Origin of the sequence: Enterococcus sp. AZ196 (assembly GCF_050498845.1) — a bacterium.
Lineage (GTDB): Bacteria > Bacillota > Bacilli > Lactobacillales > Enterococcaceae > Enterococcus_A > Enterococcus_A murrayae.
Map to the genome: position 1 here is coordinate 1583186 of NZ_JBIPAM010000001.1, position 57671 is coordinate 1640856.

A 57671-nucleotide genomic window follows, 5' to 3' on the forward strand; every position below is an offset into this window, starting at 1 on the left:
CGTTGTTCTAGGAATACAGAGGATTTCTAACTGTTCATCAACAATGATTAAATCCACCCCTAAAGGATATTCCTGATTCAACTGTTCTCTAATCATGAATATATCTACTAATTGTTTAGGAAAATCAACGCTTTTTCTCTCTTTGATCCCAGGTCCCTCAAGCTGATAATGTACACTTGCCTCAGACAATGATTCCAGTTCAACAATGATCGTCGCGGATTTTTGCGGGTCGATCAAATCACCGATCTTGGCTTGCTGTAATGCAGTCAGCTGCTCAGCCGTGACCTTTTTCCCAACAAAAATGAAATCTGCTTCTGCGATCTTCACTGGAAAGCTTCGAAATTCTTGCTGAAGATAGTTTTCCTGTTCTGCTTCCATACCTAAAACGGAGAAGCTCACCTCCTGATCCAACAGAGTCGCTGCTATCAGAAAAGCACCTTGACTGATTGGCCCATTAAAAGAATGGCCCTCCAGCCTGCCACGTTCACCAACGTAGGAGTTTAGCTGGACTAGGGTGCGAAATACTTGCTGTGTCTCATGAATCATGACTGCTCCTCCACTTCCATCACTTCAAAGGAAACTTTTGTTTGATTGATCAAATATTGCTGGTAGCCCAGCTCGGCTAAAAGCTGTTTCCTGTGCTCTAAAATCTGATTGTCCCACGCATTTTTTTCAGCTGCCGGAAGCTGCTCGTAAGCGGCATCGATAATCGCTAGATTCAAGGCCTTTTGATAATGCTCGCCACATATGAGTCCCAGACCGCTCTTGTCCTGAATCACTACTCGGGCTCTAGTTACTAAGGTCTCGCCACCATAAAACAGTGAATTTTGCGCAGACTCTCTGATTTTATTCATGATCAGCATCAGGCGAGGTTCTTCGCGAACTTCGACATTGAATAATTCTCTTGCCTGGGCGGCGAGTTCTGCAGCCAAGGCTGTCTGATCCTCGACAAGTACCCATGTTCGTTCTTTTCGATTCATTGGTTATCCTTTCTCTGCTCCGCTCATTTTTATCGTTAATTTTTTACAATATAATTGGACCGCAGCTTCATGGAAATCAGCTCTAATACGGCGGCAACCAATAGGATCATGTAGACCATGACACCAATCTCATGTAAATCGAAGTAAAAACCGCTGGCCATAGCTAGTTGAAAGCCTAGTCCGCCAGCTCCGGCTGCGGCTCCTACAGCGATCGCATTCGTAAAATTGATCTCAAAACGAATGAATGTCCATGAAAGAATTGCTGTGATACATGAGGGCAAAACAACTTGAAAAACGATCTGCCACCAGGTCGCTCCACTTGCTTTTAAGGCTTCAATCGTTCCATAGTCCATCTCCTCGATGCTTTCAGAATAAACCTTCGTTAAATAAGCGACGCTGTGGAAAAGCATCCCTATTACTGCCGCATTCGAACCAAGTCCAATAATAATCGAGAAGATCATTACCCAAAGGATCGTCGGAACAGCTCGGACAAAGGACATCACAACACGAATCCCTGTCGAAAGTCTTTTCGAGGATAAATTGCACGCCGCTAGCAGACTGAAGAAAAATGCGACGAGGGCTCCTAACAACGTAGTGACTACAGAAAGTCCAATCGTAACACCCAACGCTTCAATCAAGGTCTTCAACGAAAAGCGGCCAGATAGATGCGGCTGCAGGAAAATCCGTTGAATATCCGAAAAAAATTGGCTGATTGCTTCAAGCAAAACCACATCGCCATAATCCATTGTAGAAAAGGTCAGTAAGGAGACTGCTAGGAGTGAAAACAGCAGGCCCCAAAGAATCAAACGATTTTTCTTCCATAATCGGATTCTTATTTTCCTCCTTCTGCCATGGATCATGTGAATACTGTCAGCTAAAGCAGGTGATAGCGGATATACTGCTTCTTCTTGAGGTGTTTCCATCAGATAATGCTCCTCCTAATCTTGTTTGAGAATAATTCAAGTCCGATGACTACAATAACGATTGTCAATATGATCATTCCGGTGATATCGTATTGAAATTTTTTGTAATAGAGGTCAAAAAGGAAGCCAATGCCCGTTCCAGTCAAGATCCCTACCAAAGTAGCATCTCGAATATTATTTTCAATCAGAAAAAGAACCCAGCTAATCAGCTGACTGCCGACCATCGGCAATACGCCTTGAAAGATCACTTGAAAATAAGAAGCACCGGTTGCTGTCAACGCTTCAATCGTACTGCCGGCTATTTCATCGATCGTTTCCATAAAGGCTCGTGTCAAATAGCCGAACGTTGCAAAAAAGATCGCTAAGTAACCGGTAAATTCACTTTGCTTAAAGCTGAGTAATAAAATCATCGCCCAAACAACGATCGGCATATTTCGAAAGAAGCTTGCCAGCACATGTGCGAATCCCTTTACTAACAGGTGGATTCCCGTTTCTCTAGAGCCGAAAATCGCCATGAACAGGGCAAAGATAGCAGCCGTGGTCGTTGCTGTGACCGACATGAGCATCGTCTGCCATAATTTAGTAAGAATCATTGGCAGATACTCTAATGAGGCTTCCGTCGGTACAAAATTAATGAACAGCCACCCAAATCCTGCGGGAATCGAAGGCAGCGAGGCCAACAGATCAAAATTAGTCCCCACTGCTGAAAATGTGTAAAGGCCAAGGAGGAAAACCAATAGACAGACCATCATTTTTCTTCTTTGAGTAAAAATATCTTTTTGTCCTTTTTCCATCATTGTCCTCACACCAATAATTCTTTCGATAAATAGATTTCATTGATCATCTCTGAATCTAAGTTCCGCGGCAGATCGTCAAAGACAATCCGTCCATCGGTAACCCCGATGATTCGATCCGAATAGCTGATGGCAACCTCGACCTGATGAAGATTGACTAAGCAGGTGATCCCCATCTCTGCGGTTACCTTTTTGAGATAATCCATGACTACCTTTGATGATTTCGGATCAAGGGAAGCGATTGGTTCATCACACAAGATCAGCTCTGGCTCTTGCATCAACGCTCTGGCGATCCCGACCCGCTGCTTTTGACCCCCGCTCAGCTCATCACAACGAGTGTAGGCAAATTCATCCAGACCAACTCGCTTGAGCAGACTAAAGGCCTTTTTCTTTTCCGCTTCCGTATAATGCCCCAGTGAGCCACTAAGACTTGACTTATAGCCAAGCCTTCCGTGGAGTACATTCTCAACTGCCGTTAATCGGCTGACTAGATTGTAATGCTGAAAAATCATCCCAATTTTGCAGCGATTTTGGCGCAGCTTTTTTTTATTGCTTTTCATCAAATCGGTACCATTAAAAAGCACTTCTCCCTTATCAGGGGAGACTAGCTGATTGATACTTCGCAGCAGTGTGGATTTCCCGGCACCGGAAGGACCAATCACAGAAACAAACTCGCCTTTGCTGATCGAAAAGCTTACATCCTTCAACGCTTGTTTTCCATTGCTGTAAGTTTTAGATATATCCTTAATTGCTAAAAGCATCTCTTTGCCTTCCTCCTGTTTACTTAGACAGCTCTCTGATCGGATCATAAAACTTATCATCTACTTCCAAGAAGCGTTCATCCCCTTCTTTGACAAACAATGCCGCTTGCTCTGCATCCTCAGGAGCAAAGATCTCTTCATTGTCTGAAACCTCTTTTGATGTCAACACTTCGATGACCTTATCGATCTCTTTTTGACTCATTACTTTTGTATTTGCCACGATTGGTGCATTTAGGACCGGAGTCGATTGAATGATCCGAGCTTTTTCACCTCGCACCGTATCAAAGGGAGCCTCTGCGTCGTCCTTCACCTGATACAGCATTCCTGCTTTGTTTTCTTCGCCGTCCGCTACTTTGAAATATTGCGGAAGATTCATGAAGGCTGCTGCGTCCGCATCTCCCTTCAGCAGGTTGACTGCTGAGCCCTGATGAGATCCGCCAAATAATACTTTGTCGAAGAACTTTCCTTCATTGATAAGTTCATCTGAATTTTCCAAATCAAACTCTTTTACGATCGCATTGCTTGGGACCTTAAAGCCTGATGTCGAACTGTTTGAAACAAAGGAGAAGGTTCTGCCCTTGATTGGATCGATCGTATAGCCGTCTCCTGTTTCATATTCCTTCTCGTTCTCTTCTTTTACAGCGATGAAGCTGTAATAAAGCGCATCTTCCAAAGTACCGCTTGCTCCTGAGTTCGTTAGAATCGCTTTGACATCTGGATTTTTTTTGTTAGCCTGAATGTACCCTTCTGCACCCATCAATGCCAAATCCGCTTGCCCATTCGAAATCGACTCAATCACGATGTTGTAGTCCGTCGTAGTAACAATTTTTACCTTACGCCCTGTTGCCTCAGAAAGAATATCTTTTAAAGCGTCACGCGATTTTTCAAACTCTGCAGCCGATTCACTAGGATAAAAAATAACCTTCATTGGTGTGTCCTTTTTTTGTTCCGCTGTTGCACCATCATCTTTGCCGCACCCAGCTAATCCTGTTACAGCTAAAGCAGCTACCATTGCTAAAATCATCTTTGAAAAAATTTTCTTCATCATCACAGCTCCTTAATTTTCTTTGGTACAAATAAAGTATAAGCAAGCATTGTGAAGGTCCAATATGATTCAAATTTTATTTTTGTAAACAATGTAAAGCCTGTGTAAACACAAATAAAACAGGCATTCAACAAGAATTGCCCGCTTTTATCAATGAAACCATCTATTTAAATAACCTACATTATAATAACTTCGAATGATTTCGATGAAAATCAGTTGTAAAATTTACATGCCGTTTATGAATAGGCTTTCATTTTTGCTCAATTTTTAGTATTGGAAGATTCATATTTACTCATACAGCCTGTTTACTACCTCTTGTATGAGCATCCGTATAAGAGTAGACTTGTTTAAAAAGGAGATTCCTCATGAGCTATTTAATTGGCGCGGTCTTTTTATTGCTTAGTATTTGGCAGCTGGTGATGACCAAGCGCTCATTTACACATTTAAAGAAAGGTGGCAACGAAAATACGTCTCCCTTCATTTTGTTAGGATTGTGGTTTAGCTTCATCATTGGTATAAGCTTTCTTTTTGCTGCGGGCTACTGCTTTTTTTATTAAATTGAGACATGTTTATCAGAGGCTTAGGCCTCTTTTTCTATTTGCTTACAATTCTTTTCCTTTCATTTACGCTCTCATGCTATAATTAATTTAATAAGAGGAATAGGCAGAAAACGATCAATCGGACAATTTTGCCACAGGCCCGACATTAGAAATGTAGAATCCGGCTGAATCACAGTCGATAAAAATTTGTATTGATCAAGTATTCGACGATCATTCACTATGAACAAGGAGTAGAACAGATGCAGCAGCTATTAACTTTATTCGATTCGCTATCCAAAACAGGAATTATTCTTTTCATTCTGTTTAGCTTCCTGATAACGCTGGGAATAGTCATATTAATTTTTTCATTTTCGAAAGCAATGAAAAAATAGGTCCATTCTTCATTTACATGACAGCAAAAAACGCCATGACCGTATGTAGTCATGGCGTTTTCTATTATTTATTCGCGCGTTTTTGGTACGTGCCTTCTTGTGTACTTACTTCCAATAATTCGCCCTCTTCAATGAAATCAGGAACGTTTACAACTAAGCCTGTTTCCATTGTTGCAGGTTTACCTGAACCAGTAACTGTCGCACCTTTGATTGATGGTTGTGTTTCAACTACTCTCAAGACTACTGAAGATGGCAGCATCACGCCGATCACTTCATCGCCAAAGAATTGGATTTTTACTTCCATGTTTTCAAGGATGAATTTCATTTCATCTGCGACTGTAGCTACAGGGATTTCATATTGTTCATATGTTTCCAAATCCATGAAGATTGCAATATCGTCTTGGCTGTACAAATATTGAACAGGCTTTGTATCGATCATTGCTTTTTCAAATTTTTCATCTGGACGTAAAGTCGTGTCATAGGTTGAGCCTGAACGCACATCGCGCAGCTTCATACGCATAACAGTATTTCCCTTACCTGGTTTGTGGTGGCTGGCATCTAAAACTTTGATCAATTTTCCGTCTTGAACAAAAGTCATACCCGCACGTAAATCGCTTGCTGAAATCATTATTAAGCACTCCTCTTCTACTATAAAATGAACCTTATTTATTGTAGCAAATAACCCTTGGACTTACTAGGGAAAATTATTTATCTGTCTATTTCGCTTCCTGTACCCGAAAGAATTTAAGCTTCGGTAATTGATTCAGTGTCATTTCTAAAGAAGGTCCCATCAACAATAAGACGATCACTGTACCAAATCCGATATGTCCACCTAATAAAAAACCCGTTAAAAAGATGACCGCATCTAATAGGATTCGAGCAACTTTTACCGAGCTCTTCAATGCTTTTTTTAATACAATCATCAAAGACTCGTAGGCTGCCGAGCCAGCATCTGCTAATAGATAAATGCCTGTTCCGACGCCGAAAACAATCGATCCGGCAATGATAGCGTAATAACCCGTTCCGTTTGGAATCGTCTGCAGGACTCCAAGCCAGTCTAAACTATTCAGACAAAAGCCTAATCCAAAGCTATTAATAAGACTGCCAATGCCGATCATCTTTCGATCATAGAAAAAGATAACAATTAAAACAATACCATTAAACAGCATGCTCACAGTCCCAAACTTCAGCGGTACATGCTGTAATATTCCCAATACTAGCGTGCTGATCGCATCAGCCCCTAGTCCACTGACAACGATTAAGCGAACGCCGACAGCCGCGATAAAGGTTCCAATAATGGCAAAAAGTAACTGCTTTGCTATAGTTGGTTTGATCACTTTATTCCTCACTTTCATAAAATCGAAGTTCTCGTATTTCAATTCTAGTAAACTGTTTTACTTAAAAAATTTCATCAAACAAAAGGCAAGGCACCAAACAAATAATTTGTCTGGTGCCTGGATAGTTTTTGTTAATTCCATTCTTTCTTTAAGCGTGCTTTGTAGGAGTTGAATCTGTCTACTAAAGGCACGGCCGCTTCTTTAATGGCGCAGTACTTGTCGACCATCGTTACGATGTAGCCTTCCTTATATTTAGGAGGAGTAATGGTTGCGCCCCACATATGCTTAATAATAATGTCACGCTCAAGGTCAGACAATTCGGTGATTTTTTCTGCATTCTTCACAGCAATTCGTGGATGCATATAGGCATGGGAGCCCTCATCGAATTTCGTTGTCCGCCAGTCATAATAAAACAAATCATGTAACAAGCCTGCACGAGCAGTAGCTCTAGCATCGCCGTTAAATTGTTTTGCTAATTTGTAGCTATTATAAGAAACACTGATAGAGTGTTCCAAACGTGTTGAATTCATATGTTGAGTGTAATTTGCTAATCTTTGAACTTCCTCGGTAGCTAATAAATCTTCAATATAAGAAACGTATTCTTCATCGTCACGCCAGTTTTCGGTCATGGATATAAAGCCCCTTTTCATTTGTCTCTGTGGCTCATTATAGCACGGTGAGGAAACCTTGAATAGGCTTCCACGAGTTTGTGAATAAAGTTTAACAGTTCCTTAATAACAGTTACAAATTTGTGAATTTTTACTTAAGTAAGTGGAACATTAGCACTCCAGCAGCGATCGCGACATTCAGAGACTCGGCTTGACCTTTGATCGTAATGTATAGATTCTGATCCGTCATCGCTAATAATTCTGATGACATACCTTGTCCCTCATTTCCCATCACTAAAGCAAAATCCGTCATTTTCTCGACCGCAAGATACTCCTTCGCTTCCTTATCCAACGCAGTTCCCAGCACTGGACTGCCGGCTTGTTGAAATTGCGGAATGAGCGCTGAAAGCTCCCCATTTTGGACAGACAAGTGATAAAGACTGCCCTGCGTGCTGCGTAAAGTCTTGGGATTGTATAAATCCGCACTGCCTTGGCCTAAGATAACACCAGAAAAGCCGGCCGCATCCGCAGTACGAATCATTGTACCGACATTGCCGGGGTCCTGCACGTTATCCAGCAGTAACCAAGCACCGGAAAAATCGCTGCTCACTTCCTGCGGCATCTCCGCCACCGCGATCATACCCTGTGGTGTCGGCTGACTTGCCAACACTTTTAAAACCTCATCAGAAACTAAATAGTAATCCGACAGATTTTCTTCGATCCATTCCGACCATTCGTTCAACCCCCGTTGATTGATAAAGACTTCCTTCAACGCCACATTAGCGGCCTTCGCTTCTTGGATTAGATGAAACCCTTCTAAGAGATAGGTTTGCGTCTGCTGCCGATATTTTTTCTGCTGTAATTTTTTTGTTTCTTTGATCAATGTATTTTTACTCGATTGAATCTCTTTCAAAATGTCTGCCTCACTTATTTTAGGTATTATTTTCTATACGAGATAGCTTCGTCTGTCATTATAGCACGCGAATTCTTGTATCAACCAGAAAAAGTCGTTATCATAGATAATAAGAGAAAAATAATTAGGAGGTTTTCTTATGAAGATGTACTTAAATGTTACTGGACGTGTTCAAGGCGTCGGTTTTCGCTATACTACCTATCAAATAGCCGTCGAGATCGGATTGACCGGCACCGTGAAAAATGAGGACGATGGCAGTGTGACCATTGAAGCGATTGGGACAAAAGAACAGCTCGCGGAATTTCTTGAAAAAATTAAAAAGCCGCAAAATCCATTTGCCAAAGTGAATCACATTGAACATTATGAAGACCCTACCATCAAAGATTACGATCAATTCAATGTCGTCTATTAAAAATAAGACAAGGTTGGCTGATTTCCCGGAATTAGATTGAAAAGCCTTGAGTTATCTAGTATAGTATTTCCTGTATAAATTTTTATTAGCAGAGGAAGAAATAAATGACAAAATTTAAAAATTGGCTACTAGGCTCCGGCCTTTTGGGTGTTCTTTTACTCCTTTCGGGCTGTGTTCGCTCAAACAGTGATGGTACCCCAGATACATCCGGTCTTGTTTACCGCATGCTGGTTGTTCCATTAGAGAACTTCCTAAATTGGATGGTGAATAATTTCAACTGGTCATATGGCCTAGCGATCATCGTCTTGACGATCATCGTTCGTTTGATCATCTTGCCGCTAGGAATCCACCAATCGAAGAAATCGTTGATCCAATCAGAAAAAATGCAATCGATCAAACCGCAAATCGATGCGGCACAAGCAAAAGTAAAACAAGCAACGACGCAAGAGGAACAAATGGAAGCTCAGCGTGAAATGCAAGCTGTCTACAAGGAAAACAATGTCAGCATGATGGGCGGTATGGGTTGTCTGCCTTTACTGATCCAAATGCCGATCTTCTCAGCATTGTATTACACTGCTCGTTTTTCAGAAGGTATCCAGCATTCGACATTCTTAGGAATGGATATGGCGAAACCTAGTTATATCCTAGTAGTTGTCGTTGGTGTAGCTTACTTGCTGCAAGGGTACATTTCATTAATCGGTGTCCCTGAAGAACAGAAGAAAACGATGCGCAGTATGATGATCGCTTCTCCATTGATGATCGTCTTCATGTCATTCACTTCACCTGCTGGAGTGGCACTTTACTGGGTAGTCGGTGGTATCTTTAGTTGCCTTCAAACCTTTATCACTAACGTCTTGATGCGTCCTCGTATCAAAGCTCAGATCAAAGAGGAATTAAAGAAAAACCCGCCAAAACAGGTGGTTTCGAAGCCAATCAAAAAGGCTGAGCCGATTCAGCCAAAGCAAGTCGCTCAACCAAAAAATAAAAACAACAAGAATACTAACGGTCGAAATGCCGGCAAACAAAAACGGAACTAGCAAAAATAAGAACCATCGCTTGCGAGCGATGGTTCTTATTTTTATTCTTATCTCAAAATATCAATCAAATCTTTCTTAGCAGCTTCAGAAGCCGGCATCACTGAAAATATCAGCCCGATTCCGCTAGACACTCCAACTGCCAAACAAACAGTAAACAAATCAACAGATACGGAGATTTTCATCGCACTGCCGATTGCATAGGCGACAAGCATTCCCAATAGGTAACCGATGATTCCTCCAACAAGAGTCAAGGTCATCCCTTCTAATAAGAACTGCATACGAATCGCACCTCGTGTAGCTCCCAGCGCTCGACGAATCCCGATCTCCTTTGTCCGTTCTGAAACAGAAATATACATCATGTTCATCACTCCGACACCCGCGATAAATAATGAGATTCCCGCTACCGCACTAATGAATAGTGTGATACTGCTAAGTACTTCACTGATTCCATCGGTCATCATCGCCATATTCGAGACTTGATATTCCCCTTGCTGACGCATAGCGCCTGCGGATTCCAGCTTCTTGATTGCTTTGTCCGCAACCTTATTCAACTTGCTTCCATCTGCCAAGGTCAAGACCACCGCACTAGTATCCTGCTCATTCCCGAAGAAATGGATATACGTTTGCCGCGGCAGCAGGATTTTAGTCGAGCCTTCTGAAAACATCGTTTCCTCTGGTCCTGCTGGAAAAACTCCAATGATTGTAAAGACCTGCTTATCGAGTTCAAAGCCGCGCCCCACTGCTCCCTTAGCCGAACCATAAAGATCCTTTGCTAATGAGGCATCAATCGTCACTACTTTGTTTTGGGTTTGGTTGTCGTATGCACTGATGGCACGACCATGACTTACAGTGTCCCCATCCTTAGAAACGACGCCCACTCGATAGTTCTTCGTTTTATCTTTTATTTTGATTTCTTTATAGATATAAGACAAATCATTTTTTGGATACGAAACAGACTCGACCCCTTCAACATTTTTCAGCAAACTAAAGTCAGAGTCTTGAATCATATCAACATTCGAATAATATAGCGCATTGTTTCCAGGAATGAAATTGATATCGACTTCCAGCTTATCCGATTCTTCAGCAGTCAGGCTTTCGATCGTGTCGCGCTCAAAGCCGCGGCCAATCGATAAAATCGCGATTACTGCCGCGATACCGATAATAATCCCAAACATTGTTAGAGCACTGCGTTTCTTATTCTTAAAAATCGAGCCCAATGATGAACGCCAATTTACATAGAACTTCATTCTTCGATCACCGCCCTATCCTCAGTGATCGCACCATCTCTGATTTTAACCAGACGTGTGCAATAGGGAACAACTTCTGGATCATGAGTGACTAGAAAGATTGTTGCGTGATCACGCCGATTCAACTCTTTGAACAGCTCCATGATCTCATTTGAAGTATGGGTATCCAAAGCGCCGGTCGGTTCGTCAGCGATAATAAATTTCGGCTGGTTGATCAAGGCTCGAGCAATAGCGACCCGCTGCTGCTGCCCGCCAGAAAGCTGACGTGGGTGTTTCTCTGCCTTATCCGCGATTCCGACCCGTTCCAAGGCTGACATGACTCTTTCTTTGGTTTGGTGAAAGCCGTAGCCATTATAGAGCAGCGGCAGCTCCACATTTTCATAAACGGTATAATTTTCGATCAGACTGAAATTCTGGAAGACGAAGCCTACCATCTCATTGCGCGTTTTTGATAAGCGATCATCCGTTGTAGTGACCAGATTCTCCTCCTCAAATAGATATTCTCCGTCAAATTTTGTATCGATGAAGCCCAACAGATTAATCAGTGTTGATTTCCCTGAACCTGATGGTCCCATGACCGCAATCATTTCGCCGGCATCGGCTTTTAGATTGATATCCTTTAGCACATGCAGCGCTTCTTCATCGTTCCGATAATACTTGTTGATATTTTTTAGTTCGATCATTTAATCCACCGCCAATTCCTGACCGTCTCGTAATGATTTGTCAGGATTTGAAATAATGCGGTCACCGTCTTTAAGACCATCCTTCAAAACAAAGTAATCGCCCTTATCTTCGGCCTGGATCGTCACTTCTCGAACTTTCCCCTTGCGGTAAGCAAAAACATAATGAGTATTGCCTGTTTTCATAACTGCTTTTTTGGGTATGCGGATCTCATTCAACGGCAGAACAACTTGTACGTTATAACCATATTGCAGTTCTTCCGTCGGTTTTACAATGAAGCTGTAATTTGAGACTGAGCTAGTCGCTGCGGCCCCTGCTGCTCCAGCTTGGCTGGCAGCATCGCCTGCTTGATCCGGTAATTTGTTCACATGGGTGATCGTGCCTGCAATCTCTTGGTTCGTCGTGATCGGTTTGATCGTCACTGCCGCATCTTGATGCACCTGCGGATAATCGTATTCGGAGGCTTTTGCTTCGACAGTGATTTCATTACTGACAACTTTTACAACTGGTACTGAAGGGTCATTCTTGCCTTTTTCATTGATATAGGCGGTTCCCTTTGTCGCACTGGCAATTGTTGAAGTAACCTTCCCACGCATCTTATTAACACTTTGTGAAGCCGAGCTCAACTCAACATTCGCCGTTTCCAATGCTTGTCTTGCTTGTACAACCGCGTCACTGGCTGCATCTAGGCTGCTTTCATACTGAGTCTGCTCTTGTTTGTATTGTTCCTTTTTAGCAGCGCCCTCTTCAGTATTTTCATTTGTATTATTGTAATTCGTAATAGCTTCATTCAATTTTTGCTGCTCTTTGGCCTGCTTATCCTGGGCGATCGCCAATGATTCCTGTGCATTAGAAACACCAAGATAGAGCTTATCTAAGTTCGTGCTTTGCTCCTCTGCCTGCTCTTGATATTCTGTATTGGTGTAGCTCAGCAGCATGGTTCCTGAATCCACATCCTGTCCATCCTGAACATTGATTTCAGAAATTTTCCCCAATGTTTGATCCAAATAATAATCCTGTGTATGAGTCGCTTCCACGATTCCATTAAAGGTCAGTGGATCAGACTTTTTCAATGTAATTGTCTGAAATTGATTTTCCTTAACCGTATTGCTCTTCATTTGAGAGTAAGCGAAAGCGCCAATAAACAGCACTAACGCGAGCACCCCCGCAATGATACTCCAACGGATCTTTTGCTTTTTCGTCATTTTTTTCTTTGTCATTTATTACTCCTCTGGCTCTGCTTTAAATAAGTGAACGATAACAAGAATCGCTGGAATCAAGAAAATCAACTGGACAATTAAAGCGATGATTGTCGTTGCTAATGATAGATTAATTCCTTCAATTTCCATTTTCGGCTGCATAATTAAGCCTATCGCTAAACTAAAAAGATTCCAACCAACGTTCACGTAGTAAGGCATCTTAATAGGTACAATGTCGTCTGCCAACTTCTTATTTGCCCTAAAATAGAAGACCAGCAAAGCAATCGATATTACCAAAGATAAAACTGAGATTATTTTTGTCAGTGGATTATTCATATAATCAAACATTTGTTGAGCAAGTGGTCCCATCATCTCGTAACTACTCATTTTAGGATTCAATGACTTTGGTAACCCTATCAAATTAGAAACAAGAGAAAGTAGCCCTAAAACGATTAATACCATATTCCACGTTTTTGCCTTTTTTATGTGTTTTTCCATTTCATCACTCCATTCAACAATTTTCAATCATTTATGAAAATGCTGCAGCAACCCTAAGCAAACATTTCACAAATTATTCCTCATTATACTACTAAGTTCCTCCTCTTTTGAAGAGTGATCCTAAAAATACGTATTTTTGTCTTAAACGCACACAATCACAAACCTTCGCTCGTTTGATGATCTTCTAGAATAATAGAGAAATAAGGAATGGAAATAAAATAAATGATAATATAATAAAAATGGGTATTAGCATATTTCTCATTTTTATCAGTCCAAAATGGTGACGACGAAGCGCATAACTGATCCCGATAATGGAACAATCAAATAGAAAGCTTTCCATATGCAGCGGGGTATTAGTAACAAGAGAGCGATTAACTGAACCTGGCGAGACAAACCCTCTCCACTCAGCAGGTAAATAAATCGACAAAATCATCTGTGCTAAATTCACTACAAGAATAATCAACATGCTTATTGCCAATGCCTCAATAACCGCTCTTCTTTCTAATTCATCGTATTGGTTGATTGTGACTAATACTTTTATCAACGAGAACATTCCGACAAAGGAATATATCCCCAAAAACATAAAAATCGTAGTTATTATCAGTTCAACGATCATTTTACACCTCTTTTTAATAAGAATTTTTCTCTGATGAGTCTCTAAAGATAAAAATTGACTATGTTCATTTTAACCCCTCAATATATTCATCCTTATTTATAATATTTTTTTCAAAAAAATGGTAAAAGTAAAAATAAAAAAATGATTAGTATGGGCAAAAGATTTCTTACAAGAAAAGAACTTTTTGAAATTAAGCCATATTGAACCCTTCTAATGTTGTATACGACGGCGATCACCATGCAATACAGCAAAAAGCTGTCAACATGATCAAACGCACCAAGAGTAAAGCGCACCATCGATTTTCCGCCAGAATAGATGACGGGCTGATAACCTGCTGGCTGGACGATGGAAAGAATCAATTGAATAAGATGCAAGCTCAGTATGACCCCCATGCTGATCGACAATGTTTCAAAAAAGATTTTCTTCTGCAGCTCATCTGATCGATGAAACAGTACCACTCTCTTAATTAGTGAAAAAAACACCAATAAGGAATACCCTAACAAAGCAATCATCAAACAAAATGTAACTTTATCAAACATCATTTCCCCTCCAACTCATTTTTACTACAAAGACAGTTGTCAAACTCCAAAAAAATACGGAATAAAGGTGCATAACAAGGAAATACCGAGCATTGGCAGAAGGCTTCTTCTAACAAAATAATCCTTGGAAAGCATGCGATACTGAACTTGCTTGATTTTATGAACAAAGCCAAATAATATGCAATAAAATAAAAGGCTGTATATTTCAAAAGTTGATTTACCGATTATTGCAACTACATATTGGTTCTTCGGACAAATGTTCTGAAGTAACTCTGTTGGTAAAATGTTCGGGAGCAGCCACCGAACAATGATCAATAGCAAAATGATACAGACGCTGATCAGGATTGTTTCCATAACCATTTTTTTCTCTTGCTCACTAATTACACGTCTCGTTATCATTCTTTTCAATGAATAACAAAGGGGAACAACGGAAATCAAGCCTAAAATGACTATCGGAAAAAAGACAAAGTTTATTACTAATTTCACAATTATCTCCATAAATGATTCTCCTTCAATCAAATTTTTTTCTAACTCACTATTACGTAAAGATATCTTTACAAAAATTCTACTACTCTCATGCTCATAAGTAAAGTTATCTTTACGACATCAGATAAAAAAAGCTAAGCACCAACTATTAAAGTCACTGCTTAGCTTTTGAGTATAGAGCCGCCTAAGATGGATCACGGACTATTATTTTCTGATTGGATAAACTGTTCCTTTTCAATTTACTGCTCGTAAAATCTGGCCAAGCTTTCCACTAATATAGTCGAACACGGAACTACTTATCCAACAAATCTCCTAAGATTTCTTTTTCCGCAAATAAAGCGGTGGCACCCCCTGTGTGCAAGAAAATAACTGAACTATTTTGTGGAATAATTCCTTTATCGACATAATCCAGCAAGCCGGCAAAAGCCTTGCCGGAATAGACCGGATCTAAAAATAAGCCTTCCTCTCGTGCCAACACACGAATCGCATCATTCCCCTTATCGCTTGGCATTTCATATCCAGGTTGATAATAGCTGTTATCATGTTCAAAGTCATCCGCTGTCAGGCGCTCTTCTAGACCCAACAGCGCTAAACTCTTATTCGCTAACATGGCCGAATTTTCTAAATAGCTCCTATCATGCCCAATCACATCAAAGGATAAAATCCGCATGGGGTGATTCAGCAGCTTCTTGCCAGCCACTAGGCCTGCCATCGTTCCGCCAGAACCGGTCGCATGTACCAAATAATCAAACTGCTGTTCAGCCGCTTCAGCCTGTTCCACCATTTCTATGAAACCCTCAATAAAACCAGTCGTCCCGATCGGACTCGCACCTCCCATTGGAATCTCATAGCAATTATGCCCTGCTTCTATTAGGCGCTTCATGTGCTCGCGAGCCAGTTGGACTGAACGTGCATCTACCTCAGCATCAGATTCGCCGGGATTTTTCAGAATAACATGGACCTCTGCACCTAAAATTCTATCCAGCAGTAGATTGCTTCGAAGATCCTTTTCATCTGGTTCAACGTATGCCACTAAGTATAGGATAGGTGTTAAGCCTTCTTTTCGACAGGCCTCCACTGTTTGCATCGCATGATTGGATTGTGTCGCGCCAAACGTAAAAATGTATTCTGCACCTTGTTCTTTCGCATCACCGATCAGATACTCGAGTTTTCTGATTTTGTTTCCGCCAAATAAGCTTTGTCCTGAAAAATCCTCTCGCTTAATAAACAAATTGATTCCCAGCCTTTTTGACAAATTCTCAAGCCGATAAAACGGCGTGGGATAAAAGCCCAGGCTTGCCTTTGGTTTTTGCTTCAACAATTGCTTTACACCTGTAGTTTCCATTGCGATCCTCCTAGCTTAGCTCTCTTCTATTTTCTAGTATATAGCACCTATCATCATAAGTGCATACCAATCCCATTTTTTGAGACACAAAAAAACGTCCCATCAGCAAAACTGCCAATGAAACGTCTTCTTTTACTATATAACCCGTACGGGATTTGAACCCGTGTCTCCGCGCTGAGAACGCAGCGTCTTGACCCCTTGACTAACGGGTTAGGATTTCCCCAACAGAAAATAGTATACTGCTAAATCTTTTTTTTAGAAAGGATTTGCACTTTGTTTTTGCGAATAATTAAATATGTGTTTATTTGACCATTCATGTTGTTTATATGCTTATTACGTGTATAATAGGTTGTGTATTCAAGTCACTGCTTTTCAGGTGAAATTGAATGGACCTTGAAAGGAAAAATAAATTCATTTTTTCTCAAAGAAAAACGAATGTATCACTAGGAGGACCTATGAATCTATCACAAAGGCAAGAGAAAATCATCGAGATCGTCAAACGCGATCAACCGCTAAGCGGCGAAAAAATCGCCGATCATCTGGGGATCTCACATGCTACTTTACGAACCGACCTCTCCTTCCTAACAATGGCAGGGATTTTAGAAGCCAGTCCTAAAGTCGGCTATACCTATACAGGTGTCGGCATCGAGCAATTCCTGTTCGATAAAATCTTTTCTGTAAAAGTCGAAGAAATCATGCTGTCGCCTTTATTGACACCGCAGGATACCTCGATCCATGATGCGATTACCAATATGTTCATGTATGATGTCGGCTCGATTTATGTAACGGACAAAGAGCAGCATCTAGTTGGACTATTGTCTCGTAAGGATTTACTGCGGGCATCGTTAAACAGCAACCTGCAAAACACACCTGTCGCAGTCGTAATGACGCGTGCGCCACATCTGCGAACCTGCACAAAGGATTACACGATCTTGGAGGCCGGTGCTGTTTTATTGGACTATCAGGTAGATTCGCTACCAGTAGTTAGTGAAGAAGATCCAAAGAAAGTGATTGGAAAAATCACGAAATCACGGATTTTTAATTACATCATGCAGCAAGCCAAACAAACTGAAACCAATCGATAGGAGCGAAAAAAATGAAAAAAAGTGTACCATTATACATGATCTCTGATTCAGTCGGCGAGACTTCGCTAAAATTAGTAAATGCCGCAGCAGCTCAATTCCCTACAGTGAATTTTGATTTGTCTTACCGTTTCCCTTTTACTAAAGACGAGGAGGAACTGAAAAGTATTCTTAGTGACGCATTGAAAGACAGCGCCGTTGTGGTGACCACTCTAGTCAGCGACAACCTGACTCAAATCGTCGAGGACTTCGCTGAACGAACTGGTCTGCAATACATTAATTTAATGAGTCAATTCATGGATATCGTTCACCAAAAAACCGGTGTCGCTCCATTGCAACAAGCTGGTGTTGTGCACAAATTGAATCAAGAGTACTTTGACCGTGTTGCCGCGATCGAGTTCGCTGTGAAATATGATGATGGAAAAGACGCAAAGGGCTTTTTAGAGGCAGATCTTGTATTATTGGGGATCTCACGTACTTCTAAGACCCCTCTAAGCATGTATTTAGCGAATAATCGTATCAAGGTGGCGAACCTGCCATTGATTCCGGAGGTCCCATTGCCTGAACAAATCAAAGCGGTACCAAAGGACAAGATCGTTGGTTTAGTGATCGAACCGGAAGTGCAGAAAAAAATCCGAATGAGCCGATTGAATTCATTGGGACTAGCTGAAAACTCTCGCTACTCAGATATCAATCGTATCAAAGAGGAGCTGGATTATGCCCTAGGCGTTTACGATGAGTTGGGTGCCTTCACACTGGATGTTACCAATAAATCGATCGAAGAATCAGCAACCTTGATTTGCGAGCATTTAGACAACTTCTTATAAAAATGGATACAATTTTGAGAGAACTGCCACTGAAGAATTATTTAGCAGAAATGAGCCGCAGTATGAAAATCAAATCATTACTATAAATAAGGAGCAGATTTATGCTATCGACCCGTGAGAAGTACTATCAAATGTTGGAGAAAGAATTTAGTACCAAGGAGGCGGTCATGACCGAGTTGATCAACTTAGAAGCCATCATGCATCTGCCCAAAGGAACCGAACTTTACATCAGTGATATTCATGGGGAGTTTACTGCCTTTGATCACATTTTGCGTACTGGCGCTGGTAATATCAAAGAAAAAATCAGTTTGCTCTTCGGTGACCGTTTGACAGAACATGAAAAAGACAAATTGACGATCCTTGTAGCTTATCCGCGAGAATCGTTGGATGATAAAGACTTTTATGCTTATCGTGACTGTTCCTGGTATCGAAAAAAGATCCGTCAGCTATTAGAGCTGCTGGCCTTTTGCTCCACTAAGTATACTCGTTCAAAGGTCCGGAAGGCCTTGCCTAAACAATATATGTATATCATTGAAGAATTGATGTACACGGATACGAATTATTCCGATAAGGCTGCCTACTTCGACCAGATTTTAGCGCATCTGCTTGATTTAGAGCAGGGCAGACCTTTTATCATTGCTTTATGCCAAAGTATTCAACGATTAGTCGTCGATCATCTGCATGTTGTCGGTGATATCTATGACCGTGGTCCTGAGGCGGATAAAATCATGGATAAATTGTGTCGACACCCTTCTGTCGATATTCAATGGGGCAACCATGACATTTTATGGATGGGAGCTTACGCTGGTTCTCGTGCCTGTCTGATGACACTGTTGCGGATCGCTGCACGCTATAATTATCTGTATGAGATTGAGCAAGCTTATGCATTGAACCTTCGTCTGCTGTTCATGTATGCGGAAGAGCATTATCAAAAAAATCCAATTTTTACACCGAAGGAAAAAAACAGCAGTGCCAGCTATTCTATCGAAAGTTTGGATAGCTTAGAAAAAGTCCATCAGGCCTTGTCGATTATTCAGTTTAAATTAGAAGGTCAATTAATCAAACGGCATCCTGATTTTCAAATGGAGGATCGTCTGCTATTTGAAAAGATCGATTATGATAAAGAAACGATTCAACTAGCTGGAAAAGAATATCCTTTACAAGGAGCCTGCTTCCAGACCCTGCAAAAAGATGTTCATCAGCTGACCGAACAGGAAGAATATGTAGTAGATACCTTACTGACCTCTTTCCAGCAATCAGCAAAAATGCAGGAGCATATGCAGCTGCTTTTGGATAAAGGTTCGATGTATCTGGTCTATAACCAGCATCTGCTCTTTCACGGCTGTCTGCCATTAAAAGCAGACGGCAGCTTTCTTCCGCTTAACATCGCCGGTAAGGATTATGGTGGAAAGGACCTTTTGAACTTCTTTGAAGAGCAGATTCGTTCAGGCTGTCAAAGTCAAGAAAAGGACAGTTCTGCTGCGGATTGGATCTGGTATTGCTGGACTGGTAAGATTTCACCGCAGTTTGGTAAAAGCGCTATGACCACTTTCGAACGGTATTTCATTGCTGACAAAACGACTCATAAAGAAATCAAAAATCCTTACTATCAATTTCGGGATACTCATGAGACGTGTCAAATGATCCTTGAGGAGTTCGCTTTGTATTCGCCAAATTCCCGCATTATCAACGGCCACACCCCAGTGAAGGTCAAGAGCGGCGAATCGCCTATCAAAGGAGAAGGCATGCTGTTCGTGATCGACGGCGGATTATCAAAGGCTTATCAAAAAACGACGGGAATCGCAGGTTATTCACTGCTGAATAATTCTTATGGCTTCCAGCTCGTCACGCACGATCCTTTTGAATCGGTGGAGAATCTATTAGATAAGCAGGCCGATGAGACTTCCTTGAAGCGAGTGATTGACAAAGACCTGAAGCGTATTCTCATCAAGGATACAACAGTTGGTGACAGCCTCGAGGAACAGATTGAAAATCTGACCGGCTTACTAAATTATCAAGATAAAAATGACAACACGGGCCCCATCAGCAATTGATGACGCCCGTGTTTTTCTGTATAGTGGTATCGAGGTGAAAAAATGATTTCCGCATATATCAATATTTTGTTTATTTTTGTTTTGATGTTTATCGGCTACTTTTTGACGTATAAGCAATGGTTCTCGAATCAAATCGGGGATGCGTTCTCAAAGCTGGTCCTGCAGATCGCTTTGCCCTGCAACATGTTTTTGACGATCACCAAAAATTTCTCTCGTTCAGAATTTCTCCAGTTGGTTGGGGGAACCGTCATCCCGCTCCTTTCGATGCTGCTGACTTTTGCCATCAGCTTTGCCTACCGGCGGATTTTTCAAATCACGCCAGCTCGTAAAGGAATCTTCACTACGATGTTTACCTGCTCCAACACGATTTTTATCGGCTTGCCGATCAATCTGGCGATTTTCGGTGAACAGGCTGTTCCTTATGTCCTGCTCTATTACATCGTGAACACGACGCTCTTTTGGACATTGGGGATCTACTTTATCGCTAGCGACAATCCCCAAATTGAGCAAGCGAAGGTCAGCTTTCATTTAGTCCCAATCCTGAAGAAAATTTTTTCTCCGGCGTTGATGGGATTTTTGATTGGGTTATGCGCTGTCCTGTTAAATATCAACGTATCAGATTCCATCGCAACTTTCTTTAGTTACCTCGCGAATTTGACCACCCCTTTATCGATGTTCGTAATCGGGATCATCGTCTACAATGTGGGGATCAAAAATTTGACTCTGAACAAGGATATTATCGGTGTGATCATGGGCCGCTATATCCTTTCGCCTTTGATTGTTTGGCTCTTAGGACAATGGATCAGTGTACCGCCTTTAATGCTCTCCGTTTTCATTATTCAAGCGGCCATGCCCGTTCAAAATTCTGTGCCGATCCTGGCGCGCTCCTATGACGCCGATCAGCAATTTGCCGCTTCTTCACTAGGCTATTCTGTACTGCTTTATCTTGCGTATATTCCATTATTATTGAAATTAATTCTTTAACAAACAGCCTTCGAGTTTGCGCTCGAGGGCTGTTTGTTTGTGAAAACTATCAGAGTTCCTTTTGCAAATAAGTGTCTGCTTCTTCTCTGGATTTAAAAATAATAATCTCTTTCGTTTCTTTATACTCGTCTAGTAATCTATAAATTTGCGGCAATTGATCCTCCGCAAAATCAATGATCCATTGCTTAAATTCCTCATCAAATTCTGTCTCTATCCACGGCATATCCTCACGAGCTTTACCAATCCGCGATTTTGCCCCCGCAAGACAAACCTCTAGTGGATAATCTAAAAGGAAAACAGTGTCGCATTCCTTCAAACGCATTTCAAGCGTGTGCAGGTAATTTCCATCAATGATCCACTCTTCCCGTTTAATTACCTCGGCTAATTGTTGAACAAATAGTTCTCGAGACACGGTTGTTCGATCTGGTTTATGCCAGAAACGATCTAAATAGTACAAGTGTAATCCAGTTGCAGCTCTTAGTTTTCGAGAAAATGTACTTTTCCCTGCCCCGGGACTTCCAATAACGACTGCCTTAAGCATGGCTTTCCCTCTTCTCTTCGAATTAACGAATGGTATTACGGAACCAAAAACGGTGCCGAGTATTAGTAAATTAGACACTCGACACCGTTTTTATAAAATTGCTTTTACTCTATTTGGTGATAATCTTATCGATACTTGCTAAAGCATTGGCCATTCTCGCAATGATTGCCAATTGATTTAAGCGATTGTCACGGATTTTTTCATCGTCGACCATGATCATCGTCTCGTTAAAGTAACGTTCGATTACTGGACGCAGGTTCGTCAATGTTTGGTAATTTTCAGCCATACTTTGGTTTGCAAATTCATCTTCAGCTTCTTTTACCGCAGCATATAATTCTTTTTCGCTGTCGTTTTCAAATAGCTTAGGATCAACCTTCAAGCTGATTTTTTCAGGATCCATTTTCTTCGTCAGGTTAATAACCCGAGTCAAAGCCTCCATCGCTTCTTTAAAGTGCGCATCTGTTAAATGCTGATCGAAAATTTGCGCTGTCTTGAAGATCTGCACCAAATCATCTTGGCGAGAATCGACAACTGCATCAATGATATCATGACGGACATTGTGCATTTGCAGACGTTGACGCATACGGCCCTTGAAGAATTCGATAAACTCTTTTTGATCACGGTTGAAGTGGATGCCATAATCCAAAACATCCTCATTGATCGCATCTACGATCGCACCCTGCATATCCGTGAATGGGAATGTCCAGCCTTGTGCTTCGACAATCCGAACGATTCCGTAAGTTTGTCGGCGCAATGCATATGGGTCATTTGAGCCGCTCGGGATCATGCCTACAGCGAAGAAGCCCAATACACTGTCAATCTTATCCGCAATCGCTAAAACAGCTCCAATCGCTGTTTTTGGCAGTTCTCCTTCAGAGGAGATCGGCAGGTAATGCTCTCGAACCGCTGCGGCAACAGCTGGTTTTTCACCCTTCAGCAAAGCATATTTTTCTCCCATGATCCCTTGCAGTTCAGGAAATTCACCGACCATATTTGTGACCAAATCAAATTTATAGATTTCAGAGGCACGCTTCAGGTCTGTTAATTCTTCCTCATTCAAATCCACTTGTGTCCCAATCACTTGACTGATCAAACCAACACGCTGCATTTTTTCATACATGCTGCCGATTTTTTCATGGAAAGTCACATTTTTTAGTTTTTCAACACACTCTTCGATTGATAATTTCTTGTCCTCTTCAAAGAAGAACTCGCCGTCTTCTAAGCGAGCGGCTAAAACTTTTTGATTTCCCTTGATGACGTTATCTAATTTCACGCTGTTTCCATTTCGCACAGAAATGAAATGAGGCAGCAGCATCCCTGCTTGGTTACGTACTTCAAAATAGCGTTGATGTTCCTTCATAGAGGTAACCAAAACTTCTTCCGGCACTGATAGGAATCGCTCATCAAAATCACCGACGAAAGCGGTTGGGTATTCAACTAAATTCGTTACTTCCTCTAATAAATCAGAATCAAGATCGATTACCCATTTATTTTTTTCAGCGATTTCCCCAATTTGCTCAACGATCATTTGTTGGCGTTTATGTGCATCTGCTATTACGAATTGCTCTTCTAGTTTCTCTTCGTATTCGCTTGGATCAGCCAATTCGATTTGGTCTCCTAAGAAGCGATGCCCTGCTGTTGTGCGTCCCGTTGTAACATCCAATATTTCAAATGGAATCACTTCTTCATCCAATAATGCGGTGATCCAATGAATTGGCCGGATGTATTCAAACATCGTGTCGCCCCAATGCATCATCGTTGGAAAATTCATACTCTTCACAACATCTAAAAGTCCAGTCAAGACGTCCTTGCTTTCTTTTCCGTGGATGTATTTTGTAACATAGACGTATTCCACGCCGTTTAATTCACGGAAGGTAATTGCGTCTGTCGTCAAACCTTGGCCGCGAACAAAACCTTCCGCTGCTTTGCTCCAGTTGCCTTCAGCATCTAGTGCGATTTTCTTCGCTGGTCCTTTAACTTCTTCCTGTACATCCTCTTGACGGTCAGGGATGTTTGTTACTCGAACCGCTAATCGACGAGGTGTTGAAAAAGGTTCGATGGATTCAAAGGTTAGGCTATTTTCTGTCAAAAATTTTGAGACCTTTTCTTCTAATTGCTTAATACTTGGCCAAACCACGTGGGCTGGCATTTCTTCTAAACCGATTTCTAATAATAGATTTTTCGCCATCTTATTTGCCCTCCTGATTCAATAATGGGAAGCCTAGTTTTTCCCGTTCAGCTACGAAGATTTTCGCGACTGATCGTGCCATGTTACGGATACGAGCTAGATAACCGGCACGTTCGGTTACTGAAACTGCTCCACGAGCATCTAACAGATTAAAGGTATGGCTGCATTTCAAAATATAGTCATAAGCTGGATGCACCAAGTTTTCATCGATACAGCGTTTCGCTTCTTTTTCAAATTTCGTGAAATTATCCAGCAGCATTTCTTGATCACTTTCTTCAAAGGAATATTTCGAATGCTCATATTCTGGCTGTTTGAAGATTTCACCATACTTGACGCCAGTAGTCCATTCCAAATCATAAACACTGTCAACTTCTTGGATATATGAGGCCAATCGTTCCAGACCATAAGTCAATTCAGAAGTTACAGGATTTACTTGCAGACCGCCGACTTGCTGGAAATACGTGAATTGAGTGATTTCCATGCCGTCTAGCCAAACTTCCCAACCAACACCGGCGCAGCCCATTGATGGATTTTCCCAGTTGTCCTCTACGAAACGAATATCGTGTTCTAACGGATCGATCCCTAATAAACGTAAGCTATCTAAATACAGCTCTTGGATATTTTTTGGTGAAGGCTTCATAACTACTTGGAATTGATGGTGTTGATACAAACGGTTCGGGTTTTCACCATAACGACCATCAGCAGGACGACGTGAAGGCTCTACATAAGCCGCGCGCCAAGGCTCAGGTCCGATTGCCCGTAAAAAAGTATAGGGACTCATCGTTCCCGCTCCTTTTTCCGTATCGTAGGCCTGCATCAGCATACAGCCGTTATCTGACCAAAAATTCTGTAACGACAAAATCATTTCTTGCACTGTTAATTTGCTCATTCTGTTTCCTCCTGTGTTTTGTATGTAGGTTTCTGTATTGGGTAGTATATATCACGATGTTTAACTGTTAACTTGCAGGGCAGCTAACTCATTTAAAGGTGTTCATTTTTCGAAACCCGCGAAAAATGAGTTTTATCTTCGTACGCATATCATCCAACTAAACAAGTCGTTAAGATTATTTACATAAAACTTTTAATTAGACTTCTCATCTGACAACGACCTGCGAAAAGTTGGACTGACAAAAAGTCCCTATGCCGAAATAATCGACATAGGGACGTATCAACGCGGTTCCACCCTACTTCCAAGCGAATGCTTGGCAGCTTTAACAAAACGTGCTCACAAACGCCAACAAAATTTGCTTCCCTGCTTGGCTCCCACCGGCCCAAACTCGCTGTGATTTCCACAAATTTTTAATTTGATCTTCGCACCTATTCAACTTGGTTCTATAATAGCGACACCAGACCCCTTTTGTCAAATCTTTCTATTGATCAAAAGGTATCGGCTGAAAAATCCCGTTCTTCAATTGCATCGTTTCCGTAAAACCAATCGATTTTAATAATTCAACCGTTTCCGGAAAATGACAGGTTAACGTGGTCGTTTCGTGACTATCGCTTGTAATAATAACTGGACATTCTCGTTCCTTCAACTGCCTTAATAAGAATGGGCTCGGATACGGTGTCGTCCGCCAGTTACGAGAAATCGCGCCGGTATTGATTTCTACCATACCATCATACGTTTTTATAATATCAATAACATCGTTCAGCGCCTTCGAAGCGATTGCCTGATATTCTGCGTTGTCCTCATCCAGCCAAGGATTTTTTTCGTTAAACTTCGTAATCAAATCAAAATGACCTACGATCTTCGAGTGATTCTGATGGATATGCTTCACCACAGTATCATAGAAATCCCGAACCATTAGCATTTGATCTCCTTGATACCACTCATCTAAGGTCTTCATCAAACTTTCCGGACTTTCATCAACACTGCGGAAAATTCCTTGCCGCGGTGGAAAATAATGCACCGAACCAACCGTATAATCATACCCATCGATCGGATCGGCACTATAATAATCCCATTCCAATCCTAAACTGATGTTTAATTGACCTGCTAATTTTTCCTTTAAATCCCGCAATGCCTGTTGATAAGCCACTTCATTGCTTACCCCGGGACAGCTAGGATCAAATAAAGCAGGCGAATGACAGGTAAAGCCCAAATCTGTAAAACCCAAATCGATCGCTGCTTGAGCCATTTCTTCGAGCGTATTTTTTCCGTCACACCAAGTGCTATGAGTATGTGCATTTGAGTAGAACATGATTGACCTCCTAAGCTTACTGCATCCGTTCCTGCTTCACCTTTTTATCGACAACGTGACGGTTTGCTAGCTCCTGACGCACTTCCGTCAGATCGATGCCCATCTCAACCATCAATACAAGAACATGATACACCAAATCAGAAATTTCAAAAACAGTTTCGTTGTGATCCTCTTTCATCGCGCCGATCACCACTTCAGTCGATTCTTCACCGACTTTTTTCAAGATTTTTTCGACACCTTTTTCAAATAAATAGCTGGTATAACTGCCCTCTTGAGGATTTTCCTTACGACCTTGGACTAGCTCATACAAAGCATCAATTGTCGCTTGCTTATCCTCACCATATAAGATTTCATTGAAGCAGCTTTCCGCACCTGTGTGGCAAGCCGGTCCATCCTTTTTCACCTTCGCTACTAGCGCGTCCTGATCACAATCCAATTTCAAAGAGACCAGATGCTGATAATTTCCGCTGGTCTCGCCTTTGCGCCATAACTCCTTGCGACTGCGAGAATAGAAGGTCATTAGCTGATCCTTCAATGTCATTTCATAGCTTTCTTGATTCATATAGGCCAACGTCAATACTTCATTGGTTTCGGCATCCTGCACGATCACCGGAATCAATCCTTGATCGTCAAATTTCAATTTCGTCATATTACTTGCTCCCTTTATACGATACGGACAGGAATATCTGCCGCCATCAGTTGTTTTTTTAGATCAGGAATCTTTACTTCACCATAATGGAAAATTGATGCCGCTAAACCAGCTTCAATCTTCGGCAGCTGGAACAAGTCAATAAAATCTTCACTCTTTCCAGCACCGCCAGAAGCAACGATTGGTAAAGTAGTGATCTCACTGATCGCTTTTAACAGCTCCAAATCAAATCCCTGCTTCACACCATCAGTGTCCATACTGTTGATCACTAGTTCACCTGCACCTAACTGTTCACCTTGACGAATCCATTCCAATGCCTCTAGCCCGGTATCTTCTCGACCGCCTTTGGCAAAAACATTCCAGCGATCACCGACGCGTCGGATATCTACTGACAACACAACACATTGACTGCCGTAACGCTTTGCCCCTTCTTCGATCAGCTGAGGATGACGAATCGCTCCTGAGTTGACGCTGACCTTATCCGCGCCGCAATTTAAAACCCGTTCGAAATCAGAAACTTCATTGATGCCGCCGCCAACAGTCAGAGGAATAAACACCTCCGAAGCAACACCCTTCAAAATATCAGTAAACAAGCCGCGTTCTTCCGCCGAAGCCGTGATATCGTAAAAAACCAATTCATCCGCGCCCTGCTCATTGTAAAAACGAGCCAAGGTAACGGGATCATTCACATCCTGCAAACCAGCAAAATTAACGCCCTTAACCACTCGACCATCACGAACATCTAGACATGGCACAATTCTTTTCGCGATCATTGGTCATCACCTCCGACAGCTAGCACATCCTCCAGCTTCAAACTTCCGCTATACAAGGATTTTCCAACAATCGCGCTGGAAACACCTAATTCTTTTAACCCTTTAATATCTTCCAGAGTTGCTACTCCGCCAGATGCCACGATCTCAACATTCAACTGATTCAATTTTTGATAGAGCGGCAAATTGATCCCTTCACCCGTTCCATCACGGGAGATCTCTGTAAAGATAATCGTTTCAGCGCCCCATTCAACTAATTGCTGGCAAAATTCAAAAGCATCTGTCTCAGTTTTCTCCAACCAGCCTTCTACGGCAACCTTTTCGTCTTTCGCATCTACACCGATAGCGATCTTATTGCCATATTTTTTCAGCATTGCTTGTGTAAACTCTGGATCTTTTTGAGCGATCGTCCCTAGAATCACGCGATCTACGCCTGCAGACAAGCAGTGCTGGATGGTTTCTTCATCACGAATACCGCCACCGACTTCAACAAATAAATTCGTATTTTCAACGATTTTTTGAGCAATCCCAAAATAGTGCAGCTTACCAGCTTTCGCGCCATCTAAGTCGACAAGATGCAGATAGTTCGCTCCGGCTTTTTCGAAGGATTGCGCAAAAGCCACAGGATCATCGCCAAAAACTTCCTTTTGATCATAATCGCCTTGATACAGCCGAACAACTTTCTCGTCTAAAAGATCAATTGCGGGAAATATTTTCATACCGGCACCTCCGTAAATGCTTTTAGGATATTTAAACCAACATCGCCGCTTTTTTCAGGATGGAATTGGGTCCCAAAGACATTTTTATTTTGTACAATCCCTGGAATCGAAACCCCGTATTCACTATCGGCAACTAAGTGCTCTTGGCAATCAGCTGCATAATAGCTATGAACATAATAAACAAAATCATTTTCCCTCAAGGACTTAACCAATGGGCTGTCAGATTTTCGTACATCAAGTCTATTCCAACCAATTTGCGGTACTTTCAGATCGATATTCGCTGCATCGAAGGCTTCCCGCATCGAAACGATTCGTCCAGGAATCAACCCAAGTCCTTGATGCTCGCCAAATTCTTCACTCTTATCAAAAAGCAGCTGCATCCCTAAACAAATTCCCAAGAAGGGTTTGCCAGAAGCTGCCAATTCTTGGATTGGTTCCACCAGCGATAATTCCTCCAGCTTTTTTCGTGCGTCACCAAATGCGCCAACACCTGGCAAAATGATTCGATCAACTGCCTTCAATTCATTCAATGAACGTGTAACTTGGCATTCCACTCCGAGATATTCCAGTGAACGCGACAAGCTGAACAAATTTCCAACGCCGTAATCAATAATTGCTAGCATAGGTTCCCTCCATCTACTTCGTTTTATAGTAATTATTTTTATCACGAAAAACAGAACGAGCTTAGTTGATTGTACCTTTAGTTGATGGAATCTCATTCGGTGCCGACTGATTGATTGCCACCGCTTCACCTAATGCACGCCCAAAGCCTTTGAAACAAGCCTCCACGATATGATGACTGTTTTTACCGGCGATTTGGTGCAGATGGATCGTTGCACCTAACTCCCGAGCAAAAGCAATAAAAAATTCTTCGACTAATTCCGTATCGAACTGTGACCCGATTTTTTCAGTAGGAATGTCCAACTCAACGACTGCCATCCCTCGTCCGCTGATGTCGATTGCAGTCATAACCAACGCTTCGTCCATCGGCAACAAAAAACTGCCATAACGCTTGATTCCCCGACGGTCCCCTAAGCACTCAGAAAAAGCGCGGCCAATCGCAATAGCGATATCTTCTGTTGTATGATGCGCATCTACCTCGATATCGCCATCACAAACTAAATCGATATCAAAGCGCCCATGACGAACAAAAAGCTCCAGCATATGATCCAAAAATCCCACACCTGTATTGATCTTTTGCTGCCCAGTACCATCAACTGCCAATGTCAGTTGAATCTTTGTTTCTGATGTATTGCGCGTTACTTCCGCTTTTCTCATGCTTCCACCTCTTCTAATATCATTTTTAGAGCCTCCACCAATCGTTCCATTTGCTCCTGCGTACCTACAGTGATTCGTAAATGCTCCTTGGTTCGCGGTTGATTAAACCAGCGGGCTAAAATTTTCTTTTCTCTTAATGCAGTGAATAGTTCTTCACCGGATAGCTTCGGATGCTTTGCAAACAAGAAATTTCCTTGGCTGTCTGTTTGCTCAAAGCCTAGTTTAGCTAGTTCTCTCTTACTCCATTCACGTACTTGGATCGTTTCTCGAACTTTCTGATCCACATAATCTTGCTCCTGCAAAACAGCACTGCCCGCTGCTTGGGTCATACTGTTAATATTGTAAGGATTCAAGCTGAAGCGCAGTCGATTCATATCCGCGATCAAGTCAGCATTCCCCACTCCAAAGCCTAAACGTGCGCCAGCTAACTGACGAGATTTAGAGAATGTTCCTACTACGAATAGATTTTTATATTGGTCGATTACGGAAACCATTGATTCCCCACTGAAATCAATATATGCCTCATCCACAACCACTAACCGATCTGGATGACGCTCTAAAAAGTCACAAATTTTTTCCTGTGTTAAATAAATCCCGGTCGGTGCATTGGGATTAGCAAATATCACTGTGCCATCCAAATCATCGTATTTACTTAATTCAAGTGAAAAATCATCCTCCAATGGAACAACAGTCGCATCCACTTGATATAACCCGCAATAAACTTGATAAAACCCATAGGTCACATCAGGAAAAGCAATCCCTTTTTCCGTGAAACCTTGAAAAATGTACGAGAGGACTTCATCACTGCCATTTCCAAGAAAAAGCTGGTTCTGTTGGACACCTAAATATTCGGCTAATGGTTTAGCAACAGCCTCCACAGCGATATCTGAATAGCGATTCAGCTTTTGCGAGGCTTCTGCGACTGCCTCTTGAACGCCCTGAGCCGGTGGATAAGGACTTTCATTGGTATTCAGTTTGATAAACGCTTCCTCATTCACCTGTTCACCGGGTGTGTAAGGAGTCAGCTCTTGAAACTTTTCATTTAAAAAGGTCATTCTTTTTCCTCCCTTCGCACTTTTATTGAGCGGGCATGGCCCATCAAGTCTTCTGTTTCTGCAAACAGTTCTACCGCTTCTCCCACCGCATTCATCGCTTCTTCGGTGTAATAAAGGTAGCTGCTCTTTTTAACGAAATCATCCACGGATAATGGCGAATAGAACCGAGCCGTGCCCTCTGTCGGCAACGTGTGATTCGGTCCGGCAAAATAATCGCCTAAAACCTCTGGCGTGTGGTGCCCCAAAAAGACACTACCAGCATTTTCAACTTTTCCTAATAATGCGAAAGGCTCAGAGACAGATAATTCTAGATGCTCAGGTGCGATTTCATTAGCAATCGAAATCGCTTCTCCTAAATTCTGAACCAAAATGATTTTACCGTTATTTTCAATTGCTGCTGCTGCGATTTCTTTTCTCGGCAACGCAGCTAACTGTTGCTCTACTTCTTTTTGAACCTTTTCAATCAAAGCAGCTTCCGTTGTTACAAGGATCGCCTGTGCCAGCTTATCATGTTCTGCCTGTGCTAACAGATCGGCTGTGATCCAACGCGGATTTGCACTGTGATCTGCTACAATCAGAACATCGCTTGGCCCTGCGATCATATCAATATCCACTACGCCGTAGACCATCTTTTTAGCGGTTGCCACATAAATATTTCCCGGACCGACGATTTTATCGACTTTCGGAATCGTTTCTGTACCGTAAGCAAGTGCAGCTACTCCGTGAGCACCGCCAACCTTATAAATTTCATCCACTCCAGCGATTGAAGCTGTTGCTAAAATCGCCGCTGGAACTTTTCCTTCACTATCAGTTGGTGTGACCATAACGATTTTTTTTACCCCAGCGATTTTTGCCGGCAATACATCCATCAGCACGGTACTAGGATACGCTGCTGTACCGCCGGGAACATAAACGCCTACACGCGCTAAGGGTAGAATTCGCTGACCCATGACCACGCCGTTTTCCTCAGTCGAAACAAATCCCTGACGTACTTGTTTTTGATGAAAGGCTAAAATATTGGCCTTCGACTGTTCAATCACCTTTATCAAGTCTGGTGAAGTAGCCTTTAAAGCGTCAGCGATCTCTTCTTTGGTGACTGTCAACGAATCGAGCGTGACATCATCAATCTCTTTGACTAATTGATAAAGTGCCTGATCCCCGTCTGCTTTCACACGATCAATGATAGTTGTAACGACCGCGGAAACATCCGCAGTTTCAGAATACTTTCGAGTTAAAATATCCGCTAAGTCGTCTTTTTGTGTTGAATAGACTCTCATAGTTGCTCCCTCACCTTCTCAATCACCTTTTGGATTCGTTCTTGTTTAAAGCGCCATGTTGCATTGTTGATAATCAAACGAGCAGAAGATGGCGCGATTTCTTGAATGACCTTCAAATCATTTTCTTTCAATGTCGTTCCTGTTTCGACGATATCGACGATCACATCCGATAAGCCCAACAAAGGTGCCAACTCGATCGAACCATGTAAATGGATTAATTCTACTGAACGTCCTAACCCCTCATAAAACTCACGAGTAATCTGAGGATATTTTGTCGATACTCGCAATGGACGAGAGAAATCCTCTTCAAAATCATTGTGTGCTGCGACTGCCAAACGACATTCTCCCATATGCAGATCAAGAAATTCGATGACTTCGGCTTTGCTTTCCAATAGAATATCTTTTCCAACTACGCCGATATCCGCAGCACCGTGCTCAACATAAATCGCAACATCGCTCGGTTTTACTAGGAAAAAGCGCAGCTTATTGTCTTCATCACAAAAGATCAATTTACGATTCTCCTCGAATACTCCTTCAGCCGCCACACCCGCTTTGGTGAATAATTCGTAAACCGCGTCACCCATCCGACCTTTCGGCAGCGCAATGTTCAGATATTCAGAAGCTTGGGCATCATCAGGCCGCTTTTGTCCTACATGATTCAGCTTCATCCCAAAACCGATCGCCCCTTGCTCCTTTCCTTGACGGTGCATCAAGCGATCATAGCGTCCGCCAAACAGGATTGTTTCCCGCGCTTCTTTAATAAAGCCTTGAAACAATAGTCCACTATAGTAATCCGCATCGTTAATGATAGAAAAGTCTAAGCGCAGTCGAATCTTGTCCGACAATCCTTCCTTTTGCAGTTCCTTATACAGCTGCTTCAACTCTTCCAAACCAGCTTGCGCTTTAGGATAGTCAGCCAACAAGACCTTTGCTCTTTGATATTTTGTCTCAAAATCACCGGACATCCGAACCAATTTCGCTAAGTTTTCCGACTCTTCCTGTGATAATCCCGCTTTTGCAGTAAGCTCATCCATTCCGTGAGAGCTTTTGTCCCGCAAGCAGTCCAGCACCAGTTGTCGATCCTCTTCCGGGAATCGATCACAAATACCATTCAAAATTCCCATGTGAGAAAGATCCAGCGTGCCTTCGCCAACCTGAGCCAGGCTTTCCCAAGCCAGCTTCAAGACTTCCAGCTGATCTTCCCACTTAATTTCATCAATAATCTCTAGTCCAATTTGATAAATCTTTTGATATTCTCCTGCCTGACGATCGTGACGATAGACATCCTCCACATAATAGACCTTGCGAGCCTCACCAGCCGGTGTGTTTTTCGCAATCGATAGGGTCACATCCGGTTTCAACGCCATCGTACGACCATCGTTTCCAGTAAAGGTTATGATTGAAGAATTACGCAAAAAATTATAGTTTTGCTGATAGGTGCCATATTCTTCAAAATTATTTAAATGATAAGGATGGAAATGATGCTGAGTGTATAACCTTCTTAGCTTCAATTCGATTTGTTCTTCCGGTCTCAATACTTCCCATAATTCTTCCAAACTTATCACTCCTCAATTTTTTAATAGCGAAATATTAGTGTTTTCTAACCATATTAATCACTTTATCATAAATTAGCAATGAAAATCTGTGAAACCACCATTTTTTTGCAAAAATTGATTCATGGGTATTTCTTTGGACTTGATTTTTTGTATCTTTGACGCGTTTTCTTCATTTTTACGTTGATAGATCAAAAAAACAGCCGTATAAGTCCATACGCCCGTTTTAACTCCGTCGTTTGAATGGATATAAGGATGAGCAGTCCACACTATACTTTTAATAATGACAAAAAAATCTGCAGCACCCATTAGGTTTTGCAGATTACTTTTCATCTTTCGGTTTTAGAACATCCTGCCACTCACTCATCTGATCAATGAATTTTTTACTTTTTAAATGCAATCCAATGTACTCATCGTACAACTGATCAAGTGTTCGTCGGATCGTTTTCTTGGTTTCAGACTTTAAGTTGATCGTATTGATATTTTCATAAGTAATGCTGTTGAACATCCGAATAAAGTAGATTGCCCGAGGATCAGCGTGATAGCGATGCTGATCCAAATGCCAATGTTCTTCGCAAAGAATCCCATTGTACTTTGAAGAAAAATCAAAGGCGCCCGTTTTCTTGCCACATACTCCACAAGCCTGCCAATTCAGCGAGACACCAAACCGCTGCATAATCTGTACTTCAAAAATATTCATGATTGTCTCACCATCGGCTCCATCATTCATCCGCTGCAATGCCTCACGTGTAAATCCATATAATGACGGATCGTATATATGGTCTTCAATCGCCGCATCGGTCAATCCTAGAATATAAGAACCGTAAGCATTCAAAAAGATATCTTCCTGCAGCTTGCGCATAGGATGAATCTCCTTCGCACTGTTCAGAAATGATAAGCCATCTGCTTTCAAATTTCCGATAAACACTGCTTCTGTGAACGGTTGTACAGCTGTTTGCAATGGATTATTGGCACGATGGATGCCTTTGGCGAAAAACATCACCTTCCCAGCTGATTCAGTAAATATCTTGATTAGCTTGTCCTTTTCTTTATAATCGCGACTGAATAGAATAATGCCCTTTGTTTCGCCTATCTGTGCCATAGATTCACCTCCTTTTGCGACTAATACATCGCTGATCCTTTGATAACCAGCGGGCAAATCATTTCATTTGAATCTCGTTCATTCTTTCAAACAATGAGGAAAAGCTCCACGAAAGAATCGTGAAGCCCCGCCTCATTAATAATCGTCTTTCCGATAGCCGTAATCTTGTAAATACGTTTGTTTATCACGCCAGTCCTTTTGTACCTTTACCCAAAGCTCTAAATAGACTTTGTCGGCCAAAAGAGTTTCAATATCTTTACGGGCCTGAATTCCGATATTTTTCAACATCTTGCCGCCTTTTCCGATAATGATTCCTTTTTGACTGGTGCGCTCGACAATGATAGTTGCCTGGATATGAACCTTGTCGTTCTCATCACGCTTCATTGATTCGGTCACAACAGCTACAGAATGCGGCACCTCGTCACGTGTTAAACTCAGAACTTTTTCACGAATCAATTCAGATACGATAAAGTATTCTGGATGGTCTGTGATTTGATCCTCGGGGAAATATTGTGGGCCCTCATCCATTTGCTCAACTAAAACTTCTAATAAATGCTCAACATTATTCCCTTCAGTTGCTGAGATTGGAATAATTTCCTTGAAATCCATAATCGTACGGTAGTCATCGATAATTGCCAACAACTCGTCTGGATGAATCGTGTCAATCTTATTGATCACTAAGTAGACTGGAACCTCTTGCTTGCTCAAACGTTCTAAAATAAAGTCATCGCCGCGTCCACGTTTTTGATCCGCGCTGACCATAAAAAGAATCGCATCAACTTCTCTTAATGCACTATAGGCCATCTCCACCATGTAATCACCTAAACGATGCTTTGGTTTGTGGATCCCCGGTGTATCAATAAAAACGATTTGGGCTTCTGGAGTCGTATAAACTCCTTGAATTTTATTTCTGGTCGTTTGGGCTTTATCACTCATGATGGCGATTTTTTGTCCTACGATACGATTTAGCAGCGTTGATTTTCCGACATTTGGCCGGCCAACAATCGCTACAAAACCTGATTTATGTTCTGACATGAAAAAGTTCCTTTCTGAACCTTACGTACTCATTTCTAAAGAAAAAGTTCAATAATTTTTGGTAAGAAGATGATTACACCTACGATAATGGCAAATACTGAAGTGACTAAAACTGCTCCAGCAGCCATATCCTTGATTTTTTTTCCGATCGGATGAAAATGACAGTCGGTGACCATATCCACTACATTTTCAAATACGGTATTGATGATTTCCACGATCCAGACTAGAAAAACTGCTAGAAAAATCCATAGCCATTCTAGTACAGATACACCCAATAAAAATGCCACTAAAATAGCCATCAGTCCAAAGACTACGTGCGCACGCATATTGCGCTCCTCTTGAAAGACCGTCCGGATCCCTTGAATAGCAAACTCTAAAGACGTAATAAAATGCTTATTTTTTTCTGTTTTATCTTTTAAGTCCATAGGCATCTAATATCTCTTTCTGTAGACCAAACATCTCTTTCTCATCATCAGGAGTCATGTGGTCGTACCCATTGATATGTAAAAAACCATGTACGGCTAAAAACCCTAATTCACGATCAAAGCTATGCCCATATTCTTCTGCTTGCTCGCGAGCACGTTCAGTAGAAATCATGATGTCCCCAAGATTCCGCGGCATCGGATCCTCTTCATCCATGATGATCGGAACTTCATTTTCACCTTCTTCTTCCAATGCAAAACTGATTACATCGGTCGGCGCATCTTTGCCGCGATAATCACGGTTAATGACCTGAATCGCTGCATTATCCATAAAAGTAACGGACATCTCCGTATCTTTTGGCAGTTCTAAATAATCTGCTGCAAATTGCAGGACGCCATCGATTTCTTGAATCTTCTTTTCAGAGACTTGCTCTGTTTCGTCAATAAAAGTAATATCCATTACTCTTCCCCTTTTTTCTCTTGCTCTTCTTTCATCTTTTCCGCTTCTGATTGCATTCGAGGATATTTGATCCGTGAATGGAAGGTCGAGCTTAATCCGCTGATCAGTGATTTTTCGACGATTCGAATTTCTTTTAGCGTCAAACCAGAATCGTCTAATTGTCCATCATTGATTCGTTCTTCGATCAACGTGTGAACAAATTCAGTAATCTTATCAATTGAAGGATGATCCATTGCCCTAACCGCTGCTTCACAGCTGTCTGCAATATTGACAACGCCAGCTTCGCGTGTCTGCGGCTTAGGTCCAGGATAACGAAAATCAGCCTCTGTTGTTTCAGGATTTCGATCCTTTGCCTTATGGTAGAAAAATTGCATCAACGTCGTCCCATGGTGCTGATAACAAATATCGATCACCATCTGAGGCATCTTATATTCCTTAAGAATCTTCGCCCCTTCGATAACATGTCCAAAGATGATTTGCTTACTATCCTCCGGTAATAAAAAGTTATGCGGGTTCTCAGCTCCTGTCGGCAGATTTTCTACGAAGAAGTTCGCATGACGAATTTTACCAATATCATGATAATAGCAAGCCACTCGAGTTAGAAGTGAACGACCGCCGATTTCGGCTACCGCATTGGCACTCAAATTGGCCACCATCATTGAATGATGATATGTCCCTGGCGCTTTTTCTAATAACTCCTTTAGTAGCGGATGATTGGGATTACTTAATTCATTTAAAGTAATCACACCGCTGTCTGTTACTAAAATCTCAATATACGGTTGAAGTCCCATTCCCATAATAAAGGAAAGCATGCTCGCTGCAAAAGCGCTCAGCAATAGCCCCCATGTTTGTGAGTCTGTAAAAGACATTCCTTGGTAGATGCTTAAAATGAATGACCAAGCAATCGGAAATGCTACGATCCACAGCATTGCTTGTTTCACCTGATCTGACAAACGCTTCTGCTTAACCATAACAGCCAAGGTTCCAGAAAAAAGATACGTCATCAAAATAACTGGCAGCATATTTGTTCCAATTGCTTTGTAATAAATGAACAAAGCAAAAACAGTTTGGAAAACAGCTGACAACGCTCCTGCCCGTCGATTAACGAAAACAGTCAAAATCAACGGCATGAAAGCAGCTGGAAAGAACAGTGCCAGGTTGTTAGAGGTCGCTCCTTGAAAAGATTGCAGTATTTTCATGATGAAAACACCGATCGTCATCGTCGCACTATAAAATAAAATGAATCGTACACGCTGAAACTCAACTTCAAACTGACGACTATAGAACCACAGCAAGACGCCCTGCAAAATCGCAGCCAAAATCATCGCGATCAAAGGAAAGATCGAGGTACTTGAGCTGGTTAATCCTAATAGTTTTAACTTATTGATCGCATTCGCGTCAATTTGACTGCCTTCACGAACAATCACTTCACCTTGAAAGATCATTACCGGCTGAACAGAGTCACTGGCTTGTTCTTTCAGTTCATCCGTCCGCTTTTGGTTTAACGAATCATTGATGACGATTCCCTTCTCCAGCAGATAGCGCATTGCCTGGGTCGATTCATCCGACAAACCTAAGTTCTGAATTTTATCAACGGCTTGCTGCTTATACTCCGCTAAATCACTTTGACGAATACGCTTCGCCATTTGTTCATCCAGCAGCTTCAAACTTTCTGTTCCGACCTTCGTCAATTCTGTCGCGTTTAATTGAACAACGGCTTGATAAAAATCCTCTGGCAGCTGTTGGTAAAATGTCACTGCGTCTTGATCCAAGCCTTCAAAATTCTTTTTAACTGCCGCGACACGTTCATCAACTGTCGGCTGAGGAATCTTCTCTCCATCTTTGGCTTGTGATACCTTCGTTTGATAACTCTTATCTAAATCACTATTCGACTTTTGGATCAATGTGATTAATTGACTAATTCGATCATGCTGCGTCTGCGCCAAATCAGCTTGAAAAGTATATTCCGGCGTAACTGCTTCTGCAGCGAGCTGCCGCTTCTGATTTGTTTCAGCCTTATTTTCAATCGTTTTATTAGCACGAATACTTTCTGTTGCAACTTGACCTTCTTTATAATCCACACTTTTTTGAATGACACTGGAAAGCATCGTCAAAACCAAAACAATCGAAAAGACACCTAGAATGATCGGTATAAATTTTGAACCTAACTTTTTCAGCAAGTTATTGATGGGTCGATTTAACATCCAATTCCCTCCTGACTACTTTTCTTGATGTCGTAGGTTCTCATGCTCATATGCCTCTATGATCTCTGCCACAACAGGATGCCTTACTACATCTCCAGCTTCAAAATTCACGAAACGAATCTTCTTGATTCCTTGCAGCGTTCTTTCCGCGTGGATCAGTCCGCTGACTTGTCCTCTTGGAAGGTCCACCTGAGAAGTATCCCCGTTAACGATCATCTTGGAGTTGAAGCCAAGTCGTGTCAAAAACATCTTCATTTGTGAAATCGTGGTATTCTGAGCTTCATCTAATATGACAAAGGCATCATCCAGCGTTCGTCCGCGCATATATGCAAGGGGAGCAATTTCAATTACTCCTCGTTCTAATAAACGATTGGTATGCTCCACACCAAAAATCTGATGCAGGGCATCATACATTGGACGCAGATAAGGATCAACCTTTTCTTTTAAGTCTCCTGGCAAGAAACCTAAGCTCTCACCGGCTTCTACAGCTGGACGCGTCAAAATAATACGTTGTACCTCACCCTTTTTCAACGCAGCTATTGCCATCACGATCGCTAAATAGGTCTTCCCTGTCCCAGCCGGTCCAACGCCAAACACTACATCTGACTTCCGAATTGCTGCAATGTAACGACTTTGACCAATATTTTTGGGACGAATCGGTTTTCCATTGCGATCCTTTAATAATTCCTCTTCATACATCATAACAAACTCATCTAAGTGATTTTCACGTCCTAATCGCAATGCAGTCATCACGTCAGGCGTAGCCACTTTGATTCCACGATCAATTAAAATCTGCAGTGTTCGAATAATGTCTCCTACTAACTTTGCTTCTTCTTTCGGACCAATAATCTGGATCGTTTCACCACGAGTATTGATCGTTGTCTCTGTATTGTCTTCTAAAAATTTTACATGTTTATCATGGGTACCTAAAAGCATACTGATGTCATCTTTTCCATCAAGCTTTATTTCTAACGACTCAAAATCGTTGCTATTCAACAAGCGCTCATCCCTTCATAAATCATTCCTTCTTATAATACCACACTCTAAATAAAAGAAAAATTGTCTAAACTTTCCTTAAAAAGAATGCGAATCGTTGCTTACTTATGCTCCATATCTGATCATTCAATTAATAATTATATGTATATTTTTTGCTTCTGAAAAAAATGTTCATATCTTTAGAAACAAAAATTTGTTTTATTCTAGGTGCGAATATAAACCTACTAATATAGAAGAAAGTGAAAAGTGAAAATCAAAAACCAATTCGGATATCATCCAACTAAACAAGCTTGTTCAGTCTTTAGAACGTTTCAACCTATATTTATCTCGTACTTGCTATTCTACGAAAAGATGGAATGATTAGAAAGGCTTCGCGAACTCACTCAGCTTTTGGCACCAAATAGGTATTGTTCCACCTCAGCTCCAAAGTACGATCGCTGTGTCTCGCAGCAATAAGACTAAAATTTTGATAAGTTGACAAGAAACGCAGTGACCTTTAGGAACTGATATTGATTGTTACCTACTTGGCGTTTCTCAGATTTAACAACATTTTCGCTTATGGTCGATAAAGCTCGTTCGTGAAGCCGGACATCGTTAAAGCTGTGGATTCAATGTTTTTACTTATGGATTTTTTATAGTTTCTTTAAGGTTCAAAAAAAGCCGAGAGAAAACTCTCTCGGCTTTCGTTATTGCTTAATTGTTTAGAAGCTCTTTAACGATCGCATTGACTTGATTGCCATCGGCTTTGCCTTTGACCTTCGGCATCACTGCGCCCATTACTTTACCAAATTCTTTTGGTGAAGTCGCTCCTGTTGTTGTCATTGCTTCTTGAACAATTGCACGAATCTCCTCTTCAGAAAGCTGAGCCGGCAAATATTTTTCAACAACCACGATTTCCTTTTTGACTTTATCAGCCAAATCGGTGCGATCAGCTTTTTCAAACTCGGCTAGAGAATCACGACGCTGTTTCATCTCACGAGATAACACAGTCAATTCTTCCTCGTCATTTAAATCCTGACCTTTTTTAATTTGCTCATTTTGAATCGAAGCTTTAAGCATCCGAATCACTTGCAAAGTCTCTTTATCTTTTGCTCGCATCGCTTGCTTCATGTCTTCATTCAAGGTAGTAAGTAGTGACATCAAATCACTCCGTTGACAGACTAGAATTTCTTACGTTTTCTAGCTGCTTCTGATTTTTTCTTACGTTTCACACTTGGCTTTTCATAAAATTCACGTTTGCGAGATTCTTGTAGAGTCCCTGCTTTTGAAACGGAACGTTTGAAGCGACGAAGAGCATCGTCAAGAGATTCATTTTTACGAACCACTGTTTTTGACATATAAATTCCCTCCCTCCGGGCTTGAAATGTAACCGTTTTTGTTATTGAAATGTACTTCCAAACAACAAGACCGTCCATAAGTTATTATATCCAATGGTCTATTTTGAGTCAAGGTACTGAAGAATTTTAATTCTTAATTTATTCATGAAGTTTTTGACATTTCTCGCATCGACCGTACAATTCAAAGCGATGTCCTTCGATTTCACAACCATCTAATTGTTCTTTAAAAAAGGTCATCGGGCACATATGAATTTCCTTCGTCATTCCACATACAGTACAAATAAAATGATGATGGTGTTCAAAATTTTCACTGCAGCTAAAGCGGAATTTCATTTCTCCTTGCAGTTCAGTATCTTCAATCAATCCAATTTCACAGAATTCTCTTAAATTACGATACACTGTATCATAGCTCAGTCCGGGAAATTGGTCATTTAAATACTCATAAACTTCACGAGCAGCAACATAGCGATTGCACTTGATCAAATAATCTAGTAACGTTTCACGTTTTTTTGTATACTTAAAGCCATTTTCTTTTACTTTCGCCAAGGCTTTTTCTAATAAGGTCGTCTGTGTCATGTTCTCCCTCGTTTCAAAGTGTAATGATTCCGAATAAACAGTATGGTATAATAAATTATTACTGATTGCAAGGGAGTTTTTCTTATGGATAGCGAAAAACAGAATGAGTTAGTCACTATTTTCATCATCTCCGATTCTGCTGGAGAAACCGCCTCTAAGTTGGCACAAGCCTCGATGGCACAATACCCTACTGTGGAATTTTGTCTCTTCCGTCGTACATTTGTACATACAGAAGAATTATTGATGAAGGCTTTGAATGATGCCAAGGCCGAAAACGGAATGATCATCTATACACTGATCGATCCAACATTATCTAAAATCGCTAAAGATTTTTGTGATAACGAAGACTTGTTTACAATGGATTTGTTAAACCCCGTCGTTAGTGAAATTGGTCGACGCGCGCACCTTGAACCGACAGGCGAAAGAGGCGCATTACATCATCTGAACGAAAATTATTTCAAACGAATCAAAGCAATGGAATTCGCAGTGAAATACGACGACGGAAAGGATCCTCGCGGCTTTTTAGAAGCCGATGTCGTGTTACTTGGGGTATCTCGTACGTCAAAAACACCTCTAAGTTTATATTTGGCCAATAAAAACTTAAAAGTTGCCAACTTGCCCTTGATTCCGCAAGCGCACATTCCGAAGCAATTATTCGAGATTGATCCGAAAAAAATTGTTGGCTTGACCAACGATCCAGAAGTATTGATCGGCATCCGCAAAGAACGTATGCGGGCTTATGGTTTGAATCCTGAAACGGCTTATTCAGACCGTGAGAAAATTCAAGCAGAACTGAAATTTGCCAACGAACTTTATCATAAATTGGGTTGTGAGATCATCAATGTTGCAACATTATCCATTGAAGAGACTGCAGCTATGATTATGAGTGCTCTGGATCTGGAAGACCACAGTTATTACTTTATGGAAGAAGAAAGCTGAGATCAATATGATCTCAGCTTTCTTTCCTTTTGTAATTCACGAATTTTTTCTAACCGATAGGGAGTAATTTGGTAAACATCGTTCAACCAATTATGATAAAACAAATGAGCTTGTGCACGCCAATAATTATGGATTTTTCCATCCTCGTAATAATTCTCTGGTTTAGCTGTGGTGATCCCACGATCATGATCACGCAGATATTCTTTTTCTAATGTATTGGTCGCATACTCGAAATGCCCCAACAAAAAGACATCGTGTTCATCTTCAGAAATTAAAATAGCCGACCTCTCTTCCTCATCTTTTGCGATCACTTTAATTTTTTTCTGGCGGACCTGCTCTTCGTTAATTCCAGTATATCGTGATTGAGGCATCCAAAAGCGATCATCAAATCCTCTGAACAAACGAAAATGATGCTCGATTTCTTGCTTATATATCCCAAATAATTTTTCTTTGAATGGAACTTTATCAATACCAAAATGATGGTACAAGCCCGCCTGTGCCCCCCAGCAGATATGCACAACTGAAGTTACTGATAGTTGACTCCAATCCATAATCTCCACTAACTCTGCCCAATAATCGACTTCTTCAAAAGCCAACTGCTCCACTGGCGCACCAGTGATGATCAACCCATCATAACAAGTGTCTTTAACTTGTGAAAATTCTAAATAGAATTTATCTAAGTGTGTTTTGCTCGTGTTCTTATGTTCATGACTGGCAACCTTCAAAAAATCCACATCGATCTGCAATGGACTTTGACTGATCAAACGCAATAAATGAATCTCTGTATCGATCTTGTTCGGCATTAAATTTAGGATCAATAGCTTTAACGGTCGAATATCCTGCTGTTCCGCCCGCGAATTATCAATCGCAAAAATATCCTCAGATTCCAACACCGATTTCGCTGGAAAATCGGGCTCTAAGCGAATCGGCATAAGTTATCCCTCCAATTCATCAAAGGCCTGCTGCAGATCAGCAAGAATATCACTCACATTTTCTATCCCACAGGATAAACGAACAAGGCCCGGGGAGATTCCCGCTTGTTGCAATTCTTCATCTGTTAGTTGACGGTGGGTAGAAGTTGCAGGATGCAATGCACATGTGCGGATATCCGCTACGTGGACCTCCAATGAAACAAGTTTTAAAGCATCCAGCCATTTCGCCGCAGTCTCTTTTCCATCAGCAAATTCAACAGAAATTACTCCGCACAAGCCATTCGGTACATATTTTTGTGCCAATTCATAATTTTCGTCCTTTTCCAAACCAGGATAATAGACATTCTCAATCGCTTTTTGATCCGTTAGAAATTCCGCTACAGTCATCGCATTTTGATAGTGACGGTCCATCCGAACAGGCAATGTTTCCATTCCCAAGTTAAGCAAGAACGAATTTTGTGGCGAAGGCGTTGCACCTAAATCACGCATCAATTGAACACGGGCTTTGGTAATATAAGCAGCTTGGCCGAATTTCTCAGTATAAACGATGCCATGATACGTTTCATCTGGCTCGGAAAGCTGTGGGAACTTCCCATTGTTCCAGTCGAATGTTCCGCCGTCAACGATCACACCTCCTGTTTGAACGGCATGTCCATCCAAATACTTTGTAGTGCTGTGAATAACAATGTCTGCTCCAAATTCAATTGGACGACAGAAGTATGGTGTTGCAAAGGTGTTGTCGATGATGAATGGAATGTCTAATTCTTTAGCTATAGTCGCAAATTTCTCCTGATCCAAAACTTTTACCGCAGGATTTGCAATTGTTTCACCAAAGATTGCTTTAGTATTTGGTTTTGCCGCTTTCACTATATCTTCTTTTGAAGCATCTTGATCGATAAATGTCACTTCGATCCCCATTTTTCTAAAGGTATGAGCAAACAGATTATACGTTCCGCCATAAATATAGCTGGATGAAATCAAATGGTCTCCCGCTTCTAAAATATTAAGCACAGCATAGAACGTTGCCGCTTGACCTGAAGATGTGCATAGCGCTCCAACGCCCCCCTCTAATGCCGCAATTTTTTCTTCTACAGCACCAGTTGTTGGATTTGCCAAACGAGTATAAAAGTAACCTGCCGCTTCCAAATCGAATAATTTTCCAATCTCATCGGTAGAGTCATACGCGTAGGTCGTACTCTGAACGATTGGCAACACTCGAGGCCCTCCATTTTCCGGTTGATAACCAGCATGTAAACATTTTGTTTCAAATTCCATCTTTCTTCCTCCTAGTTCGAATTAGTATAGTCAACAAATACAGCTTAAAATAAACATGATTTTTGTTACGCCGATGTTTGAGCAGTATCATATTTTGTCAATCTTGAAACTAGCTGCAGAACTGACAAAAAAACTCCCGTCTTTTCATATTTGAAAGGACGGGAGTTCCGTGGTACCACCTTAGTTCATCAGTCTCTCACAAGACTGATCTTTTGTCGTATTGCTACGAACTGCTGTAACGGGCATTCCCGTATTGCTCCAAGACCATCTTCCAATGAATCGCTGCTGCTCCTTCTCAGTTACCGAAGCTCTCTGTCAAGTCCGATTCGTTGTACTCTTCTCTTCTACGCAATTAAAATATTTGTACGCCTTCTTTTTCCACTGAAAGCACATCAATCATCGCTTCATGATCAAATGATTTTAAGGATGATACTAGTTTTTCTGTATTCTCAGGCGGTGTTAGAACCAAAACAGTAGGCCCTGCACCACTTAAAAAACTACCATAACCGCCATCGGCTTTGCAGAACTCACGAATTTTTTTCAAGTGAGGTACAAGATGCTGACGGTGACTCTCATGCAAGATATCTCGTTCCATCATTTTCCCAGCTAATGGTAAATTGCCATTTAGAACGGCCGCGATCATCACATTTCCAATTGAGCTAGCCTTAACCGCATCACGATATGACATTTCTTTCGGTAAAACAGCACGACTTTCTGATGTCAATAGCTCATGATTTGGAATGAAGGCAATCACGTCACAATCAGGAAACGTGTGCTTTACAAAGTTCACTTCGTCGTTGTTATAGCTTGCTACTACAAAATCACCACAAATCGCTGGTGCAACATTATCAGGGTGTCCTTCAATTTTTGTTGCATAATTCACTTTTTGCTGAGGTGTCATTCCTAGATTTCCCAAACGATTAGCTAACTCAATTCCTGCAACAACAACCGAAGAACTGCTTCCCAGCCCACGTGCAATAGGAATATCTGAGGTCATCGTAATTCTGTGCGGTGTTAAATCAGGAGCTAAGTCTAGGGCTGTTTGGATCAACAGATTTTTTTCATCTGAAGGAATGTCGCTGCCTAATTGGTGCTTAATCTGCCAACTTGCTGTTTCAGGTCCAATATCAATAGTTAGATACTGTGATAATGCAATCCCGCAAGAATCAAAACCGGGACCTAAATTGGCGCTGGTTGCTGGGACACGGATTTTCATAGAGATGCCACTCCTTCACGTAAGTGTCGGCGCATATCCTCCAAATCACTCATCTTATTGATTTTAATATCTGTTTCATTGATAGCTGTATCAGGATCTTTTAATCCATTCCCAGTGAAGACCGTAACCACCGTTTCGCCAGGTTTGATCCGACCATTTTCTACATGTTGAATCACTCCTGCTAGAGAAGCCGCTGAACCAGGTTCAACAAAGACACCCTCTTGTGCAGCAACTTTGCGATAGGCATTTAAAATTTCTGCATCTGTTACTGAATCAATAAAACCATTCGATTCATCGCGTGCCGCTTCGGCCAATGTCCAACTCGCAGGATTACCGATCCGAATTGCCGTTGCCACTGTTTCTGGAGCTTCGATGACTTCTCCTTTTACGATTGCTGCTGCCCCTTCTGCTTCGAAGCCGTGCATTCGTGGTAAATCAGTTCCTTTTTTCTCATGCCATTCTTTGAAGCCTTTCCAGTAAGCGGAAATATTCCCTGCATTTCCAACAGGTATCGCCAATACATCCGGTGCTTTTTCTAATTGTTCACAAATCTCAAAAGCAGCTGTTTTTTGTCCTTCCAAACGATAAGGATTTACTGAGTTCACTAGAGCCACTGCTTCCGTCTCAGCAATGTCTCGTACAGCTTTTAATGCTTCGTCAAAGTTCCCAGGAATTGAAATGATATCCGCACCATAGGCGATTGCTTGAGCTAGCTTGCCCATCGCAATTTTTCCATCGGGAATAACAACGTATGCCTTGATCCCTGCTCGTGTTGCATAAGCTGCAGCTGCAGCGCTTGTATTACCAGTTGAAGCACAGATAATTGCCTTAGCACCGTCTTCTACTGCTTTTGCAACAGCCATCACCATACCGCGATCCTTGAAGGAACCGGTTGGATTCAAGCCTTCATATTTACCATAAAGCGTAATCCCTAATTCCTTAGATAGATTTTTCAAAGGAATCAACGGTGTGTTTCCTTCCGCCAAAGCGATCTGAGGCGTCTTGTCTGTAATTGGCAGATACTCTTTATATTGTTTTAATAAACCTTCGTACATGCTTATTCCCCCATAACTTTCATCAATGACAGTAATTTGTAACTAGTTTTTTCTTTAATTTCTTGTTGGATTGCCGCCATCTTTGTTTCCGATGTCTCGTGTGTAATCAATACGACACGCGCAGTTTCACCATCGCCTTTTTCCTGCACGACTTGTTCAAAGCCAACCTCTGTCTCAGTCATAATTTCAGCAAGTTTCAAAAATTGACCAGACTGATCTGGCATTTCCAGAGACAAGAAGTACTTACTAATATTTTCGCTCGGCGATGTAATCTTTGTTGGTTGTGTGTAACCAGTAAAACGATGGCCGACTGTATTCTTTTTCATTTTGTTAACAATTGTCATCATATCTGCCACAATACTTGTTGCAGTTGGTCGTGCTCCTGCACCTGGTCCGTAATACATTGATTCACCAATACCTGAACTTTTAACAAAAACAGCATTCATTTCATTGTGGATCGAAGCAAGCGGATGCTCATGAGGAACTAAGACTGGTCCAACTTCTACCGAAATCGTATCATTCTTTTTAATTGTTGAACCAATTAGTTTTACTGTATAGCCAAGCTGGTCAGCAATCGAAACATCTTTTGCTGCCAAACCGCGAATTCCTTTTATTTTTACTTGATCCATCGTAATAGACATGCCAAAAGCAAACTTACTTAAAATGACCATCTTATACGCAGCATCAATACCATCTACATCATTCGTTGGATCGCTTTCTGCAAAACCAAGCTCTTGAGCCTCTTTCAATGTTTCGTCATAAGTGCGATGCTCCTGAACCATTTTAGTCAGCATGTAATTTGTTGTACCGTTGACGATTCCCAAGACCTCAGTGATATCGTCTGCAGCTAAGCTATTGGCGATGGTCCGTAATATCGGAATACCGCCGGCAACACTAGCCTCATAATACAGATTGCGCTGCTGCTCACGCGCCAAATCCACTAATTCGCTGCCATGCTGCGCCAGTAGATCCTTATTCGCAGTTACTACATTTTTCCCTGCCATCAACGCCTCTTTAATAAAGGTTTTCGCCGGTTCAATGCGGCCCATTACTTCTACGATAATTGCGATCTCAGGATCCTTTAAGATAGCATCCAACTCTGTGACTAATTCCAAATCATATTTTTCAGCTAAAGCACGTTTATCTTCCTGTGGTCGAATCAAGGCTTTTGTTACAACCAAGGGACCGCCAATGCTTTTCTCAATTTTTTCTTGATGATCTGCCAAAATTTCTAAAACACCGGTACCTACTACACCTAAACCTAATAGACCCACCTTGACTGCTTTTTCCATAATCCGCCTCCACTAAATTACATTCGTATTAAAAGTAATTTCATCGTATTCTAATAGTTAGCTATCAGTATAACAAAATTTCTGCAAAAAAAAAGAGCTTTTCCAAAAATTTTGGAAAAGCTCCCTTTTATTGATGTAGGACATGGCGAAAGGTTTGCTCCAAAACATCCAAGACATGTTGATCGTCCAGGCTGTAAAGCATTGCCTTCCCGTCACGACGCGCTTTAACTAAGCGATTATCACGTAATAATTTTAATTGATGAGAAACAGCTGATTGCTCCATCGCCAACGTTTCGCTGATTGACGAAACATTCCGTTCTCCCTCTTTTAGAAACATCAAAATTTTTAAACGTGTCGGATCACTCAAAATTTTAAAAAATTGACTGACCGCTTGAAATTCTTCGTGTTCCTTCATTTATAGCCCTCATTTACTCTACTCAGTGATTTTACGGATTGCTTCTTCATACATCGCAATTTTTTCTGCGGCAGCATCATGAGAATCACCTTTTACACCAATATAGAATTTAATTTTTGGTTCTGTACCAGATGGTCGGACGGCTAACCAAGTCTCATCTGCTAACGTGTATTTCAATACATCTGAAGCTGGCATATCAATCGCTGTCTCATTTCCTTCAGCGTCAACCACTTTTGACGTTTTGAAGTCTTCAGTCAAGGTAACTGCTACATTAGCGAATGATTTTGGTGCTTCATTACGTAAATTCCCCATGATCGTTTTGATTTGTTCTGCGCCTTCAGCACCGCTTAAAGTAACTGAAATCGTCTTTTCAGCATAGTAGCCGTATTCTTCAAAGATTTCCTGCAATCCATCATACAATGTTTTGCCTTGCTTCTTATAATAAGCAGCCACTTCCGCCAGCAGTACCAATGCTTGAATCGCATCTTTATCCCGAACGAATGATTTAATCAAGTAGCCATAGCTTTCTTCAAAACCGAACATGAAGGTTTGTGAGTTGTCATCCTCATATTGTTGGATTTTCTCAGCAATAAATTTGAAGCCAGTTAGTACATCTACCATTTTCACATTATAAGAGTTCGCAATTGTTGTTGCTAGTTCACTTGATACGATCGATTTAAGAACCACCGCATTGTCTGGCAAGGTACCGGCTTGTTTATGGGCTTCTAAAATGTAGCGGATCATGATCGCACCGATTTGGTTCCCTGTTAGTACTTGGTAGCGACCATCTGGCAAACGAACGGCTGCGCCAAGACGATCGGCATCAGGATCCGTTGCAATTAACAAATCTGCATCTTGTTGTTCACCCAATTTGATTGCGTATTCAAAAGCAGAGTGCTCTTCTGGATTCGGTGATTTCACAGTTGAAAAATCTGGATCGGCAATCGCCTGCTCAGGAACTAAAATGAACTTTTCGAAGCCCGCTTGTTTTAGAGCTTTTTCGCCTATCATTTTACCGGTACCATGTAAAGGTGTGTATACTAGTTTGAGCTCTTCACTCATTTCATTAATCAGTTCTTGATTGATTGTTACTGTTTTGATTTCTTTCAAATATTCTGAATCGACCTCATCACCAATGATATTGATCAAGTCGCTATGTTTTGCCTCTTCATCAGAGAGCACTTCAACTTCCAAAGGATTCTCCACATCACGAACAAATTTCGTTAATGCGTCTGCATCCTCCGGCGGCATTTGTCCACCATCTTCTCCATAGACTTTGTACCCATTATACTCCGCTGGATTGTGGGATGCTGTGATCATAATTCCAGTAAAAGCATTCTCAAAACGAACAGCAAAAGATAATTCTGGGGTTGGGCGCAAACTTTCAAATACAAATGAAGGAATATCATGTTTTGCCAAAGTCTTGGCCGCCTCCATTGCAAATTCTGGTGACATGTGGCGTGAATCATATGCGATCGCTACTCCACGACGCTTGGTCTCAGGACCCTGTGTGTCCATAAAACGAGCCAAACCTTCTGTTGCTTGACGAATAGTGAAAATATTCATTCGGTTGACACCAGGACCTAAAACGCCGCGCATACCTGCGGTTCCAAATTCTAATTGTTTATAAAACGCATCTTTTTTCAACTCCGGGTCTTTACCTAGATCTTGTAATTCATTGCGCATTTTTTCATCTAATTTATCTGAATCAATCCATTGTTCATAAACTTGTTCCCAAGACATGAAACACACCTCTTTCAAAATTTTCTTACCATTTAAGTATACCATTACTGTTATATTCAGCAAAGAAAACTTGTATCTTAATCCTACTTAAAAAAATTTTTGAGATTCTTTTTCAAATGAACGAATACCCTTTGTTTGGATTGCAAAATAGGAAAAAAGGAAGACACGATTCTGCCTTCCTTTCCAAAACTAATTTTGCGCTTCAATATATTTATACACTTGCTGACCTGCAATTCCACCTTCACCGACAGCTGTTGTGATTTGACGCAGATCCTTTTCACGTGCATCACCAATAGCAAATACACCAGGAATTTTAGTTTTCATTTCATGATCGGTTTCAATCCAACCGACAGCATTAGTAATACCACTATTTTTAAATGGTTCAGTTAATGGTTCTAGGCCAACATAAATGAACGCTCCGTCTGCTGGCTCCAAATGACTATCACCAGTTTTAACATTGCGGATTTGTGCGCCTGTTACTGCCATGTCGTTGCCGACGATTTCGTCCACAACGCTATCCCAGATGAATGAAATTTTTTCATTTGCGAACGCACGATCTTGAATAATTTTTTGTGCTCGTAATTCGTCACGACGATGAACGATGACAACTTCAGAAGCAAAACGAGTTAAATAGATTGCTTCTTCAACCGCTGAGTCACCACCGCCAACAACGATCAAACGTTTGTTTCGGAAAAACGCACCATCACAAACAGCACAATAAGATACTCCTCGTCCGGCAAATGATTCTTCCCCCGGCACACCTAGTTTACGATGGACACAGCCTGTCGCTATGATGATAGTTTTAGCTTTATAGCTTTCCTCTTCAGTAATAACCTCTTTATAATCACCATGATCTTGAATATCCTGAACGATTCCATAGGCATTTTCAGTACCAAATTTTGTAACACCATCATACATTTTCATTGCAAGTTCTGGTCCCATAATTGATTCAAAACCTGGATAATTCTCGACTTCGGCGGTATTGTTCATTTGTCCGCCGGGTGCACCACGTTCAATCAAAAGAACGTTTAAATTTGAGCGTGAAGCGTATAAAGCTGCGGTCATCCCTGCAGGACCCGCACCAATAATAATTACATCATACATTCAGTCATTCCCCCATTCGGCTTAACTTTACATCCAAGAAGTTATTCTGTCGACAAATCTGCTTACTAAATGTAACCTTTCTTATTCTAACTGGTATTTTTGAATACGTTCGATTACTAATTTTAAAGTAAATCTGCAAATAACTCTTGCTGTCATTCTTATCAAAAAAGAAGGGCAACCATCCTGCGACGATTGTCCTTTCAAAAATTATTGTTGGTTTTTCATTTGCTGCATCATTTGACGAACTTTTTTTTCTGAAGGCTTTTGCCCCATCGACATCATCATTTGACGTAACATATCCTCGTTGATTGGAGGATTCTTTTTGAAATAGTCTTGCATATATTTACGAGCTAAGAAGAAACCGCCAACAGCACCTAATAGTGCAGCGATTACTGCGATCAATACTACGATTCCAGTGGATACCATTTTCACCGCTCCTTTCCTGACACATTCTTATACATTTTACTAAAAGATACTTCAAAAGAAAAGCAGTTTTAAGAAACTTCAAATCTGGTTACGAAATTTTATGCCATTCTTATTAATTTTCCGAGGAGTATCCAATACTTTAGTTTTATTGAAAGGATGAAGAAAGCTGAGCTGTCGCTAATATGGGTAATTATCAAAAAAATTTTCAACTAATTTTAAATAATTGATGAAATATTGATTAGAATATGCTAAAATGCAAAACAATATCTTCCTCGCTGGTGGCTAAGTGAAGAGGTGTATACATGAGAAATTTTTTGAGATCCGTCAATCGGATCGTGGTGAAGATCGGGACGAGCTCTTTGATCCATCCAAACGGTAAGATCAATTTTTCTGGAATTGATCAATTAGCATTTGTATTGACTGACCTTCGTAATCAAGGCAAAGAAATAATATTAGTCTCTTCTGGCGCGATTGGCGTTGGAATGGACAAGCTTCATATTCCAGAGCGGCCACAGAAAATTCCGGAGCAGCAAGCAGTTGCCGCTGTCGGTCAATCTGAGCTGATGCATATCTACAATCAGCGTTTTTTGGGATATAATCAGCAAACTGCTCAAGTCTTATTAACACGAGATGTAGTAGATTTCCCAGAAAGCCGAAAAAATGTTATCAACACGTTAGAACAGCTTATCTCAATGGGAATCCTTCCTATCATAAATGAAAATGACACTGTGGCTGTTGATGAAATGGATCATACGAGAAAGTTCGGTGACAATGATGAGCTGTCAGCCATCGTTGCACAATTGATGGCTGCTGATTTATTAATCATGTTAAGTGATATTGATGGTTTTTATTCCGATAATCCATCTAAAAATAAACAGGCAATCCTTTACTCAACCATTTCAACCATCAATCAAAATCTAATGGATCAAGCAGGCGGTGAAGGCAGTCGGTTTGGTACTGGTGGAATGGTCAGCAAACTAAAAGCTGCTCAAAGAGTGTTAGATGCTAAAAGTGCTATGGTCTTAGCAAATGGAAAACCACCCAGAATAATTTTTGATATCTTAGCAGGTGCAGAAGTCGGAACATTATTCAAGGAGGGTAGCCATGAATAACTTAATGAACGTTTTAGGAAAACAAAGTAAGGAAGCTGCTCGACAGCTGAGTCAGCTAGAAACAGCTCAAAAAAATAGATGTCTGATGCAAATGGCTGCGGATCTAGAAAACAATACCCAATCGATTTTAACGGCAAATCAGCAGGATTTGAAACAAGCTAGAAAAAACGGGGTTACAGATCCATTGATTGATCGGTTACGTTTAACCGATATACGAATTCAAGAAATGGCCGACGGGATTCGGCAAGTAGCTGCTTTGCCTGATCCAATCGGTGTAGTTGAAAAAATGTGGCGCACAGAGGACCAGTTAATGATTGGTCAGCAACGAGTTCCTTTGGGAGTGGTTGGCATTATTTTTGAATCACGCCCGAACGTAACCACCGATGCTGCCAGTCTATGCTTTAAATCAGGAAATGCAGTAATCTTACGCGGCGGAAAAGAAGCCTTCTATTCGAATCAGATGCTAGTGGAGCTGATGCAGCAAACTTTGCGAAACAATCAGCTAAACACTGCGATGATCCAATTCGTCAATGATACTTCTCGCGATACAGCAAACGAAATGATGCGCTTAAATGACTATTTGGATGTTTTGATTCCTCGCGGAGGAGCAGGATTGATTCAACAAGTCAAAATGAATGCGACTGTGCCAGTAATCGAAACAGGTACTGGCAACAATCACGTTTACGTTGATCAGGCTGCTCAATTAGACATGGCTAACGACATCGTTATCAATGCAAAAGCTCAACGTCCGTCGGTATGTAATGCCATCGAAACTTTGCTGGTCCATGAAGACATTGCCCCTGAGTTTCTTCCATTGCTCGAAGAGTCCTTGGCTTCTTATCCTGTCGCTCTGCGGGCTGATTCCAAAGCCTTAACCTATTTAAAAAAAGCAGGCCTAGCGGTCGAAGAGGACTGGAAAACTGAATTTTTAGATTATATTTTAGCAATTAAAGTGGTTGCTTCTTTAGATGAAGCGATTGAGCACGTCAACCGCTATAGTTCAAAGCATTCTGAATCAATTGTGACTGATAGTTATCAAAATGGTCAAAGATTTTTAAAAGAAGTTGATGCGGCAGCCGTATATATTAATGCCTCTACTCGCTTTACCGATGGGGTTAAATTCGGCTTTGGTGCTGAAATTGGCATCTCTACACAAAAATTGCACGCTCGTGGACCAATGGGATTAGAACATTTGACGTCTAGTAAATACATCATTTACGGTGACGGTCAAATTCGAGAGTAAGACAAAAGCACATGCTCATTTTAATAGGCATGTGCTTTTTTTCTATTGTATTTGAATTTTTTCCAACAAATTTGGATCAAATATTCCCTCATTCAGCATCGCTATTTCAAAACCATAAGGGGCATGTTGATTCTTTTTATCTGCTCCAACATAGGGGGTCTCTAAAATTTTAGGCAAGTCCTTCAATTTTTCGTGATGAACAATAGCATTTAATGTGTCAAATCCAATCGTACCGAAGCCAATATTCGCATGGCGGTCCTTGTGAGAACCGATTGGATTTTTCGAATCATTCACATGGACCACTTTCAACCGCTCCAAGCCGATTACTCGATCAAATTCGTCTAATACCCCATCAAAGTCCTCTTTAACATTGTAACCCGCGTCATTTGTGTGACAAGTATCAAAAGTTACAGAAAGCTTTTCATTCAACGTCACACCATCGATAATATAAGCCAACTCTTCAAACGTTTTTCCTAACTCCGTCCCTTTACCTGCCATTGTTTCTAAAGCGATTTGCGCTCGCTGATCTTTAGTCAGCACTTCATTCAAGCCTTTGATAATTTGATCTAAACCGGCTTTTTCGCCCGCACCTACGTGCGCACCCGGATGCAAAGTAATCTGCATTGCTCCTAAGGCCTCCGCCCGCATAATTTCATCACGTAAAAATTGAACTGCAAATGGAAACATTTCCGGCTTTTTAGTGTTGCCTAAATTAATAATATACGGTGCATGCATCACGATATTTGACAGACCATGCTCCCTCATAAATTCTTCTCCAGCCGGAATATTCATTTCTTCCACTGGCTTACGACGAGTATTTTGTGGAGCTCCACTATAGATCATAAAGGTTGAAGCTTTGTAGCCGGCTGCTTCTTGCGCCGCACCTAGTAACATTTCTTTTCCTTTCATACTTACATGAGAACCAATTAACATAAGAACCTCCAGATTTTTTTATAGGAATAATAATAAGCTAGTCATCAACGGTAAACTGATTAAGAAACTGAGTGACGATGTAAAGCCAACTACTTCAGCTCGCATACCTGCAGCTACACTGTTAATCACACCAAACGTTGGAATCGGTCCGACTGAAACAAGGCATAAAACGATTTTAATCATCATCGGAAAAGGCATCAACATGAACAGTATCGCTAGCAAGATACCTACTCCATATTTGATTGCTAAAACACGCAAGACTAATGCCAAATCTTTCTTCGGCAAACGGAGTTCCAAAAACAAACCAATCATGAACATTGACAAAAAAGTGTTCGCATTCGCGATCGGCTGTGCGATCTGAAAAACTGCTTCTGGTAAATCGATCTTTAACATACGAAAAAGCAACATAATTAAATAGCAGAGAAACGGGACTGAACGTCCCAAACGTCCTAAAACCTTTTTAGCGGTTGGGCGTTCTTCATTACTACCGCTGATACCTTCAATCACAACATTTGACCCTCCCGCTAGCATGACGCTGTTTCCAATATCAAAAAAAGATAAAATCGGAATCGCCTGCGGCATAAAACTTTGGACAAATGGGATCGCAAAATTTCCGATATTGTAACCGGAAACACCATACATCAAAAATTCTCGTTCCACCTGCTCTTGCCTTTTTGATAAAAAATGGCCAGTAATAATCATTACTAGGTTCAAAAACAGCCCCGCTATAATCAGCAATAACAATTGATTTTTAATCTCCAAAAACTGCAGATTTACGATAATCGCCGCTGGCAAGGTAACATTAACGACAATTTTTGAGATCATCGAACCATCCGCTTTCATCAATAAGTTCAATCGTTTCGTTAAATAGCCTATCAAAATAATAGCAAATAATCCTAACGAGTTTAATAAAACTGCTCTCACCTGTTCACCCCTTTACCTTCTAAAACGCTTACCTCTCAATGCAGAGAAAGAGGATTGCTCCAAAAAATTGGTACAATCCCTTTCGCGATTATGATTAAAATTGTAAAACAAAATATTTTTTCTTGCCGCGACGAACAACGATGTATTCATCTGATAATTTGTCTTGATCACTTAACGTATAAGCTACATCTTGCACACGATCTCCATTGATGTAGATTGCTCCGTTGTTGATGTCTTCACGAGCTTGACGTTTCGAGTTCTCAATTCCAGCAGTCAATAAAATTTCTACAAGGTTTAAATTATCTTCCGTTTGAACTTGATAATTCGGTACATTCTTAAAGCCTTGCTTGATTTCATCTGCGTTCAAATTTTTTACCTCTCCGCTGAATAATGCTTCAGAGATATGAACTGCTTGATTATACGCTTCTTCTCCGTGAACTAATACAGTAACTTCTTTAGCCAGCGCTTTTTGAGCTGCACGCTGCTCAGGCGCAGCTGTAAACTCTTTTTCAATCGCATCGATTTCTTCTAAGTTTAAGAATGTGAAATACTTCAAGAATTTGACAGCATCACGATCATCGGTATTGATCCAGAATTGGTAGAATTCATAAGGTGAAGTCTTTTCTGGGTCAAGCCACACAGCATTCCCCTCTGTCTTCCCGAATTTTGTACCGTCTGCTTTAGTGATTAGCGGCATTGTCATTCCAAAAGCTTGCTTGCTTTCTTCGCGGCGAATTAGTTCGATCCCCGAAGTAATATTTCCCCATTGATCGCTTCCACCTAATTGCAGCAGACAGCCGTATCGTCTGTTCAATTCATAAAAATCGTATGCCTGTAATAATTGGTACGCAAACTCCGTATAAGAAATTCCAGATTCAATCCGACGTTTTACACTTTCTTTACTCATCATGTAGTTGATTGTAAAGTTTTTACCTACATCACGTAAAAAGTCGATCAATTTTAACTCGCCTAACCACTCATAGTTATTAGCGACAACTGCTGGATTTTCTTTGTTTTCGAAATCAATAATACCAGAAAGCTGGTCTTTGATACTTTGCGACCAATTTTGAACAGTATCCAAAGTGTTTAACTGACGTTCCGCATCTTTAAATGAAGGGTCTCCAATCATTCCGGTACCGCCGCCAACCAAAGCAATTGGCACATGACCGTTTTGTTGGAAACGACGCAACGTCAAAATCGGTAATAAATGACCAATGTGCAAACTGTCTGCAGTCGGGTCAAAGCCGATATATAGTTTAACAGACTCTTCATTTAATTGTTTTTCTAAGGCTGCTTCGTCTGTTACTTGAAAAATTAAGCCACGGGCTTTTAGTTCTTGAAAAAAGTCTGAATGCATTTTTATCCTCCTAATCAATTTTGCTGCTTTACTTAAAAAAGTA

60 protein-coding genes and 1 tRNA gene (1 of these 61 cut by a window edge) are annotated in these 57671 nt (G+C 41.1%); 10 read left to right on the plus strand and 51 right to left on the minus strand.

The window, feature by feature from the left end:
- The 6 genes from phnH to phnD all read right to left on the minus strand — a co-directional run.
- Positions 1–546, minus strand: partial view of a phosphonate C-P lyase system protein PhnH gene (gene phnH / locus IGI67_RS07680; protein ID WP_429957318.1) — the 5' portion only. It extends 21 nt beyond the left edge of the window; 546 of the gene's 567 nt are visible here — the first part of the coding sequence; the start codon lies at positions 544–546; its stop codon lies off the left edge, out of view.
- Positions 543–980 (minus strand): phosphonate C-P lyase system protein PhnG, encoded by a 438-nt coding sequence (locus tag IGI67_RS07685; protein ID WP_429957319.1) that lies wholly within the window; start codon positions 978–980, stop codon positions 543–545. Before IGI67_RS07685 ends, phnH begins: the two co-directional genes overlap by 4 nt.
- A 35-nt stretch (positions 981–1015) precedes the next feature.
- A complete protein-coding gene (locus IGI67_RS07690; protein WP_429958622.1) occupies positions 1016–1840 on the minus strand; it encodes a PhnE/PtxC family ABC transporter permease in 825 nt (274 codons plus the stop codon).
- Between the two features lie 62 nt (positions 1841–1902).
- Positions 1903–2697 (minus strand): phosphonate ABC transporter, permease protein PhnE, encoded by a 795-nt coding sequence (phnE, locus tag IGI67_RS07695; RefSeq protein WP_429957320.1) that lies wholly within the window; start codon positions 2695–2697, stop codon positions 1903–1905.
- Positions 2698–2705: 8 nt separating this feature from the next.
- Positions 2706–3458 (minus strand): phosphonate ABC transporter ATP-binding protein, encoded by a 753-nt coding sequence (gene phnC, locus IGI67_RS07700; RefSeq protein ID WP_207109275.1) that lies wholly within the window; start codon positions 3456–3458, stop codon positions 2706–2708.
- A gap of 19 nt (positions 3459–3477) precedes the next feature.
- On the minus strand, positions 3478–4503 hold the full coding sequence (gene phnD / locus IGI67_RS07705) for a phosphate/phosphite/phosphonate ABC transporter substrate-binding protein (protein ID WP_207109443.1): 1026 nt from the start codon (positions 4501–4503) through the stop codon (positions 3478–3480).
- Between the two features lie 365 nt (positions 4504–4868).
- Between phnD and IGI67_RS07710 the strand changes: the two genes are divergently transcribed.
- Complete coding sequence (locus IGI67_RS07710) at positions 4869–5060, plus strand: hypothetical protein (protein ID WP_429957321.1); 192 nt, start codon at positions 4869–4871, stop codon at positions 5058–5060.
- 438 nt (positions 5061–5498) lie between these two features.
- Here IGI67_RS07710 and efp read toward each other — a convergent pair whose 3' ends face one another.
- The 4 genes from efp to IGI67_RS07730 form a co-directional block, all read right to left on the minus strand.
- The gene (gene efp, locus IGI67_RS07715) at positions 5499–6062 is read right to left on the minus strand and encodes an elongation factor P (RefSeq protein ID WP_207109284.1); all 564 of its coding nucleotides are present in this window, start codon (positions 6060–6062) and stop codon (positions 5499–5501) included.
- A gap of 88 nt (positions 6063–6150) precedes the next feature.
- Entirely contained in the window at positions 6151–6771 is a 621-nt protein-coding gene (locus IGI67_RS07720) for a YczE/YyaS/YitT family protein (protein WP_347401801.1), read from the minus strand.
- 131 nt (positions 6772–6902) lie between these two features.
- On the minus strand, positions 6903–7400 hold the full coding sequence (locus tag IGI67_RS07725; RefSeq protein WP_207109285.1) for an HD domain-containing protein: 498 nt from the start codon (positions 7398–7400) through the stop codon (positions 6903–6905).
- A 130-nt stretch (positions 7401–7530) separates the two neighbouring features.
- Positions 7531–8292 (minus strand): TrmH family RNA methyltransferase, encoded by a 762-nt coding sequence (locus IGI67_RS07730; protein WP_429957322.1) that lies wholly within the window; start codon positions 8290–8292, stop codon positions 7531–7533.
- Positions 8293–8431: 139 nt separating this feature from the next.
- On the opposite strand from IGI67_RS07730, the gene IGI67_RS07735 reads away from it, so the two are divergent.
- Both IGI67_RS07735 and yidC read left to right on the plus strand, forming a co-directional pair.
- Positions 8432–8704 carry an acylphosphatase gene (locus IGI67_RS07735; RefSeq protein ID WP_207109287.1) on the plus strand — a complete coding sequence of 91 codons (273 nt, stop codon included), beginning with the start codon at positions 8432–8434 and terminating at the stop codon, positions 8702–8704.
- A gap of 104 nt (positions 8705–8808) precedes the next feature.
- On the plus strand, positions 8809–9741 hold the full coding sequence (gene yidC / locus IGI67_RS07740; RefSeq protein ID WP_429957323.1) for a membrane protein insertase YidC: 933 nt from the start codon (positions 8809–8811) through the stop codon (positions 9739–9741).
- 47 nt (positions 9742–9788) lie between these two features.
- On the opposite strand, the gene IGI67_RS07745 is transcribed toward yidC, so the two are convergent.
- The 8 genes from IGI67_RS07745 to IGI67_RS07780 all read right to left on the minus strand — a co-directional run bounded on the left by IGI67_RS07745 (position 9789) and on the right by IGI67_RS07780 (position 16564).
- Positions 9789–10988 carry an ABC transporter permease gene (locus IGI67_RS07745; protein ID WP_207109289.1) on the minus strand — a complete coding sequence of 400 codons (1200 nt, stop codon included), beginning with the start codon at positions 10986–10988 and terminating at the stop codon, positions 9789–9791.
- Positions 10985–11671, minus strand: a complete 687-nt coding sequence (locus tag IGI67_RS07750; RefSeq protein WP_207109290.1) for an ABC transporter ATP-binding protein — start codon at positions 11669–11671, stop codon at positions 10985–10987. The genes IGI67_RS07745 and IGI67_RS07750 overlap by 4 nt, the downstream gene beginning before the upstream one ends.
- Positions 11672–12889: an efflux RND transporter periplasmic adaptor subunit gene (locus tag IGI67_RS07755; RefSeq protein ID WP_207109291.1), complete on the minus strand. Its 1218-nt coding sequence runs from the start codon at positions 12887–12889 to the stop codon at positions 11672–11674.
- Positions 12890–12892: 3 nt separating this feature from the next.
- Positions 12893–13366, minus strand: a complete 474-nt coding sequence (locus IGI67_RS07760; RefSeq protein ID WP_429957324.1) for a hypothetical protein — start codon at positions 13364–13366, stop codon at positions 12893–12895.
- A 184-nt stretch (positions 13367–13550) separates the two neighbouring features.
- Positions 13551–13982, minus strand: a complete 432-nt coding sequence (locus tag IGI67_RS07765; RefSeq protein ID WP_429957325.1) for a hypothetical protein — start codon at positions 13980–13982, stop codon at positions 13551–13553.
- A 110-nt stretch (positions 13983–14092) separates the two neighbouring features.
- Positions 14093–14521, minus strand: coding sequence for a hypothetical protein (locus IGI67_RS07770; protein WP_429957326.1), 429 nt, complete (start codon positions 14519–14521; stop codon positions 14093–14095).
- Positions 14522–15299: 778 nt separating this feature from the next.
- Complete coding sequence (locus IGI67_RS07775) at positions 15300–16352, minus strand: 1-aminocyclopropane-1-carboxylate deaminase/D-cysteine desulfhydrase (protein ID WP_429957327.1); 1053 nt, start codon at positions 16350–16352, stop codon at positions 15300–15302.
- A 140-nt stretch (positions 16353–16492) separates the two neighbouring features.
- A tRNA-Glu gene (locus tag IGI67_RS07780) sits at positions 16493–16564 on the minus strand.
- 243 nt (positions 16565–16807) lie between these two features.
- Here IGI67_RS07780 and IGI67_RS07785 point away from each other — a divergent pair.
- From IGI67_RS07785 to IGI67_RS07800, 4 genes are all read left to right on the plus strand, one after another.
- Positions 16808–17437: a CBS domain-containing protein gene (locus IGI67_RS07785; RefSeq protein WP_207109296.1), complete on the plus strand. Its 630-nt coding sequence runs from the start codon at positions 16808–16810 to the stop codon at positions 17435–17437.
- Between the two features lie 11 nt (positions 17438–17448).
- Positions 17449–18261, plus strand: a complete 813-nt coding sequence (locus tag IGI67_RS07790) for a pyruvate, water dikinase regulatory protein (protein WP_429957328.1) — start codon at positions 17449–17451, stop codon at positions 18259–18261.
- A gap of 101 nt (positions 18262–18362) precedes the next feature.
- A complete protein-coding gene (locus IGI67_RS07795) occupies positions 18363–20315 on the plus strand; it encodes a fructose-1,6-bisphosphatase (protein ID WP_429957329.1) in 1953 nt (650 codons plus the stop codon).
- Positions 20316–20357: 42 nt separating this feature from the next.
- Positions 20358–21299, plus strand: coding sequence for an AEC family transporter (locus tag IGI67_RS07800; protein WP_429957330.1), 942 nt, complete (start codon positions 20358–20360; stop codon positions 21297–21299).
- A gap of 49 nt (positions 21300–21348) precedes the next feature.
- On the opposite strand, the gene IGI67_RS07805 is transcribed toward IGI67_RS07800, so the two are convergent.
- The 21 genes from IGI67_RS07805 to IGI67_RS07905 form a co-directional block, all read right to left on the minus strand.
- Positions 21349–21840, minus strand: coding sequence for an adenylate kinase (locus IGI67_RS07805; protein ID WP_429957331.1), 492 nt, complete (start codon positions 21838–21840; stop codon positions 21349–21351).
- 109 nt (positions 21841–21949) lie between these two features.
- On the minus strand, positions 21950–24028 hold the full coding sequence (gene glyS / locus IGI67_RS07810; protein WP_429957332.1) for a glycine--tRNA ligase subunit beta: 2079 nt from the start codon (positions 24026–24028) through the stop codon (positions 21950–21952).
- 1 nt (position 24029) lies between these two features.
- Positions 24030–24917, minus strand: a complete 888-nt coding sequence (gene glyQ, locus IGI67_RS07815; RefSeq protein ID WP_207109302.1) for a glycine--tRNA ligase subunit alpha — start codon at positions 24915–24917, stop codon at positions 24030–24032.
- A 481-nt stretch (positions 24918–25398) separates the two neighbouring features.
- Positions 25399–26229, minus strand: a complete 831-nt coding sequence (locus tag IGI67_RS07820; protein ID WP_429957333.1) for a histidinol-phosphatase — start codon at positions 26227–26229, stop codon at positions 25399–25401.
- Positions 26230–26245: 16 nt separating this feature from the next.
- On the minus strand, positions 26246–26878 hold the full coding sequence (hisIE, locus tag IGI67_RS07825; protein WP_429957334.1) for a bifunctional phosphoribosyl-AMP cyclohydrolase/phosphoribosyl-ATP diphosphatase HisIE: 633 nt from the start codon (positions 26876–26878) through the stop codon (positions 26246–26248).
- 14 nt (positions 26879–26892) lie between these two features.
- Positions 26893–27651: an imidazole glycerol phosphate synthase subunit HisF gene (gene hisF, locus IGI67_RS07830; RefSeq protein WP_429957335.1), complete on the minus strand. Its 759-nt coding sequence runs from the start codon at positions 27649–27651 to the stop codon at positions 26893–26895.
- A complete protein-coding gene (gene hisA / locus IGI67_RS07835) occupies positions 27648–28367 on the minus strand; it encodes a 1-(5-phosphoribosyl)-5-[(5-phosphoribosylamino)methylideneamino]imidazole-4-carboxamide isomerase (RefSeq protein WP_429957336.1) in 720 nt (239 codons plus the stop codon). Before hisA ends, hisF begins: the two co-directional genes overlap by 4 nt.
- Entirely contained in the window at positions 28364–28990 is a 627-nt protein-coding gene (gene hisH / locus IGI67_RS07840; RefSeq protein ID WP_429957337.1) for an imidazole glycerol phosphate synthase subunit HisH, read from the minus strand. Before hisH ends, hisA begins: the two co-directional genes overlap by 4 nt.
- Positions 28991–29051: 61 nt before the next feature.
- Entirely contained in the window at positions 29052–29645 is a 594-nt protein-coding gene (gene hisB / locus IGI67_RS07845; protein ID WP_207109308.1) for an imidazoleglycerol-phosphate dehydratase HisB, read from the minus strand.
- Entirely contained in the window at positions 29642–30700 is a 1059-nt protein-coding gene (gene hisC, locus IGI67_RS07850) for a histidinol-phosphate transaminase (protein WP_429957338.1), read from the minus strand. Before hisC ends, hisB begins: the two co-directional genes overlap by 4 nt.
- Positions 30697–31977: a histidinol dehydrogenase gene (hisD, locus tag IGI67_RS07855; RefSeq protein WP_429957339.1), complete on the minus strand. Its 1281-nt coding sequence runs from the start codon at positions 31975–31977 to the stop codon at positions 30697–30699. The genes hisC and hisD overlap by 4 nt, the downstream gene beginning before the upstream one ends.
- The gene (gene hisG, locus IGI67_RS07860; protein WP_429957340.1) at positions 31974–33533 is read right to left on the minus strand and encodes an ATP phosphoribosyltransferase; all 1560 of its coding nucleotides are present in this window, start codon (positions 33531–33533) and stop codon (positions 31974–31976) included. The genes hisD and hisG overlap by 4 nt, the downstream gene beginning before the upstream one ends.
- A gap of 319 nt (positions 33534–33852) precedes the next feature.
- Positions 33853–34632 carry a DNA repair protein RecO gene (recO, locus tag IGI67_RS07865; RefSeq protein WP_429957341.1) on the minus strand — a complete coding sequence of 260 codons (780 nt, stop codon included), beginning with the start codon at positions 34630–34632 and terminating at the stop codon, positions 33853–33855.
- A gap of 135 nt (positions 34633–34767) precedes the next feature.
- On the minus strand, positions 34768–35667 hold the full coding sequence (era, locus tag IGI67_RS07870; protein WP_207109313.1) for a GTPase Era: 900 nt from the start codon (positions 35665–35667) through the stop codon (positions 34768–34770).
- Positions 35668–35702: 35 nt separating this feature from the next.
- The gene (locus IGI67_RS07875; protein ID WP_207109314.1) at positions 35703–36098 is read right to left on the minus strand and encodes a diacylglycerol kinase family protein; all 396 of its coding nucleotides are present in this window, start codon (positions 36096–36098) and stop codon (positions 35703–35705) included.
- The gene (gene ybeY / locus IGI67_RS07880; RefSeq protein WP_429957342.1) at positions 36076–36549 is read right to left on the minus strand and encodes an rRNA maturation RNase YbeY; all 474 of its coding nucleotides are present in this window, start codon (positions 36547–36549) and stop codon (positions 36076–36078) included. The genes IGI67_RS07875 and ybeY overlap by 23 nt, the downstream gene beginning before the upstream one ends.
- Positions 36549–38753 carry an HD family phosphohydrolase gene (locus IGI67_RS07885; protein ID WP_429957343.1) on the minus strand — a complete coding sequence of 735 codons (2205 nt, stop codon included), beginning with the start codon at positions 38751–38753 and terminating at the stop codon, positions 36549–36551. Before IGI67_RS07885 ends, ybeY begins: the two co-directional genes overlap by 1 nt.
- 15 nt (positions 38754–38768) lie before the next feature.
- Positions 38769–39689 carry a PhoH family protein gene (locus tag IGI67_RS07890; RefSeq protein ID WP_207109446.1) on the minus strand — a complete coding sequence of 307 codons (921 nt, stop codon included), beginning with the start codon at positions 39687–39689 and terminating at the stop codon, positions 38769–38771.
- 753 nt (positions 39690–40442) lie between these two features.
- On the minus strand, positions 40443–40889 hold the full coding sequence (locus IGI67_RS07895; protein ID WP_207109317.1) for a GatB/YqeY domain-containing protein: 447 nt from the start codon (positions 40887–40889) through the stop codon (positions 40443–40445).
- Between the two features lie 20 nt (positions 40890–40909).
- On the minus strand, positions 40910–41086 hold the full coding sequence (gene rpsU, locus IGI67_RS07900; protein WP_002356740.1) for a 30S ribosomal protein S21: 177 nt from the start codon (positions 41084–41086) through the stop codon (positions 40910–40912).
- Positions 41087–41224: 138 nt separating this feature from the next.
- A complete protein-coding gene (locus IGI67_RS07905; RefSeq protein WP_207109318.1) occupies positions 41225–41662 on the minus strand; it encodes a Fur family transcriptional regulator in 438 nt (145 codons plus the stop codon).
- Between the two features lie 84 nt (positions 41663–41746).
- On the opposite strand from IGI67_RS07905, the gene IGI67_RS07910 reads away from it, so the two are divergent.
- On the plus strand, positions 41747–42601 hold the full coding sequence (locus IGI67_RS07910; protein ID WP_207109319.1) for a pyruvate, water dikinase regulatory protein: 855 nt from the start codon (positions 41747–41749) through the stop codon (positions 42599–42601).
- A 2-nt stretch (positions 42602–42603) separates the two neighbouring features.
- On the opposite strand, the gene IGI67_RS07915 is transcribed toward IGI67_RS07910, so the two are convergent.
- The 9 genes from IGI67_RS07915 to IGI67_RS07955 form a co-directional block, all read right to left on the minus strand.
- A complete protein-coding gene (locus IGI67_RS07915; RefSeq protein WP_429957344.1) occupies positions 42604–43533 on the minus strand; it encodes a homoserine O-succinyltransferase in 930 nt (309 codons plus the stop codon).
- A gap of 3 nt (positions 43534–43536) precedes the next feature.
- Positions 43537–44808 carry an O-acetylhomoserine aminocarboxypropyltransferase/cysteine synthase family protein gene (locus IGI67_RS07920; protein ID WP_429957345.1) on the minus strand — a complete coding sequence of 424 codons (1272 nt, stop codon included), beginning with the start codon at positions 44806–44808 and terminating at the stop codon, positions 43537–43539.
- A 352-nt stretch (positions 44809–45160) separates the two neighbouring features.
- Complete coding sequence (gene thrB, locus IGI67_RS07925; protein WP_429957346.1) at positions 45161–46024, minus strand: homoserine kinase; 864 nt, start codon at positions 46022–46024, stop codon at positions 45161–45163.
- On the minus strand, positions 46021–47079 hold the full coding sequence (gene thrC / locus IGI67_RS07930) for a threonine synthase (protein ID WP_207109323.1): 1059 nt from the start codon (positions 47077–47079) through the stop codon (positions 46021–46023). The genes thrB and thrC overlap by 4 nt, the downstream gene beginning before the upstream one ends.
- 2 nt (positions 47080–47081) lie before the next feature.
- Complete coding sequence (locus tag IGI67_RS07935) at positions 47082–48371, minus strand: homoserine dehydrogenase (RefSeq protein ID WP_429957347.1); 1290 nt, start codon at positions 48369–48371, stop codon at positions 47082–47084.
- A gap of 127 nt (positions 48372–48498) precedes the next feature.
- Entirely contained in the window at positions 48499–48786 is a 288-nt protein-coding gene (locus IGI67_RS07940; RefSeq protein WP_088931815.1) for an ArsR/SmtB family transcription factor, read from the minus strand.
- An 18-nt stretch (positions 48787–48804) separates the two neighbouring features.
- Positions 48805–50529, minus strand: a complete 1725-nt coding sequence (locus IGI67_RS07945; protein ID WP_429957348.1) for a phospho-sugar mutase — start codon at positions 50527–50529, stop codon at positions 48805–48807.
- Between the two features lie 189 nt (positions 50530–50718).
- On the minus strand, positions 50719–51633 hold the full coding sequence (gene trxB / locus IGI67_RS07950; RefSeq protein WP_429957349.1) for a thioredoxin-disulfide reductase: 915 nt from the start codon (positions 51631–51633) through the stop codon (positions 50719–50721).
- 207 nt (positions 51634–51840) lie between these two features.
- A complete protein-coding gene (locus tag IGI67_RS07955) occupies positions 51841–52059 on the minus strand; it encodes a YneF family protein (RefSeq protein WP_010740033.1) in 219 nt (72 codons plus the stop codon).
- A 302-nt stretch (positions 52060–52361) separates the two neighbouring features.
- Here IGI67_RS07955 and proB point away from each other — a divergent pair, with 302 nt between their 5' ends.
- Together proB and IGI67_RS07965 are read left to right on the plus strand one after the other, a co-directional pair.
- Positions 52362–53171: a glutamate 5-kinase gene (gene proB, locus IGI67_RS07960; protein WP_207109327.1), complete on the plus strand. Its 810-nt coding sequence runs from the start codon at positions 52362–52364 to the stop codon at positions 53169–53171.
- A complete protein-coding gene (locus IGI67_RS07965) occupies positions 53164–54414 on the plus strand; it encodes a glutamate-5-semialdehyde dehydrogenase (protein WP_429957350.1) in 1251 nt (416 codons plus the stop codon). The genes proB and IGI67_RS07965 overlap by 8 nt, the downstream gene beginning before the upstream one ends.
- 42 nt (positions 54415–54456) lie before the next feature.
- Here IGI67_RS07965 and IGI67_RS07970 read toward each other — a convergent pair whose 3' ends face one another.
- The 3 genes from IGI67_RS07970 to tyrS all read right to left on the minus strand — a co-directional run bounded on the left by IGI67_RS07970 (position 54457) and on the right by tyrS (position 57628).
- Complete coding sequence (locus IGI67_RS07970; protein ID WP_429957351.1) at positions 54457–55347, minus strand: deoxyribonuclease IV; 891 nt, start codon at positions 55345–55347, stop codon at positions 54457–54459.
- Between the two features lie 18 nt (positions 55348–55365).
- Positions 55366–56271 (minus strand): AEC family transporter, encoded by a 906-nt coding sequence (locus IGI67_RS07975; RefSeq protein WP_429957352.1) that lies wholly within the window; start codon positions 56269–56271, stop codon positions 55366–55368.
- 94 nt (positions 56272–56365) lie between these two features.
- Positions 56366–57628, minus strand: coding sequence for a tyrosine--tRNA ligase (tyrS, locus tag IGI67_RS07980; RefSeq protein ID WP_429957353.1), 1263 nt, complete (start codon positions 57626–57628; stop codon positions 56366–56368).
- Between the last annotated feature and the right edge of the window lie 43 nt (positions 57629–57671).

Coding starts and splice junctions, on each gene's coding strand:
- IGI67_RS07920 (WP_429957345.1), bottom strand. CDS start 44,808: ATGGAATTTGAAACAAAATGTTTACATGCTGGTTATCAACCGGAAAAT.
- era (WP_207109313.1), bottom strand. CDS start 35,667: ATGTCAGAACATAAATCAGGTTTTGTAGCGATTGTTGGCCGGCCAAAT.
- IGI67_RS07755 (WP_207109291.1), bottom strand. CDS start 12,889: ATGACAAAGAAAAAAATGACGAAAAAGCAAAAGATCCGTTGGAGTATC.
- phnE (WP_429957320.1), bottom strand. CDS start 2,697: ATGGAAAAAGGACAAAAAGATATTTTTACTCAAAGAAGAAAAATGATG.
- hisC (WP_429957338.1), bottom strand. CDS start 30,700: ATGACCTTTTTAAATGAAAAGTTTCAAGAGCTGACTCCTTACACACCC.
- IGI67_RS07785 (WP_207109296.1), top strand. CDS start 16,808: ATGAATCTATCACAAAGGCAAGAGAAAATCATCGAGATCGTCAAACGC.
- IGI67_RS07955 (WP_010740033.1), bottom strand. CDS start 52,059: ATGGTATCCACTGGAATCGTAGTATTGATCGCAGTAATCGCTGCACTA.
- thrC (WP_207109323.1), bottom strand. CDS start 47,079: ATGTACGAAGGTTTATTAAAACAATATAAAGAGTATCTGCCAATTACA.
- glyS (WP_429957332.1), bottom strand. CDS start 24,028: ATGGCGAAAAATCTATTATTAGAAATCGGTTTAGAAGAAATGCCAGCC.
- hisD (WP_429957339.1), bottom strand. CDS start 31,977: ATGAGAGTCTATTCAACACAAAAAGACGACTTAGCGGATATTTTAACT.
- IGI67_RS07710 (WP_429957321.1), top strand. CDS start 4,869: ATGAGCTATTTAATTGGCGCGGTCTTTTTATTGCTTAGTATTTGGCAG.
- IGI67_RS07910 (WP_207109319.1), top strand. CDS start 41,747: ATGGATAGCGAAAAACAGAATGAGTTAGTCACTATTTTCATCATCTCC.
- yidC (WP_429957323.1), top strand. CDS start 8,809: ATGACAAAATTTAAAAATTGGCTACTAGGCTCCGGCCTTTTGGGTGTT.
- ybeY (WP_429957342.1), bottom strand. CDS start 36,549: ATGGATATTACTTTTATTGACGAAACAGAGCAAGTCTCTGAAAAGAAG.
- phnD (WP_207109443.1), bottom strand. CDS start 4,503: ATGAAGAAAATTTTTTCAAAGATGATTTTAGCAATGGTAGCTGCTTTA.
- phnC (WP_207109275.1), bottom strand. CDS start 3,458: ATGCTTTTAGCAATTAAGGATATATCTAAAACTTACAGCAATGGAAAA.
- IGI67_RS07965 (WP_429957350.1), top strand. CDS start 53,164: ATGAATAACTTAATGAACGTTTTAGGAAAACAAAGTAAGGAAGCTGCT.
- IGI67_RS07945 (WP_429957348.1), bottom strand. CDS start 50,529: ATGTCTTGGGAACAAGTTTATGAACAATGGATTGATTCAGATAAATTA.
- IGI67_RS07765 (WP_429957325.1), bottom strand. CDS start 13,982: ATGATCGTTGAACTGATAATAACTACGATTTTTATGTTTTTGGGGATA.
- trxB (WP_429957349.1), bottom strand. CDS start 51,633: ATGTATGATGTAATTATTATTGGTGCGGGTCCTGCAGGGATGACCGCA.
- IGI67_RS07940 (WP_088931815.1), bottom strand. CDS start 48,786: ATGAAGGAACACGAAGAATTTCAAGCGGTCAGTCAATTTTTTAAAATT.
- recO (WP_429957341.1), bottom strand. CDS start 34,632: ATGGCACAGATAGGCGAAACAAAGGGCATTATTCTATTCAGTCGCGAT.
- IGI67_RS07970 (WP_429957351.1), bottom strand. CDS start 55,347: ATGTTAATTGGTTCTCATGTAAGTATGAAAGGAAAAGAAATGTTACTA.
- IGI67_RS07735 (WP_207109287.1), top strand. CDS start 8,432: ATGAAGATGTACTTAAATGTTACTGGACGTGTTCAAGGCGTCGGTTTT.
- IGI67_RS07875 (WP_207109314.1), bottom strand. CDS start 36,098: ATGCCTATGGACTTAAAAGATAAAACAGAAAAAAATAAGCATTTTATT.
- efp (WP_207109284.1), bottom strand. CDS start 6,062: ATGATTTCAGCAAGCGATTTACGTGCGGGTATGACTTTTGTTCAAGAC.
- IGI67_RS07890 (WP_207109446.1), bottom strand. CDS start 39,689: ATGCTTTTAGGTACCCATGATAAACATGTAAAATTTTTAGAAGACAAT.
- IGI67_RS07760 (WP_429957324.1), bottom strand. CDS start 13,366: ATGGAAAAACACATAAAAAAGGCAAAAACGTGGAATATGGTATTAATC.
- IGI67_RS07905 (WP_207109318.1), bottom strand. CDS start 41,662: ATGACACAGACGACCTTATTAGAAAAAGCCTTGGCGAAAGTAAAAGAA.
- thrB (WP_429957346.1), bottom strand. CDS start 46,024: ATGAAAATCCGTGTCCCAGCAACCAGCGCCAATTTAGGTCCCGGTTTT.
- IGI67_RS07790 (WP_429957328.1), top strand. CDS start 17,449: ATGAAAAAAAGTGTACCATTATACATGATCTCTGATTCAGTCGGCGAG.
- IGI67_RS07895 (WP_207109317.1), bottom strand. CDS start 40,889: ATGTCACTACTTACTACCTTGAATGAAGACATGAAGCAAGCGATGCGA.
- IGI67_RS07795 (WP_429957329.1), top strand. CDS start 18,363: ATGCTATCGACCCGTGAGAAGTACTATCAAATGTTGGAGAAAGAATTT.
- tyrS (WP_429957353.1), bottom strand. CDS start 57,628: ATGCATTCAGACTTTTTTCAAGAACTAAAAGCCCGTGGCTTAATTTTT.
- IGI67_RS07725 (WP_207109285.1), bottom strand. CDS start 7,400: ATGACCGAAAACTGGCGTGACGATGAAGAATACGTTTCTTATATTGAA.
- hisH (WP_429957337.1), bottom strand. CDS start 28,990: ATGCTAGCAATTATTGATTACGGCGTTGGAAATTTGTTCAGCTTGTCG.
- glyQ (WP_207109302.1), bottom strand. CDS start 24,917: ATGAGCAAATTAACAGTGCAAGAAATGATTTTGTCGTTACAGAATTTT.
- IGI67_RS07685 (WP_429957319.1), bottom strand. CDS start 980: ATGAATCGAAAAGAACGAACATGGGTACTTGTCGAGGATCAGACAGCC.
- IGI67_RS07690 (WP_429958622.1), bottom strand. CDS start 1,840: ATGATCCATGGCAGAAGGAGGAAAATAAGAATCCGATTATGGAAGAAA.
- rpsU (WP_002356740.1), bottom strand. CDS start 41,086: ATGTCAAAAACAGTGGTTCGTAAAAATGAATCTCTTGACGATGCTCTT.
- IGI67_RS07805 (WP_429957331.1), bottom strand. CDS start 21,840: ATGCTTAAGGCAGTCGTTATTGGAAGTCCCGGGGCAGGGAAAAGTACA.
- proB (WP_207109327.1), top strand. CDS start 52,362: ATGAGAAATTTTTTGAGATCCGTCAATCGGATCGTGGTGAAGATCGGG.
- IGI67_RS07770 (WP_429957326.1), bottom strand. CDS start 14,521: ATGTTTGATAAAGTTACATTTTGTTTGATGATTGCTTTGTTAGGGTAT.
- hisA (WP_429957336.1), bottom strand. CDS start 28,367: ATGAAAATATTTCCCGCAATTGATCTTTTAGACGAGAAAGTTGTTCGG.
- IGI67_RS07800 (WP_429957330.1), top strand. CDS start 20,358: ATGATTTCCGCATATATCAATATTTTGTTTATTTTTGTTTTGATGTTT.
- hisIE (WP_429957334.1), bottom strand. CDS start 26,878: ATGACGAAATTGAAATTTGACGATCAAGGATTGATTCCGGTGATCGTG.
- IGI67_RS07885 (WP_429957343.1), bottom strand. CDS start 38,753: ATGTTAAATCGACCCATCAATAACTTGCTGAAAAAGTTAGGTTCAAAA.
- IGI67_RS07915 (WP_429957344.1), bottom strand. CDS start 43,533: ATGCCGATTCGCTTAGAGCCCGATTTTCCAGCGAAATCGGTGTTGGAA.
- IGI67_RS07750 (WP_207109290.1), bottom strand. CDS start 11,671: ATGATCGAACTAAAAAATATCAACAAGTATTATCGGAACGATGAAGAA.
- IGI67_RS07775 (WP_429957327.1), bottom strand. CDS start 16,352: ATGGAAACTACAGGTGTAAAGCAATTGTTGAAGCAAAAACCAAAGGCA.
- hisF (WP_429957335.1), bottom strand. CDS start 27,651: ATGATCGCGAAAAGAATTGTGCCATGTCTAGATGTTCGTGATGGTCGA.
- IGI67_RS07935 (WP_429957347.1), bottom strand. CDS start 48,371: ATGGAAAAAGCAGTCAAGGTGGGTCTATTAGGTTTAGGTGTAGTAGGT.
- hisB (WP_207109308.1), bottom strand. CDS start 29,645: ATGAGAAAAGCGGAAGTAACGCGCAATACATCAGAAACAAAGATTCAA.
- IGI67_RS07745 (WP_207109289.1), bottom strand. CDS start 10,988: ATGAAGTTCTATGTAAATTGGCGTTCATCATTGGGCTCGATTTTTAAG.
- IGI67_RS07820 (WP_429957333.1), bottom strand. CDS start 26,229: ATGTTCTACTCAAATGCACATACTCATAGCACTTGGTGTGACGGAAAA.